This is a genomic window from Massilia agri, from assembly GCF_024753255.1.
Classification (GTDB): domain Bacteria; phylum Pseudomonadota; class Gammaproteobacteria; order Burkholderiales; family Burkholderiaceae_D; genus Telluria; species Telluria agri.
The window spans coordinates 1-57,353 of the sequence record NZ_JANUHA010000003.1 but is presented as its reverse complement, the minus strand read 5'-3'; the positions used below and the strand labels follow the sequence as shown (position 1 = coordinate 57,353).

Here is a 57,353-nt window from a genome sequence, read left to right as displayed (position 1 = left end):
GTGTCATACGCTCCAGGCACTCCGAATACGCTCCCGGCGACATCGTGCTCTCGCACTCGGGCTGGCAGCGCTACGCCCTGTCCGATGGCGAGAACCTGCGCAAGCTCGACCCGGCGCTCGCACCCATCAGCACCGCGCTCGGCGTGCTGGGCATGCCGGGATTCACCGCCTGGGCCGGCCTGCTCCAGATCGGCCAACCAAAGCCGGGCGAGACCGTCGTGGTGGCCGCCGCCAGCGGGGCGGTCGGGTCGGCGGTCGGGCAGATCGCCCGCATCCAGGGTGCGCGCGCCGTCGGCATCGCCGGCGGCCCCGAGAAATGCGCGTTCGTGCGCGATGAACTCGGCTTCGACGCCGTGATCGACCACCGCGCGCCCGACTTCGCGCAGCAGCTGGCCGATGCCTGCCCCAAGGGCATCGACGTCTACTTCGAGAACGTCGGCGGGCAGGTGTGGGATGCGGTGTTCCCGCTGCTGAACGACTTTGCCCGCATTCCCGTCTGCGGCCTGATCTCCCAGTACAACGCGCTCCCGCAGGCCGAGCCGGGACCGGACAAGCTGGCGCTCCTCATGCGCGACGTGCTCAAGAAGAGCCTCACCATCCGCGGCTTCATCCAGCGCGAGTTCGCGGCCCTGCGGCCAAGCTTCCTGCGCGAGGCCGGGCAGTGGATCGAGGAGGGCCGCCTGCGCTACCGGGAAGACATCGTCGACGGCCTGGAGCGGGCGCCCGCCGCCTTCATCGACCTGCTGCAGGGACGGAACTTCGGCAAGCTGGTGATCAAGGTCTAAGAGCAATGCCTCCTCTGCCGTAACCGATGCTATAGTCTCCATACATAAATGGCAACGTTTCCAGCGTTGTCGCGACAAGGAGGAGACGATATGCAGACCGGAACCGGCAAGGGCATCGCGCGCAGCAGGGCGGGGGCCATCTTGGTGGCAGCACTGGGAAGCGCCACGCTCACGGCAGCCCAGGCGGCTGCGCCGATCGTCGAGGCCAGCCAGATGGTGCGCGCCGAGGGCCCGCGCTGGGTGACGCGCGAGGGCAAGCCCATCGTCCTGAAGGGCGCGAACCTGGGAAACTGGCTGATCAACGAGTTCTGGATGATGGGGCAGGGCAAGCACGGCATCGACGACCAGTGCAAGCTGGAGGCCGTGCTGGACCGCCGCTTCGGCTACCCGGAGCGCGAGCGTCTCATGAAGCTGTTCCGCGACAACTGGATGACCTCGAAGGACTGGGACCTGCTGGCCTCCTTCGGCGTGAACCTGGTGCGCGTGCCCTTCATCCACACGGTCGTCGAAGACGAGAAGAAGCCCGGCCAGCTGCGTGCCGACGCCTGGCACTACCTCGACGGGGCGATCCGGGAAGCCGGGAAGCGCGGCATCTACGTCATCCTCGACCTGCACGGCGCCGCCGGCAGCCAGGGCTGGGAACACCACAGCGGTTGCGCCGGCCGCAACCAGTTCTGGAGCGTGCCCGACTACCAGAAGCGCACCGTCTGGCTGTGGCAGCAGGTGGCAAGCCGCTACCGCGACCGTCCCGCGGTGGCCGGCTACAGCCTGCTGAACGAGCCGTGGGGCACGGACTCCGCCAACATGGCCGCCGTCGTCGAGACGCTGTACAAGGCCGTGCGCGCGGTGGACTCCAACCACGTCATCATCCTGCCGGGCCACGTCAAGGATGACATCAAGGCCTACGGCGACCCGAAGGCGCGCGGCATGAAGAACGTCGCCTTCGAGATGCATCCCTATCCCGGCCATTTCGGCTGGAAGACCGCCGGCCGCGAAGTGCACCGCGAGTGGCTGCGCTGCGAGCCCGATGGCAAGGGCGGCGTGTGCGACTGGGACCACCGCATCCGCGCACTGGACACGCCCTTCTACCTGGGCGAGATCCAGCCCTGGGCCAGCATGGGCCTGGAGCTGGGCGGCCAGGTGGCGCGCGCCAGCTTCGACACCTATGCGCGCCTGGGCTGGGCCGCCACCGCCTGGTCCTATAAATACGTGAGCAACAAGGGCGGCCACGGCGAGGGCACATGGGGCATGGTCACCAATGCGGCGGGGGCGGAAGTGCCGGCGCTCGACTTCAATACCGCATCCAAAGGCGAGATCGAGGCGCTGCTGCGCCGCTTCGGCAGCCTGCCTTACGAGCCGCATGGCCCGCTGCTGCGCTGGATGACCAGCGCAACGGCACCCGATCCTTTCGCAAGAGACGCACGGTGAGGCCGATTTACCCTATGATGGCGAGCTATCGACGAATCCGTTCACCCAGGAGACTCCCTTGCAAGCCAAGACCCTGACGCTGCATGTCGCGCATGCCGCGCTGCTCGCCAGCCTGGCAGCGATGTCCGCTGCCCACGCCGCGCCCCAGACCGCGGGCCAGACCACCTTCCAGAACAACTGCGCGAGCTGCCACAGCGTCGACAACAAGCTGTCCTCGCGCGCCGGCCCCGGCCTGTTCGCCGTCGTCGGCCGCAAGGCGGCAGCGGTCCCCGGCTATAACTACTCCGCAGCCCTGAACAAGGCGGGCGCCGCCGGCAAGACCTGGACCCGCCCGGAGCTGGACGCCTTCCTGGCCGATCCGGCCAAGAACGTCCCCGGCACCACGATGCCGGTCGGGATCTCGGACAAGAAGGCGCGCGCCGCCCTGATCGACTATCTCGCGACCCTGCAAGGCCCGGCAGCAGTGGCGTCGGCGCCGGCCACGAAAACCGCCGCCGATCGCCGCGGCAGCTGGGACGACAACCAGCCCGGCCGCATCTGGCACATCAAGGCCAGCGACCTGCCGCCGCCGTTTGCCACCAGCAGCGCCGGCAACGGCCCGCGCGTCGAGGCGCGTCCGAACGGCAGCATGCCGACCGTCCCGAAGGGCTTCACGGTCAGCGTGTTCGCCCAGGATGCCGACAAGCCGCGCCTGCCCCTGCGCGCGCCGAACGGTGACATCTTCCTGGCCGCCACCGCCAAGGGCGAGATCAAGGTGCTGCGCTCGAAGAACGGCCAGGCCGCCGACAGCGTCGAGACCTTCGCCGGCGGCTTGAACCGCCCCTACGGCATGGCTTTCTGGCCCTCCAACGACAACCCGCAATACCTGTACGTCGCCAACGTGAATTCGGTGGTGCGCATCCCTTACCGCAACGGCGACGTCAGGGCGCGCGGTGAGCCCGAGGTGATTGTCCCGACCCTGTCCGACACCAGCGGCGGCCACACCACGCGCACCCTGGCGTTCTCCGCCGACGACAAGACCATGCTGCTGTCGATCGGTTCGGCCACCAACGTCGCCACCGAGATCGGCGCCAGGCCGCCGGAGCCGCTGGCGCAATGGGAAGCCAAGCACGGCGTGGGCGGCGCATGGGGCGTGGAGACCGACCGCGCCACCGTCATGGCCTTCGATGTGGACGGCAAGAACCGCCGCACCTACGCGACCGGCCTGCGCAACTGCGTCGGCATGCTGGTCTATCCGGGCACGGGCGACCTGATGTGCAATGTGAACGAGCGCGACGCGCTCGGCGACAACCTGCCGCCGGACTACCTGACCCGCGTGAAGCAGGGCGGCTTCTACGGCTGGCCGTGGTACTACATCGGCGACAACGAAGACCCGCGCCTGAAGGGGCAGCGCCCCGACCTGAAGGGCAAGACCATCGTGCCGGACGTGCTGATCCAGTCGCATTCGGCGCCGCTGGGCATGGCCGTCTACCAGGCGCCGAAGGGCGCGGCGAACGCCTTCCCGAAGGAGTACGAGGGTGACGTCTTCGTGGCCCTGCACGGTTCCTGGAACCGAGGCGTGCGCACCGGCTACAAGGTGGTGCGCGTATTCATGAAGAACGGCGTGCCGACCGGGCAGTACCAGGACTTCATGTCCGGCATGGTGCTGAGCGACCGCGATGTCTGGGGCCGTCCGTCCGGCGTGGCGGTGGCGCAGGATGGCGCGCTGCTGGTGGTGGACGATGCCGGCGGCGTGGTGTGGCGCGTGGCGCCGCAGCGCTGAAGCATCCACGACAACCCGCCGCAAGGCGGGTTTTTTGTTGCTTGAGGTCTATCAGCATCGCCAGGGTGCCGGTGCACTAAGGTAGGCGGATCACTGACGGTGGAGGAGCGCACATGCATGTCAAGGAAGCCGGCCACGAGGTGGCAAGGGAGTTCGAGCGGTCCACGTATGCCCAGGTGCTGGCCGACGTGCCGCCTGCGCTCTTCCCCTACTGGTCACAGACCTCGCAGCGGGAATTCCCCAGCATTCCGCGTGACGCCTCCTTCTTCGCCCAGTCGGCGGAAGGCTTGATGATGTTCTTCGACTGCGCGGCAGCCGCCGGCAAGACCTGCGGCCTGCCGTCGCGCGCGGCGGACTCGGTCTGGCATGCGTGGATGCGCCTGGACGAAGCGGGGCTGCAACGTTTCTGCATCCGGCATTTCGGCAAGGTCATCCCGCACCTGGAGAAAGCGAAGATGGGCGCAGGGATGCATGAGGCATTGGCCGTGTGCCTGGCGCAGGCCCGGCGGCGCGCCTCGCAGCCCGCTGCCGGGACCCACCTGCCGACCTTGTTTTCGCTGGACCGGCGCCTCGGCATGCCCCATGGTTTCGCCTACTGGATCATCGGGGGCCTGGTTGCCTATTGCGTGCTGGACGAATTCGGCAATCCCGACCACCACATGGTCTTTCCCGAAGCATTGCGTCCGGAAAGCCTGGTCCTGCTGGGCCTCGTCGGCACAACCGGATATGATGAAGCCGCCGGCAGGGCCGAGCGGCGCGAGCGCGACCAGGGCGGCGCCGACGGCTCGGTGAGCATCATCGACGGCGATGGTTGTGCGGATGGCGACGGCGCCGCATCCGGCGATGGAGGGGGCAGCTGTGGCGGCGGTTGTGGAGGAGGCTGCGGCGGCAGCTAGCGAGGAGGAGAGCGGTGGAGACCAGAACGGCATCCTGCGGCTGTGGCCAGCTGCGCATCGAGGTGGCGGCCGAGCCGAACGGCGTCGGCATCTGCCATTGCCTGGCCTGCCAGCGGCGCACCGGCAGCGTCTTCGCGGCAGTGGCAGGCTTTCCCCTGCCGTATACCGTGAGCGGCCAGTCGACGGCCTACGTCCGTACGGGCGACGCGGGCTGCGGCTTCGTCTACCATTTCTGCCCGGTGTGCGGCACGACGCTGTTTCACACGGAAGACGACGTCGACGACGAAGTGTTCGTGGCGGTCGGCGCCTTCGCCGATCCCGGCTTTCCGGCGCCGCAGATATCGGTGTATGACTCCCGCCGCCATCCCTGGGTCCAGCTGCCGCCCGGCGTGCAGGCCTTCGCGCGCGATCCTAGCTGAGCGCCGCCCCTGGCGGGGGCTCGCTATCATGGAGGCGACCGGCCATCCGATGGCCACGGGAGCCCGCATGCACGACCGCTTTGCCCTGCATTACGTACCCGAAGCCTTTTCCACCGCCGGCCAGAAGCTGATGGGCCGCCAGTCCGCCGGCGTCGGCCTGCTGCGCGCCATCGCGCGCCATGGGGGCGGCCTCGATGTCGGCTGCTTCGCCGCCGAGCGCAGCCACGCGGACGCCTTCGAGGCCATCCTGCGCGAAGAAGGATATTCCGGCGCCAGCACCTGGGTGCCGCAGGCCGCGCCGCAGGAGCTGGGGCGCTTCGGCTGCCTCTACCACCCCGGCCCCGGCATCGAGCGCCTCGCCTGGCGCCGCCTGCAGGCCGGCGAGCATCGCTACAGCCTGTGCGGGATCACCCACGCCACCGCATCGCACGAGATGATGAGCATGGTGACGAGCCTGCTGGTCGCGCCGGTGCGCAGCTGGGACGCCATCGTCTGCACCTCGCGCGTGGTGCGCGACAGCGTGCGCGTGCTGGTCGAGGAGCAGGCCGACTACCTGCGCACTCGCCTGGCCGCGCAGCGTTTCGAACTGCCGCAACTGCCCCTGATCCCGCTCGGCGTGCATTGCGCCGACCTGCTTCCCCAGCCCGGGCGCCGTGGCGAGGCGCGTGCGCGGCTCGGCATTGGCGAAGACGACGTCGCCTTTCTTTACCTGGGCCGCCTGTCGGTGCACGCCAAGTCCCATCCCCAGCAGATGTTCACCGCGCTCGAGCGCGCCGAGAAGGGCGGGCGGCGGGTGCACCTGATCCTGGCCGGCTGGTTCGCGGGCGAGGCCATCGAACATGCCTTCCGCGAGGCCGCGGCCCTGCTGTGCCCATCGGTACGGCTGGTGGAAGTGGATGGGCGCGCGCTGGAACACCAGTTCGATGCATGGGCCGCGGCGGACGTGTTCACCTCGCTGTCCGACAATGTGCAGGAGACCTTCGGCCTGACACCGGTCGAGGCGATGGCGGCGGGCCTGCCCTGCGTGGTCTCGGACTGGAACGGCTACCGCGACACGGTGCGCGACGGCGTCGACGGCTACCGCATCCCGACCGTGATGCCGGGGCCGGGCGCGGGGCTCGACCTGGCCCAGCGCTACGACGACGGCGTGGACAGCTTCGACATGTACAGCGGCCATGCCAGCCAGGCGGTGGCGGTGGACGGCGCGCAGCTGGCCCAGGCCTACGGCCGCCTGGTGCGCGATGCCGGCCTGCGGCAGAGAATGGGAGAGCAGGCGAGGCAGCGCGCGCTGGCGGAGTTCGACTGGAGCGTGATCCTGGGGCGCTACCGCGCGTTGTGGGAAGAACTGGCGGAGCGGCGCCGCGCCGATCCGGTCCTGGCGCCGCCGCTGCCTTCGCGCGCGCCGGACCGGCCCGATCCTTTCAAGCTGTTCGCCAGCTATCCGACGCGTCCCTTGACGGCGGCATCGCTGGTCGAGCTGACAGGAGATTCCTCGCTGGCGCTGGTGCGCCAGTACCGCGAGCTGGGCATCAACCGCTTCGCCGCCGCCTCGCTGCCGACGCTCGAGGATTTCGGCCGGCTGTTCGGGGCCATCGGCCCGCGGCCGGTGGAGGTGGAAGAGCTGATCGACACGCTCGGGCCCTGCGACCGCCCGACGCTGCTGCGCGGTCTGGCGTGGTTGTGCAAGATGGATTTGCTCAGGGTTGTCGAGTAGGGTGGTCGGCTTCGCCGACCGCGCGTTCAAACTTCGACTGGGTCGCCCGCTCGCCTCTATTTAAGGGGGAGTTGAACGCGCGGTCGGCAGAGCCGACCACCCTACAGTTACGCAGCCTGCGCCACGCGCTTGCGGCTGCCTGCCGCATCCAGGCTGTAGGCGCCCGCACCGAAAGCCACCACCTGCAGCAGGCCGCCGGCCATCGCGATGTTCTTCATGAAGTGGATTAGCTGGTTCTGGTCGCCCAGCGCGTTGTGGAAGGCCAGCGCGGTCACCACCGAGAAGAGCGCCAGGCCGAGGGCCACGATGCGCGCCTTGATGCCGAGGGCCAGCATCACGCCGCCACCCAGTTCGATCGCGATCGCGGCGACCAGGCCGAGCGTCGCGAAGGGCAGGCCCGCCGATTCGATGTAGCCGATGGTGCCGGCCGGAGCCAGGGCCTTGCCGACGCCGCTGAAGATGAAGATGGCGGCGAGCAGCAGGCGGCCGATGGCCGACACGGCGGATTGGCTGGCGGCGGATTGGGTGGCGATGGTGTTCATGACGGCTCCTTTCAATAGTGGTCTGTGGGGTTCGGCGCAGGGGTTGTGGCGCTGCGATGGAGTCCATCTTAGGCAGCCTGATTCGATCCAGGAAGCCTATATAATTCGATAACACCTATCGACGGAGTAGATACATGCTGGATGGCCTCTCCATGGACCAGCTGCGCACATTCATCGCCGCAGCCGACGAAGGCAGCTTCTCCGCCGCCGGGCGCAAGCTGCGCCGCGCGCAGTCGGTGGTCAGCCATACGCTGGCCAATCTCGAGCTGCAGGTGGGCCTCATCCTGTTCGATCGCAGCGGACGGTATCCTCGGCTGACCGAAGCGGGGCAGGCGCTGCTCGAGCAGGCGCGCGACGCCGCGAACAGCATGGACGCGTTCAAGGCGCGTGCGCGCATGCTCGCCGGAGGACTCGAGCCGGAGCTCGCCGTCGCGGTCGACGTGATGTTCCCGATCGCGACCCTCACCGATGCCGTGAAGGCCTTCCATCACCAGTTCCCGGCCACGCCGCTGCGCCTGTATGTGGAGGCGATGGGGGCGGTGGCGCAGCCGCTGCTCGATGGCCGCTGCCGCATCGCGGTGATCGGTTCGCTTCCCGACATTCCGTCCGCCTGCGCGTCCGACTACCTGACGGGCGTGCCGTCCGTGATCGTCGCGGCGCCCGGCCATCCGCTCGCGAAGGCGAAGCGCGCCTTGATACGTGCGGAGATCAACAAGCACGTGCAGCTGGTGCTCACCGATCGCTCCACATTGACCGCGGGCCGCGAGTTCGGCGTGATGTCGCAGCAGGTGTGGCGCCTGGCCGACCTGGGCGCCAAGCACGCTTTCCTGCGCGCCGGCCTGGGATGGGGCAGCATGCCGCTGCATATGGTCGAGCAGGATCTCGCGGACGGCAGGCTGGTACGCCTGTCTCTCAGGGCGCATCCCTTGCTTGGCACGGCATTTTCAATGCACGCGATCTGGTTGAAAGACCAGCCGCCGGGACCGGCGGGACGCTGGTTTGTCGATCGATTGAAAAGCGAATAAGCGGCTTTGCGTGCGCCACTTCACATACGAATGCGCAAGTGTGTGTGGTTGAATGCGCGAGCGCATGTTTTAGCGCGCAAAAATCGATTTGATTTGCGCTGATCCGGTTGCGCGCTCACAAAGTTTTCGTGTACTTTACGTGATTGAATTTGTCAAAACGTGAAGATGTGATATTGTCGCGTCCATCCAGGCAGTAATCGATCGAATAATAGGACACTGATTCAATCAGTATGCACGCAAGCGCAGCGAAAAGAACAAGCCGCACTGCCTGACCAAATGTTCAGGCATGGCGGCTTTTTCTTTTCGCGCCCGCGAGGGTAGCGAGCTGAAAACGCGTTGAGTCGGTTGCCTGTCGACGTTGGCTGAAGCGCTGCAATTGTGAGGAGTTGCAGCAGTTCAGCCGGTGCCGGATTCATTGGCCTTAACCGCTTCGGTTTGGTCCGATGAATAATTCGCTCACCACGGTGGTCGGGCGGATTTTAACCTTGAGCGTATTTTCTCATCGCAGATGAAGGAGTAAAAAAATGGCAACCGCTAAGAAACCAGCAGCAAAGGCTGCCGCCGAGAAACCGGCAGCAAAGAAAGCAGCAGCAACCAAGACTGCAGCTACCAAGACCACCGCCACCAAGGCAGCCGCCAAGCCGGCCGCCAAGGCAGCGACCAAGCCGGCCGCCAAGCCTGCTGCAAAGAAAGCCGCAGCGACCAAGACTGCAGCAAGCAAGACCACCGCCACCAAGGCAGCGGCCAAGCCGGCAGCGAAGAAAGCCGCTGCTAAGCCGGCAGCAAAACCTGCTGCAAAGAAAGCAACTGCTAAACCGGCTGCAAAGAAAGCTGCAGCTAAACCGGCAGCAAAGCCGGCAGCGAAGAAAGCCGCCGCTAAACCGGCAGCTAAATCGGCAGCCAAGTCGGCAGCCAAGCCGGCAGCAAAGAAAGCAGCTGCTAAACCGGCAGCGAAGAAAGCCGCTGCAAAACCGGCAGCCAAGCCGGCAGCAAAGAAGGCCGCCGCTAAACCGGCAGCCAAGGCAGCAACCAAGTCGACCGCTAAATCCGCTACCAAGTCGGCCGCAAAGCCGGCAGCAAAGAAAGCCGCCGCAAAGCCGGCCGCTAAACCTGCTGCAAAGAAAGCCGCCGCTAAACCGGCAGCGAAGTCGGCCGCTAAATCGGCAGCCAAGCCGGCAGCCAAGCCGGCAGCCAAGAAAGCCGCTGCTAAACCGGCCGCCAAAAAAGCAGCCGCTAAACCGGCAGCCAAGCCGGCAGCCAAGAAAGCCGCCGCCAAGCCGGTAGCCAAGAAAGCAGCCGCTAAACCGGCAGCAAAGAAAGCGACCGCGACCAAAACCGCAGCGACCAAATCGACTGCTAAATCGGCCGCTAAACCGGCAGCAAAGCCGGCAGCTAAAAAAGCAGCCGCTACCAAAACCGCCGCTAAACCGGCAGCAAAAGCGACCGCTGCTAAACCTGCTGCAAAGAAAGCAACTGCTCCGGCTAAAGCAGCTGCTCCGGCGAAATCGGCTGCACCGGCCAAATCGGCTGCACCAGCTAAAAGCGCTGCCACCAAAACCGCTGCGACCAAATCGGCCGCCACCAAATCGGCTGCCAAGCCTGCCGCCAAGCCGGCTGCAAAAGCTGAAGCCAAGCCGGAAGTGAAAGCCGAAGCCAAGCCGGAAGTGAAGGCCGAAGCCAAGCCGGAAGCGAAAGCAGAAACCAAGGCCGAAGCCAAGCCGGAAGCCAAGTCGGATTCGAAAGCCGACGGCAAGGCAGACAGCAAGGCGGCGGCTCCTGCTCCGGCAGCGAAGACCACCCTGTCGCCGGCAGCCGCATGGCCGTTCCCGACCAGCAGCCGTCCGTGATGTTCGTCTGATACCTGGCTCGATAGCGAGCTTTGCCCGTATCAGGCAGAATACCGCTGTGTGATCGTTCACACGGCGGTTTTTTTTTGAGGAGCCTACGTGCTGTCCATACTCCAGTTCATTGTCGATATCGTCGCCGGCCTGCTTGGCGGGCTGCTTCTGCTGCGTTTCTGGATGCAGGCGATCCGCGTGCGTCCGCCGCAGCAGATCGGTCAGTTCACCTTCACGCTGACCGACTGGCTGGTGCTGCCGCTAAGGCGAATCTTGCCGGGTGTCGGCGGCTATGACTGGGCGAGCCTGATCGGCGCCTTCCTGATGGTCCTGATCGCCAGCTCCATCGTGCTGATCGTCGGCGCGGACTGGCATGCGGTGCTGGTGGGGGCGCTGTTCCGCTTCCTGAACTGGATCCTGTACGGCTTCATGGCCCTCCTGATCATCGACGCGGTGTTCAGCTGGGTGAACCCGCACGCGCCGCTGGCGCCTTTCGTCCACGCGCTGAACACGCCGATCCTGCGGCCGATCCGCCGCGTGGTGCCGCCGATCGGGGGCATCGACCTGTCGGTACTGGTGGCGCTGGTGCTGATCCAGATTATCCAGTTCGTGCTCAGGCAGGTGTTCTTCGGCTGAGGACGCGCCAATGACGAAGGGGCCCTCGCGAGGGCCCCTTTTTTTAGGCGCTCGCCGCGCGATCAGCCGAAGCGGTAGCCGAAGGCCGCTTCGAACTTCTGCGCGATCTCGTCCGGCGTGAAGCTGTGGTTCTGTCCGCCGATCGAGCCGATCTTGATGGCGCCAAGCACGCTGGCGATGCGGCCGGTGGTCGGCCAGTCGTAGCCATTGGTGATCCCGTACAGCAGGCCGGCGCGGTAGGCATCGCCGCAGCCGGTCGGGTCGGCGATGGTGTCGACCTTGATCGCCGGGATGCGGTGGTGCTCGCCGCCCGCGTAGATGTCCGAACCGTCGCCGCCGCGGGTGACGATCAGCGCGTCCAGGCGCGCGGCGATGTCGGCCAGGGTAAGGCCGGTGCGGTCCATCACCACTTCGAATTCGTAGTCGTTGCAGGCCAGGTAGCTGGCCTGGTCGATGAAGCGGATCAGCTCTTCGCCCGAGAACATCGGCAGCTGCTGTCCCGGATCGAACATGAAGGGGATCTTGTTGGCGGCGCAGTCGGCCGCGTGCTTGATCATGCCGTCGCGGCCGTCCGGCGAGATGATGGCCACGCGCAGCGGGCCGACCTCGGCCACGCTGTTCTCGTGCGAGTGCTGCATCGCGCCCGGGTGGAAGGCGTTGATCTGGTTGTTGTCCTGGTCGGCGGTGACGAAGCACTGGGCGGTATAGGCGTCACCGATGGTGCGGATGGCGCGGGTTTCCAGGCCCTGCTTCTTCATGCGCTCGAGGTAGTCGCCGCCGTCCTGGCCGATGGTGCCCATGATCAGCGGTTCGCCGCCGAGCAGCTTGAGGTTGTAGGCGATGTTGACCGCGCAGCCGCCGTACTCGAGGCGCATGGTCGGCACCAGGAAGGACACGTTCACGCGGTGCAGCTGGTCGGCCAGCAGGGTTTCGGCGAAGCGGCCGTGGTACTGCATGATCTTGTCGAAGGCGATCGATCCGCAGATCAGGGCGGTCTTGGTCATGGGTGGACTTTCAAAGATGGATAACAATCAAGGATAGAAGACCGCGATATGGTAACCCGACGGAGCCGGGTCCTCGACACGGAAGTGCAGCCTGACGGCCTGCTCGCTGCGCGCGGCGAAGCCGGCTTCCTGCAGCGGGCCGGCAGGGAGATAGTCGCGTGGGCCGAACACGCGGCGCACCAGCGGCTTGTCATCGGCGTCCGACAGCGTGAGCTCCAGGCTCGGCCAGGCCTGGACCAGCTCGCCCTGGTTGCGCAGCAGGGTCGTGAAGGTATAGGCGTTGCCGCCCAGCGTGGTCAGCTCGCCGGTTTCCACCACCAGCTGCTCGATCCGGGCCGGCAGCTCGACGCGGCAGCCGAGCAGGGCGCAGGCGGATACGAGCGTCGGTTTGAGGCCCGGATAGCGCGCCGCCAGCGTATTGCGGAAAGTGGACACGGCCTGGGCCGCGAGCACCAGCAGCAGCACCAGGCTGCCGACGATCATGGCGATGCGCACGGCCTTGCCGGAGCGCTCGCGCTGGCGGCCGCGACGCACGAATTCCGGCTCGTCGGATTCCGGCACGCGCAGCTTGGGCGGCTCGATCCTGGTGGGCGTCAGCTTGGAGCGGCGCGCGGCGCGCGCCTCCTGAGCCTTGGCGCGCGGCGTGCGCGGTGCGACCGGGGGTGCGCTCGGCGGGGCCGGCATGGTGACGGTGGTGGGGCCCGATTCGCGCAGCAGCAGCGGGGCGCCCGCAGCGGCTTTCGGCAAGGATGGGGGAGGCGCGGCCACCTCCTCGCGGTCGTCGCGGACAGGCGCGGCGACCAGCTCCTCATCCGCGGGCATTTCGGCCGCAGGCTGCGGCGCGGGTTCGGGCTCCGGCACCGTTTCGGGCACCGGTTCCGGTTCGGGCTGGACCACCGGTTCGATCTCGGGTGGCGTTTCCGGCGGCGTGGGCGGTTCGGGCTCCGTGACCGGCTCGGGCTCGGGTTCCGGAACGGGAATCTCAGGCTCGGGCAGGTCGACCACCAGCACTTCGTCTTCCTCGCGCGCTTCGTCCTCGCTGCTCACCTGCGGAATGATGCCGAAGGGTGCGAAGGTGCGATCGAATTCGAGGGTGAAGATCGGGTCTTCTTCCGCTGCCGCGGCGGGTGGTTCCGGCTCTGGCGCCGGTGCGGATGGAGGAGGGGGAGAGACGGGAGCCGCGGCGGCCAGGTCGACCAGCGCGGTATTCCCGTCGAAGACGCCCTGGCAGGCGCCGCAGCGCACAATGCCCCCACGCAGCTTGAGCTGGTCCGCGGCAACGCGGAACATCGTGCCGCAGTGGGGGCATTGGGTGGCGAGCGCCATGCCTGGGTGTCCCTTAGCCGTTGGCGGAACGCGGCGCGGGTGCGGTGTCCTGGCCGAGCGTCCCGTGAAGGGCGACCCAGCCGTCCTGCTCGGCCCAGACGCCCAGCTTGATGAAAGGTGCGTAGGCGGCGGCAACTTCCTCGGCCTGGCGCGCCAGCACGCCCGACAGAATCAAGCTACCAGCGGGCGCCACGCGGCCAGAGAGCATCGGCGCCATCAGCTTCAATGGGCTCGACAGGATGTTGGCCACCACGATGTCGAACTGGCCTTTCGCGTGACGCTCGTTTGGCGCTGCGGCGAAATCGTCCGGCAGGTAGTAGTCGATGCTGACCTTATTTCGCTCGGCATTGCTGCGCGCCGATTCGATGGCCTGCGGGTCGATGTCGACCCCGGCCACGTCTTGCGCCCCCAGCTTCTTGGCGACCATCGCCAGGATGCCCGAGCCGCAGCCGTAGTCCAGCACCGATTTGCCGGGCGCCGGGTGCGCTTCCAGCCACTCCATGCACAGGCGGGTGGTCGGGTGGCTGCCGGTGCCGAAGGCCAGGCCGGGATCCAGCTCGAGAATCAGGCCGTTCGGGTCCGGCGCCTCGTGCCAGCTCGGCACGACCCAGATGTTCTTGCCGATGTGGATGGGCTCGAACTGAGATTGGGTCAGGCGCACCCAGTCGGCGTCCGCCACCGCGCGGGTGGTGAAGGAGGGTACGACCGGCAGTTTGATGGCGTTGGCGGCTTCCTGCACGATCGCGAACTGGTCCGCATCAAGCTCGGTGAGCGCGACGACGCGGCTATGGTCCCACGCGGTTTCGGTGGGTTCCATGCCCGGCTCGCCGAACAGCGGTTTTTCCGCGTCCGTGCCTTCGTCCGCGTCTTCCACCGAGACCGACAGGGCGCCCGCTTCCATCAGGGCGTCCGACAGCGCCTCGGCGTGATCGCGCGCTACTTCGATGACGACTTCGGTCCAGCTCATGCGTCTACCTTGGTGTCCGATTTCGAACCGAGACCACCTTCCTTCGGCAGGTCCGGCTTCGAGGCCAGCTTGTGCTCCAGGTAGTGGATGTTGGTGCCGCCCTCGATGAAGCGGGCGTCGACCATCAGCTCACGGTGCAGCGGGATATTGGTGAGGATACCTTCAACCACCATTTCCGAGAGCGCGATTTGCATGCGGCGGATAGCCTGCTCGCGCGTCGCACCATAGGAAATTACCTTGCCAATCATCGAGTCGTAATGAGGTGGAACATAGTATCCCGCATACGAGTGCGAATCGACACGGATGCCGGGGCCGCCCGGCGGGTGCCAGCCGGTGATGCGGCCCGGCGAGGGGATGAACTTGAACGGGTCTTCCGCATTGATGCGGCACTCGATCGCGTGGCCCGACAGCATGATGTCGCGCTGCTTGAAGCGCAGCTTCTCGCCGCAGGCGATGCGGATCTGTTCCTGGACGATGTCGATCCCGGTGATCATCTCGGTGACCGGGTGTTCGACCTGCACGCGGGTGTTCATCTCGATGAAGTAGAACTCGCCGTTCTCGTACAGGAATTCGAAGGTGCCCGCGCCGCGGTAGCCGATCTTGCGGCAGGCTTCGGCGCAGCGGTCGCCGATCTTCTCGATCAGCTTGCGCGGGATGCCCGGCGCCGGCGCTTCCTCGATGACCTTCTGGTGGCGGCGCTGCATCGAGCAGTCGCGTTCGCCCAGCCAGACGGCGTTCTTGTGCTCGTCGGCCAGCACCTGGATTTCCACGTGACGCGGATTTTCCAGGAACTTCTCCATATAGACTTCCGGATTGCCGAAGGCGGTGCCGGCTTCGGTCTTGGTCATCTGCACCGCGCCCAGCAGGGCCGCTTCGGTGTGGACCACGCGCATGCCGCGGCCACCGCCGCCGCCGGCGGCCTTGATGATGACCGGGTAGCCGATGCGGCGCGCGGTCTGGATGATTTCCTTCGGATCGTCGGGCAGGGCGCCGTCCGAACCCGGCACGCAGGGCACGCCGGCCTTGATCATCGCCTGCTTGGCCGAGACCTTGTCGCCCATCAGGCGGATCGAGTCGGAACGCGGGCCGATGAAGACGAAGCCCGACTTTTCGACGCGCTCGGCGAAGTCGGCGTTCTCCGACAGGAAGCCGTAGCCCGGGTGGATAGCCTCGGCATCCGTCACTTCGGCGGCGCTGATGATGGCCGGCATGTTCAGGTAGCTGAGCGCCGACTGGGCCGGGCCGATGCAGACGGATTCGTCCGCCAGCTTCACGTACTTGGCGTCCTTGTCCGCCTCGGAGTGAACGACGACCGTCTTGATGCCCAGCTCGCGGCAAGCGCGCTGGATACGCAGCGCGATTTCACCACGGTTGGCGATGAGGATTTTTTCAAACATGGTAGGTTCGGTGTTTCAGTGAAAACCGGCGCAACCGTCTTGATAAGAAAGCGCGCCGGACACGACATGAATGGGCGGGGCGGCAGGACACCGCCGGGCCGGAGGGTACTTAGCCGATGACGAACAGCGGCTGGCCGAATTCGACCGGCTGGCCGTTTTCCACGAGGATCTTGGTGACCGTGCCGGCGACGTCGGCATCGATCTCGTTCAGGAGCTTCATCGCTTCGATGATGCACAGGGTGTCGCCCGACTTGATGCTCTGGCCGACTTCGACGAATGCCGGGGCGCCCGGCGCCGAGCTGCGGTAGAAGGTGCCGACCATCGGCGACTTCACGACGTGGCCGGTTTCGGCGGCGGCTGCGGGAGCGGCGCTTGGCGCGGCTGCGGCCGGGGCAGGGGCTGCCTGGACGGCCGGCGCGGCGTATTGCTGCACGCCTTGCTGCGGCAGCATGACCATCTGATTCTGCGGGATTGCGGAGGACTTGACGATGCGGACCTTGCTTTCGCCTTCGGTCACTTCGAGCTCGGCGATGTCCGATTCGGCGACCAGGTCGATCAAGGTCTTGAGTTTTCTGAGATCCATGTGAAACCCCTTGGAATTATTCGTTTTAGAGAGCCGGCAGCGCGCTGATGGGTGGGTGCGCTCCCCGCTGATACATGAAGTTGACGTAGATTAACGCGATTTAAGCGCAAAGTCGATGGCAAACCGGTATCCATCAGGCCCCAGACCACAGATCACACCTTGTGCGATCGCTGCTAGGAAAGAGTGATGCCGGAAGGACTCGCGGGCATGCACATTCGAGATGTGCACTTCCACGAAAGGTATCGCCACCGCCGCAAGCGCATCGCGCAAGGCCACGCTGGTGTGGGTCAGGCCGCCAGGATTGATGACGATCGCGTCCACGCCTTCGTCGCGCGCGGCGTGGATGCGGTCGATCAGGGCTCCTTCATGGTTGCTCTGGAAGCTGGCCAATGCCGCGCCTGCCGCCTGTGCCTGGGCCACCGCCGCCGCCTCGATGTCGGCCAGCGTCGTCGCGCCGTACACCGCCGGCTCCCGGGTCCCCAATAAATTGAGGTTGGGGCCGTTGAGCAGCAGTAGCTTTTTCGCCATGTTGAAGAGTCTGGAACGCCCGAAAGGAAGGCATTGTGCCGCCAAGCTCGGCTATTGGCAAGCAGTAAAATTGTGCGGCGATAGGCGCATAATCGCCGATATTCCGAATAGAACGATCGTTCGCAGGCGCCGGGTTTCAATTACGTAAAACCCGGCGCGCACATTACAACTTCGCGAGATCGGCGCGCAATTCGTCGAATTTCAATTTGCCGAGATAGGTTTTCTTTACCTGGCCATCGGCGCCGATCAATACGGTATAGGGCAGGCCACCGGCCGTATTGCCGAATTCCCGCGACAGTTCCGTCCCGCCCATCCCTGCCACGTACAGCGGGTAGGCAATCTTCAGCTTGGCCGCGAATTCCTTCATGTTCGAGGGCGAATCGATGCCGATGCCGATCACATTGAAGGTCTTGCCGGCGTCCAGGCCGGCCAGTTCGGACAGTTCCGGCATCTCCTGCACGCAGGGCGCGCACCAGGTTGCCCAGAAATTCACCAGCAGCGGCTTGCCCTTCCACTTCGCCAGCGGCTGGGGGGCGCCGTCGAGGTCGTTGAGCGACTGCCTGAACAGATTGTCCACCGCCGTGTGCGGCTTGCCGCCGGTCGGGGCAATCGCGGTGGTGATCGGGGGAGGGTCTTTCTTGTTGATGGCGACCAGCGCGCCCATGATGCCAAACATGGCGGCAACGACCGCATAAGCGGCCACGTGTTTCTTGTTCATTCGTCCTGTTCCAGTGTTTCGTCGTTCGCCATCAGCGCGCGCAGCCCGGCTGCGTCGACCCGCTGCAGGCGGCCATCCCCACGCGGCTTCAGCGCACCGCGCAAATCGTGAAAATCATACAACTCGGCATGAATAGTTTCCTTATGCCACATGAAGCTCACGGTTTCAACCGGATCGTGGCGTCCGCCCTTGAAATGGGGCGTTTCCGAGATCTCTATATTGACGTTGCGGTTGAGGAGGTAAATCTCGACTTCCTTTGCGCTGTCGGCAAAGAGTTGCAGGTGGATCTCGTCGTGCTCTCCCGCCGTGCCGTTGAGGACGGCGCCGGTGAGGTAGGGGCGGAAGTCGGCGAGCTGGTCCATCACCTGCAGGGCGGTCTCGCGCATGGCGTTCAGGCGCAGGGCATGGCCGGGGCCGCCGAACAGGCTCTGGTACTTACGGACTTCGTCCTCGATCTGGAGATTGTCGGGCATCAGGTTGGGGGCCGGGCGGTCCACGCCGAGCACCTGACGGGCGGCCTTGCGGCGGGCGGTGTCATAGTCGGCGCCATCCTGGGCAACCATGCGCGCCGCACCTGCAGCGATTTCAGCGCGCAACTGGAGTACATCATTGTTCTGTGTGGGCATGATGGCTGAATCATACTCTTGAACGGAAAATGACAGCGGGTCGGGTAAAATCGCGTATTCGCTCTTTTCGACCTGCACTTTCTTCCACGACATGCACATTCATATTCTCGGTATCTGCGGCACCTTCATGGGTGGCCTGGCGGTCCTGGCCAAGGAGGCCGGCCACCGTGTCACCGGTTGCGACGCCAACGTCTATCCCCCGATGAGCACCCAGCTGGAAGCGCAGGGGATCGAACTGATCCAGGGCTATGGCCCGGAGCAGGTGTCGCTCAACCCCGACCTGTATGTGATCGGCAACGTCATGACGCGCGGGAATCCGCTGATCGAAGAGATCCTGAACCGCGGCTTGCCTTACGTCTCCGGTCCGCAGTGGATCGGCGAGCACATCCTGCGCGAGAAATGGGTGCTGGCCGTGGCCGGCACGCACGGCAAGACCACGACCACCTCGATGCTGGCCTGGATCCTGGAAGACGCGGGCTATGCGCCGGGCTTCCTGATCGGCGGCGTGCCAATGAACTTCGGCGTGTCGGCCCGCCTGCATGGCGACAAGCCGAGCGATTTCTTCGTGATCGAGGCGGATGAGTACGACACCGCCTTTTTTGATAAGCGCAGCAAGTTCGTGCACTACCACGCGAAAACCGCGGTGCTGAACAACCTCGAATACGACCACGCCGACATCTTCCCGGACATCGGCGCCATCGAGACCCAGTTCCACCACCTGGTGCGCACCGTGCCGGGCGTGGGCCGCCTGGTCGTGAATGGCGACGAAGCCTCGCTCGCCCGCGTGATCAAGCGCGGCTGCTGGAGCGAGAAGGAAACCTTCGGCATATCCGACGGCGTGAACTGGACCATGGTCGAGCACCAGGGCGGCAATTTCGACGTGCTGTTCAACGGTGATGTGCAGGGCACCGTGCACTGGGAGCTGACCGGCCACCACAACCGCTCGAACGCGCTGGCCGCGATCGCCGCCGCCCGCCACGTGGGCGTGCCGACCTCGCAGGCCATCGCCGCCCTGTCGCGCTTCCAGAGCGTGAAGCGCCGGATGGAAGTGCGCGGCAAGGTCAACGACATCACCGTCTACGACGACTTCGCCCACCACCCGACCGCGATCGCGACCACCGTGGGTGGCCTGCGCCAGAAAATTGGAACCACCGGCCGCATCCTGGCCGTGCTGGAACCGCGCTCGAATACCATGAAGCTGGGCGCCATGAAGGATGCGCTGCCGGGCAGCCTGAAGGACGCCGACCTGGTATTCGGCTTCGGCAGCCAGCAGGCGCTGGGCTGGTCGCTCGCGGACGCGCTGAAGCCGCTGGGCGCCATCGCCCACAGCTTCGACCAGCTGGACTACATGGTGCAGGCCATCGTGCAGGCGGCCCAGCCGGGCGACCACATCCTCGTGATGAGCAACGGCGGCTTCGGCGGCGTGCACCAGAAACTGCTGGACGCGCTGGCTCCATGATTCTGTACTTGCACGGCTTCCGTTCCTCGCCGAAGTCCTTCAAGGCGCGGGTGGTGCAGAAGGCATTGGAAGACGCCGGCCGCGCGCACGAGCTGATCTGCCCGCAGCTGCCGGCCTCGCCGAAGGCGGCGATGGAACTGGCGCTGCTGCTGGCCGAGCGTCATGCGCCGGATAATCTGTCCATCATCGGCTCTTCGCTGGGCGGCTTCTACGCCACCTGGCTGGCCGAGCGCCTGGGCGTCCGTGCGGTGCTGCTCAACCCCTCCGTGAATCCACTGAAGAATCTCGAACATCACGTTGGGGTCACCACGGCCTGGCACTCGGACGAGCCGTTCGAGTTCCGCCGCGAATACATCGACGAGCTTGCCGCGCTGCGCGTGGAGAACATCACGCGGCCGGAACGCTACTTCCTGGTGGCCGCGACCGGCGACGAAGTGCTCGACTACCGCGATATGGTGGCGCACTACGCGGGCGCGAAGCAGCACGTGATCGAGGGCAGCGACCATGCGATCTCGGAATTCCCTCGGTACGTGGACGAAGTGCTGGCCTTCTGCACAGGCTCGGTCCAGTGAGGAGCGGGTCTCTGCGGCAGGCGGCGTGGCAGCCGCACGCGGGCGCCGTGCGTGCGCCGGCAACGATGCACGACTGGCTGACCACCGAAGGTTCGCTGACGGCGCGCCTGATCGCTCACAGCGAGCGTTTTCGCGTGCGCCGGCTGCACCAGAAGAGCGCCATGTGCCTGGCGGACGAGGCGCGGGCGATCGGCCTGCCGCGCCCGGAACGGGTGTGGGAACGCGAGGTGCTGCTCGAATGCGACGGCAAGCCGGCGGTCTTCGGCCACACCGTGGTGCCCACAAGCTGCACGGCCAGCGACTGGCCCCTGTTCTCTGCGCTGGGCGAACGCTCGCTCGGCACGACGCTCTTCTACGACCCGCTGGTGCGGCGCGGCCAGCTGGAATTCGCGCGCATCCGCGCGGGCCATCCGCTGTTTGCACGCGTGCGCGCGGTCATCGGCGGGGCGGACGACACGATTTACTATGCGCGGCGCTGCGTCTATCGCCGCCATCAAGGCCTGCTCCTGGTCACCGAGGTATTCTTGCCCGAGGTGCTGAAGCTGCAGCCGGCCAAACCCAAACAGAACACGAAATAATATGAACGTATTTTTTGAAGAGTCGGGCGACTTCAAGGTCGGCACCGTGCTGTCGCAGGCGGGCGAGGCCTACCAGGTGGAGCTGGCCAGCGGCAAGCGCAGCAAGGTCAAGTCCAAGGATGTGCTGATCCAGTTCGCGAATCCGGAACCGGAAGCCCTGATGGCGGCCGCGAAGACCATCGCCGCCGAGGTCGACCTCGACTTCCTGTGGGAAGTCGCCGGCCAGGAGGAATTCGGTTTCGCGGAACTGGGCGCCGAATACTTCGGCCACGCCCCGCTGCCCGCCGAGGCGGCCGGCCTGGTGCTGGCCCTGCACGCCGCCCCGATCTACTTCCACAAGAAGGGCCGCGGACGCTACAAGGCCGCACCCGAGCAGACCCTGAAGGCGGCCCTGGCCGGCATCGAGAAGAAGAAGCAGCAGGCCATCATCCAGGCCGGCTACGTCGAGGAGCTCAAGGCCGGCAAACTCCCCGCCTCGATGCAGTCCATCGTGCAGCAGCTGCTTTTCAAGCCGGACAAGAACACCATCGAGTACAAGGCGCTCGAAGCCGCCGCTTCCGAGATGCAGACCACGGCCCCGCGCCTGATGCTGAACACGGGTGGCCTGTCTTCTCCCAAGGAACTGCACATGGCGCGCTTCCTGTTCGAGCACTTCCCGCGTGGCGCGGGCTTCCCGCAAGTGGAAGTGCCGAAGGCGCCCGCCGACCTGCCGCTGGCAGACGTCGCCGCTTTCTCGATCGACGACGTGACCACGACCGAGATCGACGACGCGTTCTCGGTGGTGAAGCTGGACGACGGCACCGTGCGAGTGGGCATCCACATCGCGGCGCCGGGCCTGGGCATCCGTCCGGACGACGCCATCGACAAGATCGCGCGCGCCCGCATGTCGACCGTCTACATGCCGGGCGATAAGATCACCATGCTGCCGGACGAGGTGGTGGACGCCTTCACCCTGGCCGAAGGGAACGATTGCCCGGCGCTGTCGCTGTACGCCGTGCTGAACCCGCAGGACTGGACTGTGGTCTCGACCACCACCCGCGCCGAGCGCGTGCCGGTGAAATCGAATCTGCGCCACAACGACCTCGATGACGTGGTCAACGAGGAAACCCTGGCCAGCGGCGAGGGCGAGTATCCGCACAAGGAAGAACTGGGCTTCCTGTGGCAGTGGGCGCTGCAACTGGAAGCGGGCCGCATGAAGAAGCGCGAAGCCTTCGGCCTGAAGCCCGAGCAGGCCAACCGCGTCGACTTCAACTTCTACGTCGAGGACGACGTGGTCAGCATCGTGCGCCGCAAGCGCGGCGCGCCGCTCGACAAGATCGTGGCCGAGCTGATGATCTTCGCGAACAGCACCTGGGGCAAGCTGCTGCACGACTCGGGCGTGCCGGGCATCTACCGCTCCCAGGGGCCGGGCGCCGGTGGCTGGAATGCCAAGATCCAGGTCCGCATGGTGACCCACGCCGCCCCGCACCAGGGCCTGGGCGTGGACCAGTACGCATGGAGCACCTCGCCGCTGCGCCGCTACACCGACCTGGTGAACCAGTGGCAGATCCTGGCCTGCGCCGCCAATGGCGTGACCGCGCCGCTGGTGGCCCCGTTCAAGCACCGCGACGCGACGCTGTTCTCCATCGTCTCGGCTTTCGATGCGGCGTATGCGGCCTACAACGACTTCCAGCAGAACATGGAACGCTACTGGTGCCTGCGCTGGCTGGGCCAGGAGCAGGCCAAGCAGGTCGATGCCGTGGTGCTGAAGGAAGAGATCGTGCGCCTGGTCGAGATTCCGCTGGTGGTGCGCCTGACCGGCATGCCCTCGGCGCCGCGCGGGGCGCAGGTGAAACTCGATATCGTGCGCTGGGACGAAGTCGACCTGTCGCTCGAGGCGCGCCTGCTCGAGGTGGCGGCGGTGGCGCCGGATGCTTCGCTCGAACTCGAAGAAGAGGAAGAGGGCGATACCGGGGAAGCGGCGCTGGCCGAAGTCGTGGAGGCGGAAGGTGTGGTTGCCGCGGTCACGACGGAGGATGGCGTCGAGGTTCCTGCCAACGCGGGAACAGCCTGACACCGTAGGGTGGACGGCTCCGCCGTCCGCGCGTTCAACCTGAACATGAATAGATGCGACGCTTGTCTATCATGCACTGTTTGAACGCGCGGTCGGCAAAGCCGACCACCCTACAACACCCGCGCGTCCAGTTGCAGGGTAGAATGCCCCATCCCTGATTCCCAAGCCCCCCGCGGGCACGCGCAGTGAAGTATTTGCAGAACAACCGCCCCCTGATCATCGCCCTCGGCGTCTCCGTGCTCGCGCACGCAGGCCTGCTGGCCGTGCGTTTCGCCGCGCCGGACGCCTTCCGGCAGCAGCCCGCCGATCCGGGGCTCGAAGTCATCCTGGTCAACGCCAAGCACGCGAACGCACCTGCCAAGGCCGACGCGCTGGCCCAGGCCAACCTGGAAGGCGGCGGCACGGCGGACGCGGGCCGCTCCCGCTCCCCGCTGCCCGACCTGCGGAAAATCGAGAACGGCGAAAGCATCAAGGCCCTGCAGCGCCGCATCGCCGACCTCGAACAGCAACAGCAGAACGTGCTGACCCGCGTGCAGAAATCCACCTTCAGCGCGCCGCCGAAAACGGAACAGGACAAGCCCGACCCGACACGTACCGGCAACGACGCCTTCGACACCAGCCGCGCCATCTCGCGCGCCGCCGCCGAGGTCATCGAGCGCATCGAGGACCAGAACAAGCGTCCCAAGCGCACCCAGATCACGCCCAGCACACGCCAGGTCGGCTACGCGCTCTACTATAAAGAGATGCAGAAGCGGATCGAGGAGATCGGCACGCTCAACTTCCCCCAGCAGAACGGCAAGAAGCTCTACGGCGAGCTGGTGGTCTACATCCCGATCTTCCAGGACGGCAGCATCTACACGAAGGATGGCGGCCCGCGTGTCGAACGCGGCTCGGGCAACCCGGCGCTGGATGCGGCGGCCCTGCGCATCGTGCGCCAGGCGGCGCCCTTCGGCGCCTTCCCGGCGAATATGCGCACGCGCGGCAAGGACGACCTGTGGGAAGTGATCACGCGTTTCCGCTTCACGCGCGAAGAAAAGATGCAGGCTGAATTGCGAGGCAATTAAGAAGATGACCGATAAATACTGCGTGATCGGCAACCCGATCGCCCACAGCAAATCGCCCGAGATCCACCCCGTCTACGCGGCGCAGACCGGCCAGGACCTGGTCTACGAGCGCTGCCTCGCGCCGCTCGACGGTTTCGAGGCCACCGTGCACCGCCTGGTGGAGGAGGGCTACCGCGGCGCCAACGTGACCCTGCCGTTCAAGATCGAGGCGGCGCGCGTCTGCACCCGCCTGGAAGAACGGGCGCGCGCGGCCGGCGCCGTCAACACGCTGGTCTTCGCGCATGGCGAGATCGTCGGCGACAATACCGACGGTCCCGGCCTGGTGGCCGACATCACCCGCAATGCGGGAGTCGCCATCAAGGGCAAGCGCGTGCTGCTGCTCGGCGCCGGCGGCGCGGCGCGCGGGGCGCTGCTGCCGCTCATAGGGCAAGGTCCGCGCGAGATCGTCATCGCCAACCGCACCGTCGCCACCGCCGAAGCGCTGGCCAGGGACTTCAGCCGCCATGGCGTTCCGATCAAGGCGAGCGGATTCGCGCAGATCGATGGCAGCTTCGACATCATCATCAACGCCACCTCCAGCAGCATCGCCGGCGACCTGCCGCCGGTGGCCCCCACCGTATTCGGTCCGGGCGCGCTCGCACTGGATATGATGTATGGGAATCAAGCCACCGTCTTCATGGACTTCGCCAGCCGGCACGGCGCCACCGTGCGCGATGGACTCGGCATGCTGGTCGAGCAGGCCGCGGAAGCCTTCGCCATCTGGCGCGGCGTGCGCCCGGAGACGGGGGACGTCATGAAGAAGATGCGACCATGAGCACAGCGACCATCAGCATGCCCAAGACCAAATCGGCAGGGAAGAAGGGCGCGCGCCGCTGGCTCAAGTGGCTCATCCTCGGCCCCATCCTGCTGGTGCTGCTGGTCCAGCTCTACTTCTTCGTCATGGTCTGCTGGTATTCGGTGTTCAATCCCGGCTCGACCAGCTTCATGCGCCAGCAGCTCTCGGAACTGCGCGAAAAGAACCCCAAGGCCAGGCTCAAGCACGAGTGGGTGCCCTACGAGCGCATCTCCAACAACCTCAAGAGAGCGGTGGTGGCCTCGGAAGACTCGGGTTTCGCCGAGCATGGCGGGGTAGACTGGGAGGCGCTGGAAGCCGCGTTTGAAAAGAACCAGCGGCGCAGCAAGGTGGTCGGCGGCGGTTCGACCATCACCCAGCAGCTGGCCAAGAACCTCTTCCTGTCCGGCTCGCGCAGCTACCTGCGCAAGGGCCAGGAGATGATCATCGCCTTCATGCTGGAGACCGTGATGTCCAAGCGGCGCATCCTCGAGGTCTATCTCAACGTGGTCGAGTACGGCCGCGGCGTGTTCGGGGCCGAAGCGGCGGCGCGCCATTATTACCGTATCCCGGCGGCGAATCTGAACGCGCAGCAGGCTGCGCGCCTGGCCGTGATGCTGCCCAATCCCCGTTACTACGACAAGCACCGTTCGACCCGCTACCTGGAGCGTCGCACGGCCCTGATCCAGCGCCGCATGCGCTTCTCGGACGTGCCTTAGAACCTATCCCAGTAGGGAATGAGTCGTTGCTGGCGCGCCTGACAAGCGGGTGCTGCGTTGTTCGTCGTTGCATGGCCAGCCATGCGGCCTCCTCGCGCCTTGCCCCCGCTTGCCATGCATCGCCATCAACTTCCTCCTCCCTACTGAGATAGGTTCTTAGCGCCGGCGACGCGAATTGCCACGAAATTGTCGGTACGGGGTGGCCGCTTGCGCTGCCGGTCGGTTACACTTGCGGAAATTTTCGAATCCCGGCCGAGAAACAGCGCATGATCAACGTATTTGTCCTACAGAATGGCCGACTGAACCAGGTCAGCGTCGAGTCGCGCGAGGACCTGGAAAACGTGACGCCGGTCTGGGTCGACCTGAACGAACCCACCGACGAGGAACGCACCCTGGTCAAGGCGACCTATGGCGTGACCCTGCCGGGCGAGGACGAAGTCTCGGACATCGAAGCGTCGGCCCGCTACTACGAAGCCGAGAACGGCGACCTGCACCTGCGCACCGACTTCCTGCTGGAAGAGGAGGACGGGCCGTCGCGCGTGGTCACCGTCGCCTTCATCCTGTCCGGCAAAATCCTGTTCTCGGTCCATAACGACGACCTGCCGGTGTTCCGCCTGGTGCGCCTGCGCGCGCGCTCGCGCCCCGGCTCGATCGAAGACTATATGGACGTGCTGCTCGACCTCTACGCGACCGACGCCGAGTATTCGGCGGACGCGCTCGAGGGCATCTACGAGGCGCTGGAAGAAGTCTCGACCCGCGTGCTGCAGAAGGAATTCACCGACCAGGACGCGGCCGCCGCGCTGAACGCGATCGCGCACGAGGAAGACTTGAACGGCCGGATCCGCCGCAACATGATGGACACGCGCCGCGCGGTCAGCTTCCTGATGCGCGGCCGGCTTTTGAACAGCGACCAGTTCGAGGAAGCGCGCCAGATCCTGCGCGACATCGAATCGCTGGACGGCCACACCTCCTTCCTGTTCGACAAGGTGAACTTCCTGATGGACGCCACGGTCGGTTTCATCAACATCAACCAGAACAAGATCATCAAGATCTTCTCGGTGGCCTCGGTCGCCTTCCTGCCGCCGACCCTCATCGCGAGCATCTACGGCATGAACTTCACGGTGTTTCCGGAACTGAACTGGACCTTCGGCTACCCCTTCGCAGTAGGCCTGATGATCACCTGTGGCATTGCACCGCTGTGGTACTTCCGCCGCCGCGGTTGGCTGCGCTGACGCAATAAAATTTCAAAATAGAGCGGGTGGTGAAATTTTATTTCACCACCCGTTTTACTTTGGCGAACTAAACACGGACATCGCCCGGTACACCGCATTGACATTTGAATGAGAATTGTTATCATTCGCATTCAATATTCACTCTGGATACCTCATGACCACGCACGACCGCCGGACCTTCCGCCTGACCCGACTCGCCCTCCTGATCGCCGCCGCCCTGCCGCTCGCCGCCCACGCGGAGGACGCGGACGAGCCGGTCGGCGCCGTCCAGCAGGTACAGGTCAATGCGCGCAAGCTGGGAGAAGCCGTTTCGTACACGGCCGGCAGCGCGCGCAGCGCCACGCCGCTCGAACTGTCGCTGCGCGAGACGCCTCAGTCGGTCTCGGTCGTGACCCTGCAGCGCATCGAAGACCAGCAGCTGCAGTCGGTGACCGACGTCGTCAACAACGTCACCGGCGTCTCGGTCAACCAGTACGAGACCAACCGCGCCGCCTTCACCGCACGCGGCTTCGACATCGACAACCTGCAGATCGACGGCGTCCCGACCACCTGGGACCAGGCCTGGAGCGCCGGCGAAGTGGCCGGCAGCCTGGCGCTGTTCGAGCGCGTCGAAGTGGTGCGCGGCGCGACCGGCCTGATGACGGGCGCCGGCAACCCTTCCGCCGCCATCAACCTGGTGCGCAAGCATGCCACCAGCCGCGAACTCGCCGGTTCGGTCGAAGCCGGCATCGGCCGCTGGAAGGAGCGCCGCGTGATGGGCGACGTGTCCACGCCGCTGAATGCAGCCGGCACCGTGCGCGCCCGCGTGGTGGGCGAATACAGCAAGTCGGACAGCTGGGTCGACCTCCTGAAAAACGAGAGCAAGACCATCTACGGCGTGATCGACGCCGACCTCGGCCCGCGCACCCAGCTAGCGGCCGGCTTCAGCCGCCAGGACCTGGACCCGCGCGCCGTCATGTGGGGCGGTCTGCCGTTCTGGTACTCGGATGGCTCGGCGACGAACTGGGACCGTTCCAAGACCACGGCGGCCGACTGGGTCAGCTGGGCCTCGCGCTACGACAACGGTTTCGCCAGCATCGAACACGGCTTCGACAATGGCTGGAAGCTGCGCGCCAGCGTCAGCCACGCCAAGCGCATCGGCGACTCCTACCTGCTCTACCTGTCGGGCATCCCGGACCGCGTGACGGGGCAGGGCATGAGCGACTTCGCCGGCTCCTACCTTACCACCACCAGGCAGGACGATATCGGCCTGCAGGCCAGTGGCCCCTTCGAGCTGTTCGGCCGCCGCCATGAAGCCTCCTTCGGCTACACGCGCATGAAGCAGGAATTCAATTCCGATAACCGCGCAGCAAGCTTCGGCAATGCGGACCATTCGGTGGGCGACTTCAACGCTTGGGATGGCGCGGCTTACCCGACCCCGAGCTGGGGCGCGCCGACCTGGTACGAAAGCAGCGAGACGAAGCAGACCGGCCTGTATGGCGTGGCGCGTTTTGCCCTTGCCGATCCGCTCAAGCTGATCGTGGGCGCGCGCGTCACCGACTACGAGAAGAGCGGCCGCGGCCTGTGGACGGCCGCCTATGCGATCAAGCACGACAACGAGATCACGCCGTATGCGGGCCTGGTGGTTGACTTCGGCAGCAACTGGTCGGCCTACGCCAGCTACACCGACATCTTCCAGCCGCAGAACCGCAAGGACTTGGCCGGCAACATCCTCGAGCCGATCGTCGGCAAGAACTACGAGGCGGGCGTGAAGGGCGAGTTCTTCGGTGGCCGCCTGAACGGGTCGTTTGCCGTGTTCCGCATCGAACAGGACAAGCTGGCGCAGGAAGCCGGCCGCATCGACCGCGACGGCGCCGGCCCCTTGCTGGAAGAGAGCCACTACCGCGCCGCCGAAGGCGCGAAGAGCGAAGGCTTCGAGTTCGAGCTGTCGGGCGAACTGGCGCCGGGCTGGAACGCCACCGCCGGCTATTCGCAGTTCCGCGCGAAGGATGCGACTGGCCTTGATGTGAACAGCATCTATCCGCGCCGCCTGCTGCGCGTGTTCACGACCTACAAGGCCTTCGACGCCCTGACGGTCGGTGGCGGCGTCAACTGGGAAGGCCGCACCTACACGATCGACCCGGCGGCCCCCGCGGGCAGCACCGGCCTGATCGAGCAGAAGTCCTTCGCCCTGGTCAACCTGATGGCGCGCTACGAGTTCAGCCCGAACCTGTCGGCCCAGCTCAACGTCGACAACCTCTTCGACAAGCAGCACTTCGGCATGTTCGCCGCCTACGGCGCGCTGACCTATGCGGCGCCGCGCAGCGCGTCCCTGTCGCTGAAGTACCGTTTCTGAGGACGCCGCCATGCGCGCTTTCTGGACCCTGGTGCACCGCTACGCCGGCCTGCTGACCGCGGCCTTCCTGTTCGTGAGCGGCGTGACCGGCGCCGTCATCTCATGGGACCACGAGCTGGACGACCTGCTCAATCCGCACCTGATGGAGTCGCACACGCCGGGCAGCGCCCAGCCGGCGCTGCTGCTGGCGCAGAAGGTCGAGGCGCAGTACCCAAGCGTGCGGGTGTCCTACGTGCCCCTGCATCCGGAACCGGGCCGTTCGCTGGCCCTCGGCGTGTCGCCGCGCTACGACCCGGCCGCGAAAGCCATGACCGAACCGGGCTTCAACCAGGTCTTCCTGGACCCGGTGACGGGGGCGGAACTGGGCAAGCGCGAATGGGGCGCGGTGTGGCCGATCAGCCGCGAGACCTTCGTCTCCTTCCTCTACCGCCTGCACTACACCCTGCACATCCCCGAGATGTGGGGAATCGACCGCTGGGGCATCTGGCTGCTGGGCGTGATTGCGATGATCTGGACGGTGGACTGCTTCGTCGGCTTCTACCTGACCCTGCCAGTGCGGCGCAGGCAGGCGGCAGTTGGCGGAAAGTCATGGGGCGCGCGCTGGAAACCGGCCTGGAAGGTGCGCTGGAAGGGCGGTTCGTCCAAGCTGAACTTCGACCTGCACCGCGCCTTCAGCCTGTGGACCTGGGCGCTGCTCCTGATCCTCGCCTTCACGGCGTTTTCGCTGAACCTGTACAGCGAAATCTTCTATCCGGTGATGAAGACCGTCTCCGAGGTGACGCCGACGCCTTTCGACACCCGCACCATGAAGCTGGGCTTTGAGGTGATCGAGCCGCGCGTGGGTTTCGAAAAAGTGGTCCAGGCCGCGAGCAGCGAGGCGGCGCGCCGCGACTGGGAAGCGCCGGCCGGCGGCGTGTTCTATTCCCAGGAATACGGCATCTACATGGTCAGCTTCTTCGAGCCGGGCATGGACCACGGCACGGGCGGCGTGGGCCCGCCGGTGCTCTACTACGACGGCGTCGACGGCCGCCTGCTGGGCGAGCGCCAGCCATGGAAGGGGAGTGCGGCGGACATCTTCGTGCAGGCCCAGTTCCCGCTGCACTCGGGACGCATCCTCGGGATTCCGGGGCGGATCCTGATTTCCTTCATGGGCGTGGTCGTCGCCATGCTGAGCGTGACGGGGGTGATCATCTGGTGGAGGAAGCGCGCATCGCGCCGGGTCGTGAAGACCCAGCGCGCGGCGGAATTGCAGGAGGCGTAAAGGAAGGGCTCAACCAATACGCTTGAACACGCGGCGCGCGGCTTCGATGGTCTCGTCGATGACGGCGTCGGTGTGCTGGGCCGAGACGAAGCCCGCCTCGAACATGGCGGGCGCGAAGTAGACGCCCTCGTCCAGCATGCCGTGGAAGAAGCGGTTGAAGCGCTCCTTGTCGCCGGCCATCATCTGGCCATAGGTCGAGGGGATGTTGTGGCTGAAGTAGAAGCCGAACATGCCGCCCACCGCGTCGCCGCAGAAGGGAATGTCCGCTTCCTTGGCCGCTTCGGTGAGGCCCTTGACCAGGCGCTCCGCCGCTCTACCCAGGCGCTCGTAGAAGCCCGGCTCCTGGATCAGCTTCAGGGTGGTCATGCCGGCGGCCACCGCCACCGGGTTGCCCGACAGGGTGCCGGCCTGGTAGACCGGGCCGATCGGCGCCATCTTCTGCATCAGCTCCGCGCGGCCGCCGAAGGCCGCCACCGGCAGGCCGCCGCCGATCACCTTGCCCAGTGCGGTCAGGTCCGGCGTGATGCCATACATTTCCTGCGCTCCACCCAGGCCCACGCGGAAGCCGCACATCACCTCGTCGAAAATCAGCACGGCGCCGTGTTCGGTGCAGAGTTCGCGCATGCGGGTCAGGAATTCCGGCGTGGCGCGGATCAGGTTCATATTGCCGGCCACCGGCTCCACGATCACGCAGGCGATGGTGTCGCCCATCGAGGCGAAGGCGTCTTCCAGCTGCGGGATGTTGTTGTAGTCCAGGACCAGGGTGTGCTTGACGAAGTCTTCCGGCACGCCCGCCGAGGTTGGATTGCCGAAGGTGAGCAGGCCGCTGCCGGCTTTCACCAGCAGGGAATCGGCGTGGCCGTGGTAGCAGCCTTCGAACTTGACGATCTTGTCGCGGCCGGTCGCGCCGCGCGCCAGGCGCAGGGCGCTCATGGTCGCTTCCGTGCCCGAAGAGACCAGGCGCACCTGCTCGATCGACGGCACCAGGCGGCAGATCTCTTCGGCGATCTCGATCTCGCCCTCGGTCGGGGCGCCGAAGGACAGGCCGTTCGCAGCCGCATCCTGCACCGCCTTGATCACCTGCGGGTGGGCGTGGCCGACGATGGCCGGGCCCCAGGAACCGATGTAGTCGATGTAGCGCTTGCCGTCCGCGTCCCAGAAGTAGGGGCCTTCGGCGCGGGTGATGAAGCGCGGGGTGCCGCCCACCGAGCGGAAGGCGCGCACCGGCGAGTTCACGCCACCCGGCGTGGTCTGCTGGGCGCGGGCGAACAGCTGGTCGTTCTTTGACATGGAAGGTCGGTGTTCAGTCATGGTCTTGAGGGCCTGCTTAGCCCCGGTAGAATTTATTGGGAATGAACTTGCCCATGCCGAAGCGCTGGGCGTGTTCGAGGGCGCCGTTGGTGTAGTCCTGGGCCGAGAACAGCGCCTGGGGCGCTTCCATGCCACAGGCCATCAGGGCCGTGAAGGCGGCCGAATAGGTATTGCCGGCGCCCACAAAAGGGCCCGGCAGGTGCTTCCATTCCACCTTCGCGACCACGCCGTCGGCGTCGAACAGGGTATTCGAACAGCCGCCCTGTTCATCGCGGGTGCCGGTGACGAGCACGTACTGGCAGCCGGCATTGGTCAGTTCCGCCACGTCTTCCAGCAGCGAGCCTTCGGTCCCGGGCTCGCGCCAGGTCTCGGCCATGCGGCCCAGTTCCGATTGCGAGAGCATCAGGACCGTGGTCTGGGGCGCGAGGATGGAGCGGATCGCCGACAGCATCTCCTCGTCGGCCAGGCCGGAGTCGGGCAGGGCGGTCAGGAAAGGGTCGAGGATAAGCGGCGCGTCCGGGTAGTCGGAGACGATCTCGGCGATCGCGGCCAGTTGCAGCACATTGGCGACGGCGCCGACCTTGAAGGCGGCCACCGGCATGTCCTCGAGCAGGACCCTGGCCTGGTCGGCCATCCAGTCGCTGTCGACTTCGTGCAGGTTTTCGACCCTGGCGCTGTCGGCCACCAGGATGCCGGCAACCACCGACAGGCCGTGGCACCCGTGCGCGGCGAAGGCCGCCAGGTCGGCCTGCACGCCGAGCGCGCCGACCGGGTCGGACACGCCGAATGTGAGGATGAGGGGTAACGGTTGGTTTTGCACGGCTGCTGCATTAAGATACGCGACTCTCCATTCTACTAGATACAAGGAAGCATATCGTGAGTACCGATACCTCAGCCCCATTCCAGACCTGGATGTGCCTGATTTGCGGCTGGGTCTACGACGAGGCCGCCGGCGCGCCGGACGACGGCATCGCCCCCGGCACCCGCTGGGCTGACGTCCCGATGAACTGGACCTGCCCGGAATGCGGCGCCCGCAAGGACGATTTCGAGATGACTGCTATTTAAAAGGCAATCAAATCAGGCAAGTAAGTTGCCTTCGCAGCACGTCAGTTTGCAAGTTATTACTGAAAAGTTGACGTGTTGCAACACTTTCCGCACAAGGGAAATCCCCTGTGCTATCGTGGCGCTTCATGCTGAAGTGAAACGAAAATGACGATATCGCCGCAACCGACGGGCCTGACCATCATGGTGATCGACGACAGCAGCACGATCCGCCGTTCCGCCGAAATCTTCCTGACGCAAGCAGGTTACCAGGTGGTGCTGGCCGACGACGGCTTCGACGCGCTCGCCAAGATCAACGACCACCACCCCGCGCTGGTGTTCTGCGACATCCTGATGCCGCGCCTGGACGGTTACCAGACCTGTGCCCTGATCAAGAAGAGCGCGCGTTTCCACGCGACGCCGGTGCTGATGCTGTCGTCCAAGGATGGCCTGTTCGACCGTGCGCGCGGCGCCATGGTCGGCGCCTCGGCCTATCTCACCAAACCGTTTTCCAAGGACAGCCTGCTGGCCGCGGTGCGCGAGCACACCGCCGGCAAGGCCTGACCCCGCATATTCAATATAGAACACCGGAGCCCAACGTGGCCATACACAAGATCCTGATCGTCGACGATTCCCCCACCGAGCGTTTTTATCTCACCGACATCCTGGTGCGCGCCGGCTTCGCCGTCAGCACCGCCGTCAACGGCGAAGAGGCGATCGACAAGATCCGCGCCGAGCGCCCCCAACTGATCCTGATGGACGTGGTCATGCCCGGCGCGAACGGCTTCCAGGTGACCCGCGCGATCGCGCGCGACCCGGAACTCTCCGGCATCCCGGTCATCATCTGCAGCAGCAAGAACCAGGAAACCGACCGCATCTGGGGCATGCGCCAGGGCGCGCGCGACTACCTGATCAAGCCGGTCGACCCGGCGCTGCTGCTGGACGCCATCGCCACCCTCGACGCGCAAGCGCCGGCCGCGGCGGCATGAGCGACGTCCAGGCACGGCCGGATGGCGCCGCGCGCCGCGCCCGACTGCGCGAATACCAGGAACAGCTCCTCGAGCGCATGCAGGCCGCCAAGAGCGGCAGCGGCGCGCCGATCCAGCAGCTCGGCCTGCAGGTAGGGTCGAACCGCTACCTGCTCGACCTGCTGGAAGCGGGCGAGATCGTCTCCCCCGTGCCTCCCGCGCGCGTGCCCCTGACCGTGCCCTGGTACCTGGGCCTGGCGAATGTGCGCGGCACGCTCGTCGGCGTGATCGACCTGGCGCGCTACCTCGGCGAAGAGGGCACGCCGCCCGCCGGGCCGTCGGTGCGCATGATCACCTTCGCCCCCGCGCTGGGCGTCAATTGCGCGCTGCTGGCCGACCGCGTCTACGGCCTGCGCCAGGCCGGCGCCATGACGCGCGACGACGACGCCCTGGTCGATGCCGAAGGCCAGCGCTGGACGCCGCTGTCGCTCGCTGCCCTGGTGCGCGAGCCTCGTTTCCTCGATGTGACACAAACACCAGAACACCAATAACGACAGCAGGACTAGGGAGCCGGTATGGGATTCGCCTCGAAACTCAGCATGAACGTATTCTCGAAGGAAGACGCGGACGAGGACACCATCCTGTCCGCGCCCGACACGCAGTTCGGCCCGGGCCCGTCCGCCGGCGGCCAGGCGCACGGCTCGGCCGAAGCCGCCGCGCGCCGGCTCGGCAATATGCGCCATCGCAAGCCGCAGATCGTGGCCGACGAGGATGAAAACCTGCGCCTGCCCCTCATCGGCCACATGCCGCTGGCGCGCCAGCTGCGCCTGGTGCTGGTGGCCTTCGTGGCCGGCATCCTGCTGACCGTGACGTCGATGTGGCAGAACGCGGCGCGCACCGACGTGGTGTCGAACCAGGGCCAGCTGGCCGCGGATGCGCTGACGCACTCGCAGCGCGTGGCCAAGGCCGCGCCGATCGCCCTGAGCGGCGAAGCATCCGCCTTTGCCGAGCTGGACGACAGCCGCGCGGAACTCGGACGCCTGCTCACGCTGCTGGCGCGCGGCGGCCAGTCGAACAACCTGACCATTCCGCCCGCGTCCGACGGCCTGGCCGGCCTGATCGCGAAAGCGCGCTCGGGCTGGTCGGCCTCGAACGCGGCCGCCACCACCATCGTCGGCAACAAGCGCCACCTGGTGGGCTTCGGCGCCAGCGTCGACCGGCTGGACGCGCTCGCGCCGGAGCTGCAGAACCTGGCCGACCGCCTGCGCGCCGGCACGCCGCGCGACGCCGCGCTGGGAGACCGCCTGGCCGCCATCGCCGAGCGCCTGCCGGCGACGGCCCACGCCTTCTCCGCCCCCGGCGCCGCCCACCGCGAGACCGCCAAGGCCGTCGCCCGCGACAGCGCCGAGCTGGGCGCCCTGCTGGAAAGCAGCGCGGCCCAGGTGGCCGACATCGACCTGCGCGAGCGCCTGGGCGCCGCGCGCACCCTGTGGAAGGCCTGGCACGAAGGGCTGGCGCCGCTCTCGACCAACCTCACCAACTTCGCCGCCGCCCGCAGCGCCGAGCAGGTGATTTCGCGCGACAACGAAGGCCTGCGTTCGACCCTGTCCCAGATCCAGACCGAATACCGCAACGAACTGACTGTCCGCAGCAACTGGTTCTGGGTGCTGGTGGGCGCCTCGGTGTTCACCCTGCTCATGGGTGGCTCGCTCAGCCGCGTGATGCTGCAGGACTCGCGCAACCGCACCCGCGGCGCCGAAGCCCGCCGCCGCGAAGCCGAGGCGATGCGCCAGCTGGCCCAGGCCAAGGAAGAAGAGGCCAAGGCAACTAACGACCAGAACCAGGCGGCGATCCTGCGCCTGATGAACGAACTGCAGGAAGTGGCGGACGGCGACCTGACCGTGCACGCCACCGTCTCGGAAGACATCACCGGCGCGATCGCCGACTCGGTCAACTACACGGTCGAGGAACTGCGCGCGCTGGTGCAGCGCGTGATCAAGACCGCCGAGCAGGTGACCCTGGCATCGGGCGGCGCCCAGGCGGTGTCGACCGAGCTGCTGGGCGCGGCCGATGCGCAGTCGCGCGAGATCCAGGACGCATCGAGCACCATCCTGCAGATGGCGACCCAGATTTCCGATGTGTCGCGTTCGGCGACCGAATCGGCCGACGTGGCGCGCCAGTCGGTGGCGGCGGCGGAGCAGGGCGCGCAGGCCGTGCAGAACGCGATCCTCGGCATGAACGAGATCCGCGAACAGATCCAGGAAACCTCGAAGCGCATCAAGCGCCTGGGCGAATCCTCGCAGGAGATCGGCGAGATCACCGACCTGATCTCGGACATCACCGAACAGACCAATGTGCTGGCGCTGAACGCCGCGATCCAGGCCGCGTCGGCGGGCGAGGCAGGGCGCGGCTTCTCGGTGGTGGCGGAAGAGGTGCAGCGCCTGGCGGAACGCTCGGCGGAATCGGCCAAGCAGATCGGCGCGCTGGTGCGCACCATCCAGGCCGATACCCACGACGCGGTGGCGGCAATGGAGAAGTCGACCCAGGGCGTGGTCGAGGGCGCCCGCCTGTCCGATGCGGCCGGCGCAGCCCTCTCGGACATCTCGCGCGTGTCGAACCGCCTGGCGGAGCTGATCCAGGGCATTTCGCTGGCGGCAGAGCAGCAGGCGACGTCCGCCAACGGCGTGGCCCATAATATGCAGCATATCCTGTCGGTGACCGAGCAGACCCAGGGCGGCACGCGCCAGACGGCGCAGTCGATCCGCGAACTGGCGCTCCTGGCGCAGGAGCTGAAAGATTCCGTGTCGCGCTTCCGCGTCGCGGCCTGAATAGACGATTACGAGCCCAATGACCAAGCCATCCTCCCGCCTGCCCGCTTTCGATACCGGACCGCTGTCGTGGGTGATCGGCGAGATCCGCGACGCCCTCGGGCGCTCGGGCACGGCGCTGCGCGACGCGGCCAGCCGCAGCCAGGAGGCCCAGCCGACCCTGCTGCTGCACGCCAAGACCCACCTGCACCAGGCCCATGGCGCCCTGCAGATGGTCGACGTCGAGGGCGTGAACGTGCTGGGCGGGGCGGCCGAGAAGCTGATCGACCGCTTCAAGGATGGCCAGTTGCCCTGCACCCCGGACACCGTGAAGGTGGTGCAGGACGCCTACCAGGCCCTGGTCGAATACCTCGACGAACTGCTGGCAGGCAGCCCCCAGCAGCCGGCGCGCCTGTTCCCGTATTATCGCGATGTGCAGGACAAGCTCGGCGTCGAACGCATCCATCCCTCCGACCTGCTGCCGGCGAGCCTGGGCCAGGGCGTCGAATTCCACGTGCCGTCGAGCAGCACCCAGCCCGACATCGCGGCCTGCCGCGCGCGCTTCGAGAAGTCGCTGCTGCCCTACCTGAAGAGCGGGGAGGCCCGGCACGCGGCCGGCATGCGCGATGCCGTTCAACCCGTCGCCGCAAGCCAGACGGAACCGAGGGCCCGCCTGTTCTGGAGCGCCATCCACGCCTTCGCCGGCGTGGTCGCCGATGGCCAGGTCGAGAGCGACCTGTATGTGAAACAGCTGCTCGGCCAGGTCAACCTGCAGCTGCGCCGCCTGTCGCAAGGGCAGGGCGGCACGCCCGATGCGATGCTGCGCGACGCGCTCTTCTTCGTCGCGGCAGCCGCCCAGCCGAACGAGGACGCCCAGCGCCTGCGCGCGGCCTGCGGCCTCGACGGCCTGGTGCCGCATGACTACGCGGCGCGCCGCTACGGCCGCATCGACCAGGAAGCGCTGCAGGAGGCGCGCGACGCGCTGGCCCGCACCAAGTCGGACTGGGACCGCATCGCCACCGAAGGGGCGAGCGAAGGCGAGGTCAAGGAAGATTTCAACGAGCAGCTTTCGCGCCTGGCCGGCGCCAGCGAAAAGCTGGGCGCGCCGGCCCTGGCGCAGCTGCTGCGCGAACTGGGCCGCGCCGCCCAGGATGCCATCGCGGCGGGCCGCAGCGACGATTTTGGCCTGGAGATGGCCACCGCCATGTTGTTCGTCGAGAACGGCCTGGACCAGCTGCGCCAACTGCCCGAGGATTTCTCCGAGAATGCGGAAGCGGTCGGCGCGCGCCTCTTGGCCCTGGCCGCCGGCGAAACGCCGCCGGATGCGCCGCAGTGGCAGGGCGAACTGGCGCGCCAGATCCAGCAGGGACAGACGGTTGCCGTGCTGGCGGGCGAGATCAAGGCCGGCCTGCGCCAGGTCGAGAAGCTCCTCGACGACTATTACGACAACCCGGGCAAGCGCGAGGCGCTGGTGCAGGCCGAGCCGGTGCTGCACCAGCTGCAGGGAGCGCTGGCCATCCTCGACCAGGACCAGGCGGTGCTGGCGGCGCGCCACGTGGCGGGCGAAGTCCGCACCCTTGCCCAGAGCGACGGGGCGGTAGACACCCAATCGGCCGTGCTGCACAACATCGCGCAGAACATCGGCGCGCTCGGCTTCTTCACCGACCTGCTGGCCCAGAACAGCGAGTCGGCCAAGGGCCGCTTCACCTTCGACCCTGAAAAACGCCTGTTGCGCGAGCTGCCCTTCGAATTCGTCGAGGCCGTCGAGGCGGCGTCCGAAGCTGCTCCCGTGCAGGAACAGCCGCCGGAAGCCGCGGCCGAGGAAGCGACGATCGAATCCGAGCTGCTCGAGATCTTCATCCTCGAAGCGCAGGAAGTGCTGGGCTTCGTGGGCGAGACCCTGCCGCAGGCGCAAGCCAATCCGGACAACCAGGAAACCTTGACCCTGCTGCGCCGCTCCTTCCACACCCTGAAGGGCAGCAGCCGCATGGTGAACCTGGAGCGCTTCGCCGAAGGCGCGGCCGCGGTCGAGAAGGCCATGAATTTGTGGCTGTCGGAGGCGCGCAGCGCCACCCCGGCCTTGCTCGCCCTGCTGCGCGAGGCGCATGCCCAGCTCTCGAGCTGGGTCGACGAGCTGGCCGCGCAGGGCGTTTCGCAGCGCGACAGCGAGGCCCTGGTCGCGGCGGCCGGCCGCGTATTGGCAGGCGGCGAACCCGAAGCCGCACCACCCGTAGTAGAGGAAGAAGCCCCCGGAACCCGGCGCGTGGGCGAGCTCGAGATTCCGCTTGCCCTTTACACGATCTACCTCGACGAGACCGAGGCGCTGGTGACGCTGCTGGAGCAGGATTTCGATGCCTGGCGCGCTGAACCGGATCGCCGCGCCACCGAGGATGCGGTCAAGGCCGCGCACACGCTGGCCGGGACCTCGTCCACGGTCGGCTTCACGGCCTTGCGCGACGTTGCCCACGCCCTGGAAGCGGTGCTGGAAAAACTGGCGGCGCCGGGACCCGAGCTGGAAGATGCTGGCCGCGAGCTGCTCGACGCCACCCTGGCGCGCGCGCGCACCATGCTGCAGGTGTTCTCGCTGGGCGAACTGGCGCCAGGCCAGCCGGATCTCGTCAAGCAGCTCGAGACCCTGCTCGAGCGCCTGGCCAGCCAGCAGGCGGCCAGCGTCTACGGCGAAGCCGACCCGGCGCTGGCGGCCAGGCTCGACGCGCTGTTCGCCACCGCCTACGACGAACTGATGGCCGCGCCGCCGCCGGCGCCCGTGCCGACGGCGGTGCGCGAAGAGGAAGAGAAGGCTGAAGCGGTCAGCGAGATCGACGCGCTGTTCGACACCTTCCTCGAAGACCCCTTCGCCGCGCCGCCGCTGCTGCAGGCTGCGCCGGCCGACGAAGAAACGGCTTTTGTCGCAGTCACGCCGGATGAGGCGGTGCTGGGCGAAGCGGTACTCGACGAGGCCGTGCCCGATGCCGTCGCGCCCGCGCCCGAGCCCGCGCCGGACACCGAGCCGGAAGCGGAACCCGAGATCGAGCTGCAGCCGCTGCCGGAACCGGTGCCGGCGCCCGCACCAAGCCAGGACGACGGCGCGCTGCCCGTCACCCCGGTGTTTGCGGACGAACTCGACCCCGACCTGCTGCCGGTCTTCCTGGAAGAGGGCGCCGACCTGTTCCCGCAGATCGGCAACGGCCTGCGCCAGTGGCAGCAGAACCCGCAGGACCACGCCGTCGCCCAGGGCCTGCAGCGCGCCCTGCACACGGTCAAGGGCAGCGCCCGCATGGCCGGCGCGATGCGCCTCGGCCAGCACACCCACGAGCTGGAAACCCAGATCGAGAACATGATGCACGCCGGGACGACCACCCCGGCGGCGTTTGACGAACTGCTGGCCAACTACGACCAGGCCCTGCTGCTCTTCGAACAGCTGCAGCAACCGGCGACGCAGGCGCCTGCCGCCGCGGAGCCCGCGCCACTACCCGTCGAACAGCCGGGCGCGCGTGCGCCGCTGGTGCGCGTGCGCGCCGACATCCTCGACCGCGTGGTGAACCAGGCGGGCGAGGTGTCGATCACCCGCTCGCGCCTGGAGAACCAGGTCGGCTCGCTCAAGGGCGCGCTGTCCGATTTCTCGGACAACCTCGACCGCCTGCGCCGCCAGATGCGCGAGATCGAGATGCAGGCCGAATCGCAGATCGCATCCACCCTGTCGATCGCAGGCGAGGCGAAATTCGATCCGCTCGAGTTCGACCGCTTCACCCGCCTGCAGGAACTGACGCGCATGATGGCCGAGAGCGTCAACGACGTGGAAGCCTTCCATGAGAGCCTGTCGCGCACGGTGGACAGCGCGCAAGAAGACCTGGCGGCCCAGCAGCGCATGACGCGCGACCTGCAGCGCGACCTGATGCGCGTGCGCATGGTCCCGTTCGCGAGCCTGTCGGAGCGCCTGTTCCGCGTGGCGCGCCAGACCGCCAAGGAAACCGACAAACGCGTCAACCTCGACATCCGCGGTGGCGCGGTCGAGATCGACCGCAGCGTGCTGGAGCAGATGGCCGCGCCGTTCGAACACCTGCTGCGCAATGCCATCGTGCACGGCATCGAGGCGAGGGCCAGCCGCGCCGGCGCCGGCAAGCCGGAGACGGGCGAAGTGCTGGTGCAGGTCGCCCAGCATGGCAACGAGGTTGCGATCGGGTTCAGCGACGATGGCGCCGGCCTGGACCTGGAGCGCATCCGCGCCAAGGCGCGGGCGCTGGGCCTGGTCGCGCAGGACGCCGTCATCTCCGACCATGAAGCGGCCGAACTGATTTTCGAACCGGGCTTCTCGACCGCCGACACGCTGACCGAACTGGCCGGACGCGGCGTCGGCATGGACGTGGTGCGGTCCGAAGCCCATGCGCTGGGCGGCCGCGTGGCGGTCGAGACCGAGCCGGGCAAGGGCACGCGCTTCTCGATCCACCTGCCGCTGACCCTGGCGGTCGCGCAGGTGGTGCTGGTGGCCGCCGGTGGCCGCACCCATGCGCTGCCCTCGACCCTGGTCGAGCAGGTGCTGCAGGTGCGCGATACCGATCTGCTTGCCGCCCAGGCGGCCGGCACGATCGCGGTGTCGGGACAGCCGCATGCCCTGCACGCGCTCGACGCGCTGCTGGGCGAGCCTGCCTCCAACGGCGGCGCCCCGCAGAAACTGAGCCCGGTGCTGGTGGTGCACGGCGCGAGCGGGCGCATCGCCCTGCGCGTGGACGAGGTGCTGGGCAACCGTGAAGTCGTGGTCAAGAACATCGGCCCGCAACTGGCCCGCGTGCCGGGCATCGCCGGCGCCACCGTGCTCGGCACCGGCGAGATCGTGCTGATCCTCGACCCGGTGGTGCTGGCCGGGCGGCCGGCGGCGCCAGGTGCGCCTGTGCCCGACACCAGCGAGCAGGCAAGGCGCGCGACCATCATGGTGGTCGACGATTCGATCACCGTGCGCCGCGTGACCCAGCGCCTGCTGGAACGCGAAGGCTATGGCGTGATGCTGGCCAAGGACGGCATCGACGCCCTCGAGCAGATCGAGCAGGTCCAGCCCGACCTGATGCTGGTCGATATCGAGATGCCGCGCATGGACGGCTTCGACCTGACCCGCGAGGTGCGCGAGAACGAGGCCACGAAGGGTATCCCGATCATCATGATCACCTCGCGCACGGCGGACAAGCACCGCAACTACGCGCTCGGCCTGGGGGTGAATGCCTACTTCGGCAAGCCCTACCAGGAGCCTGTTCTGCTGGCGGCGATCGAAAGCCTGCTGGACCGGAACCGGGCTTGATGTGGGGCGGCGCTCAGGGCGCCGCCTTTTTCACCACCGCGAAGCGTTCCAGGGTCCGCTTGCGCGCCGCACCGTGCTCGACCAGGGGGAAGGGATAATCCCTCCCCAGCACCACGCCTTTATCCGCCAGCACATCCTGCGCCACCAGCCAGGGCGCATGGATTTCCTTCGCGCTCAAGGACGCCAAGGCCGGCACCCACTCCCGGATGAACTCTCCATGCGCATCGAAGCGCTGCGACTGCGAGACGGGATTGAAGATCCTGAACCAGGGCTGGGCGTCGCAGCCGGTGGACGCCGCCCACTGCCAGCCGCCGTTGTTCGAGGCCAGTTCGTAGTCGTTCAGCTTGAGGGCGAAATAGCGTTCGCCGCGGCGCCAGTCGATGCCGAGGTCCTTGGTGAGAAAGCTGGCCGTCACCATGCGCAGGCGGTTGTGCATGAAACCGGTCCGGTTCAGCTGCGCCATGGCCGCGTCGACCAGGGGGTAGCCGGTGCGTCCCTCGCACCAGGCGGCGAACAGTTCGTCGGCATCCATCCCGCTTTCCCATTCGATCGCATCGAAGGCCGGCTTGAACGATTGGTGCACGACGTGCGGATGGCGCGCCAGGATCATCGCGTAGAACTCGCGCCAGATGAGTTCCGACAGCCAGACCGAGGCGCCCGTGCCGCCGGCGCCGTTCTCCATCATTTGCCGGGCCGTGCGCACCAGGTGGCGGATCGAGGTGGTGCCGAAGCGCAGGTGGACGGACAGGCGCGAGGTGCCGTCCTGCGCGGGGAAATCGCGCGCGCGGCCGTAGTCGGCGATGCGCCGCACGAAATCCTCGAACATCGCCTCGGCGCCTTCCATCCCGGCGGGCAGCGGCGGCTCGCCCGGCGCGAAACCGATCTCTTCCAGCGAGGGCAGGGCGGGCGCATCCAGGGGCGGCGGCGCGAAGTTGTGGGCGTACTGGTCGACCGGGTAGCTTGCCAGGGTTTCCGGCATGCTGGCCAGGCGCTTGAGCCAGGCGTTCTTGTAGGGCGTGAATACCGAGAACGGTCCCTTTGCCAAGGTCAACACCTCGTCTTTTTCGAAGACGACCTGGTCCTTCAGACTCAGAAATTTCCTACCGTCAGCCGCGAGGCGCTCCGCCATTTGTGCGTCACGTTCGACCGCCTCGGGTTCATAATCGGCACATACCAACACCGCTTCGACGCCGAGCTCGGCGGCCAGTGCGGGAACCACTTCAAGAGGGCGGCCCTGCCGCACGATCAAATGACCGCCGAGCCGGCGCAGCTCGGCATCGAGACTGGCAATGCTCGCGTGGATGAAGCGCACGCGCCGGTCGTCACGGGGCAGCGGATCGAGAATGCCGCTGTCATACACGAAAACGCAGTGCACACGATTGGATGCGGTCAAAGCCCGGTGCAGGGCTGCATGGTCGAATGCGCGCAGGTCGCGCCGAAACCAGACCAGGGAGTTGCTCATATTCATCATCGTGTGCGGGGTCAAGGTGGCGGCCGATAATACAGGGTAGGATTCTTCCTAGCGGTACCGAAGAAGCAAGGGGGCGGGACAGTAGCGGGGCGCGTGGCAGGTAGCGGAGGGTAGCCAAAAGAGGCGCTTGAGTGGCCGTTCAGCCAATTCAGTGTAAACTATCGAAAAGCGTGTTGTTGTTTTGTGGACACCACCCGGTCACAGACCTTGTCGATCCAGCGCTGTCGATAAACCAGAGTGAGCCCATGTGAGAGTAAGCGTATGAAGAAAAGCAAAGTTGGCAACACTCTACCGAAGCCCGGCATGCCACCGGAAGCTGAACAGACGCTCGGTAAGATCGGCCCCGCTTCTTCCGGACTGAATCTCGCCAACCATTTCCTGATCGCGATGCCGTCGATCCAGGACCCGATCTTCGGCGGCACCGTCGTCTATGTCTGCGAGCACAACGAGAAGGGCGTGCTCGGCGTGGTCATCAACAAGCCGACCGACATGACGATGGATGTGCTGTTCGACCGCGTCGATCTGAAGCTGGCGCCCGGCCTGCGTTCCTCGGTCACCGACCAGCCGATCATGTTCGGCGGCCCGGTCCAGGACGACCGCGGCTTCGTGCTGCATACACCGAGCGGACGCTACTCGTCCTCGCTGACCGTCACCGACGACGTGGCCTTCACCACCTCGATCGACGTGCTGGAAGCCGTCGCCAGCGGCGCCGGCCCGGCCCGCATGCTGGTCTCGATCGGCTATGCCGGCTGGAGCCCCGGCCAGCTCGAGGAGGAACTCTCGCGCAACGGCTGGCTGACGGTGGGCGCCGACGCGAAAGTGCTGTTCGACCTGCCGATCGAAGAACGTTATACGGCCGCCATCAAACTGCTGGGAATCGACCCGCTCATGTTAACTACCGAAGCCGGCCATGCGTAAAGGGTCTCATCCCTGATGGTCGACATCGTTCTTGGCTTCGACTTCGGGGTGAAGCGCATCGGCATTGCCATGGGCAACACCCTCACCGGGCAGGCGCAACCTCTCACGGTCATCCGGGCGGTCGACAACGCCACCCGTTTCCAGGTCATCGGCGACCTCATCAATGAATGGAAGCCGGCCCGCCTCGTCGTGGGCGAGCCGCGCCACCCCGACGGCGCCGAGCACGACATGACAATGCGCAGCCGGCGCTTCGCCAACCAGCTCCACGGCCGCTTCAACCTGCCCGTCGAACTCGTCGACGAGCGCTACTCGTCCGCCGTCATTCCGCAAAAACGCGGCGAGATCATCGACGCCAAGGCGGCCGCCATCATTTTGCAACAATACTTTGACTCCAATGCCAACATCTAATCAAGCGTATGACGCGGAGGCGCTGTACCGCGAGCTGCTGGGCCAGGTCCGTGCGGGCCTGGATGGGGTGCCCGACGCTGCCATCGTCGGCATCCACTCGGGCGGCGCCTGGCTGGCCGAACGGCTGGCGAAAGACCTCGACCTGACCAACCGCCTGGGTTCCATCGACGTCTCCTTCTACCGCGACGACTACGCCAAGAAGGGCCTGCACCCGGACGTGAAGCCGACCCACATCCGCTTCCCGGTCGATGGCGCGACCGTGGTGCTGGTGGACGACGTGCTGCAGACCGGCCGCACCGTGCGCGCCGCGATCAATGTGCTGTTCGACTACGGCCGCCCGGCCTGCATCCGACTGGCGGCCCTGGCCGACCGCGGCGGACGCGAGCTGCCGGTGGCGGCCGACTACGTCGGCACCCGTGCTACCCTCGCGCCGAACCAGTCGCTCTGCCTGCAGCGCGACGAGGCCGGCCAACTCTCGCTGACCATTGAAGCCGATTCTTCTGAACATGTCCAAGATCTTTCTTAACCCGCAACTGAACAAGAACGGCGAGCTGCAGCACCTGCTCTCGATCGAGGGCCTGCCGAAGTCCATCCTGAACCACATCCTCGACACCGCATCGAGTTTCGTCTCCATCTCGGACCGCGAGGTCAAGAAGGTGCCGCTCATGCGCGGCAAGAGCGTGTTCAATCTCTTCTTCGAGAACAGCACGCGCACCCGCACCACCTTCGAGATCGCGGCCAAGCGCCTGTCGGCCGACGTTATCAACCTGAACATCCAGGCCTCCTCGGCCAGCAAGGGCGAATCGCTGCTGGACACCATCGACAACCTGTCGGCCATGCACGCCGACATGTTCGTGGTGCGCCACTCGCAGTCGGGCGCGCCCTACCTGATCGCCAAGCACCTGATCGAGACGAACCAGTCGCACGTGCACGTCGTGAACGCCGGCGATGGCCGCCACGCCCACCCGACCCAGGGCCTGCTCGACATGTACACGATCCGCCACTACAAGCAGGATTTCACGAACCTGCGCGTGGCCATCGTCGGCGACATCCTGCACAGCCGCGTGGCGCGTTCGGACATCCACGCGCTGACCACGCTCGGCGTGCCGGAAGTGCGCGCCATCGGCCCGCATACGCTGCTGCCGGGCGGTCTGGAGCAGATGGGCGTGCGCACCTTCACCAACATGGATGAAGGCCTGAAAGACGTCGACGTCATCATCATGCTGCGCCTGCAGAACGAACGCATGAGCGGAGCGCTGCTGCCTTCGGCGCAGGAATACTTCAAGAGCTACGGCCTGACCCCGGAACGCCTCGCGCTGGCCAAGCCGGACGCGATCGTGATGCACCCGGGCCCGATGAATCGTGGTGTCGAGATCGACTCGGCGGTGGCCGACGGCAGCCAGGCGGTGATCCTGCCGCAGGTGACCTTCGGTATCGCGGTACGCATGGCGGTGATGAGCATTTTGGCAGGAGGCAGGGCGTGAAACTCGCACGGATGAAACTACATATCAAGAACGGGCGTGTCATCGACCCGGCGAACGGCATCGATCAAGTTACTGACCTCTTCATCGCCGACGGACTGATCGCCGCGTTTGGCGCGGCGCCGAGCGGCTTCGTGGCCGACACTGTCATCGACGCCACCGGCCTGGTGGTCGCGCCGGGTCTGGTCGACCTCTCGGCGCGCCTGCGCGAGCCGGGCTACGAATACAAGGCGACGCTGGAATCGGAAATGCAGGCGGCGGTGCAGGGCGGCGTGACTACCCTGGTGTGCCCGCCCGACACCGACCCGGTGCTGGACGAGCCGGGCCTGGTCGAGATGCTCAAGCACCGCGCGCGCATCCTGGACGGGGCCAATGTGCACCCGCTGGGCGCGCTCACCATGGGCCTGAAGGGCCAGTCCCTGACCGAGATGGCCGAACTCACCGAAGCGGGCTGCATCGGCTTTTCGCAGGCCGAGGAACCGATCCTCGACACCACCGTGCTGCTGCGCGCCATGCAGTACGCGAAAACCTTCGGCTACACGGTCTGGCTGCGTCCCCAGGACGCCCACATCGGCCGCGGCGGCGTGGCCCACAGCGGCCCGCTGGCCTCGCGCCTGGGGCTGTCGGGCGTGCCGGTGATGGCCGAGACCATCGCCCTGCACACCATCTTCGAGCTGATGCGCGCCAGCGGCGCGCGCGTGCACCTGTGCCGCATTTCTTCCGCCGCCGGCCTGGCCCTGGTCGCCGCAGCCAAGAAGGAAGGCCTGCCGGTCACCTGCGACGTCGGCGCCCACCACCTGCACCTGACCGACGCCGACATCGGCTTCTTCGACTCCAACGCCCGCTTCAACCCGCCGCTGCGCAGCCAGCGCGACCGCGACGCGATCCGCGCAAGCCTGCTGGACGGCACCATCGACGCCATCTGCTCGGACCACACCCCGGTGGACGACGACGAGAAGCTGCTGCCCTTCGCCGAAGCTTCGCCTGGCGCGACCGGCCTGGAGCTGCTGCTGTCTCTGGTGCTGAAGTGGACCGAGGACGAGCGCGGCAGCGACGCGCTGCCGCGTGCGCTGGCCAAGGTGACATCGAGCGCGGCCGGCATCGCCGGGCTGCCGGCCGGTACGCTGGCCGTCGGCGCGGCGGCGGATGTGGTGCTGTTCGACCCGGACGCACGCTGGAAGGTCGAGCGCCGTGCGCTGGCCAGCCAGGGCAAGCACACGCCCTTCCTTGGCTACGAGCTGGCGGGGCAGGTGCGCGCGACCGTCGTGCGCGGCCGCGTGGCGTTCCAGCGCTGATCGTGCAGGGCGGCTGCGGCCGCCCGTTTCATCCATCCCGTGAAGATCCGGCTCGCTCTGCGCCTCGTGCGCGTCATGGTCCACCTGGTGGCGGGCCTGGCGACCTGCGCACTGGTGTTTCCGCTCGCGTCAGGAGGCATGCGCGAGCGCCTGACGCGGCGCTGGTCGGGTAAACTCCTGGGCATCTGCCGCGTCACGGTCGAGCAGGCCGAAGGCGCGCCGGTATTGGAACACGCGCTGATCGTCGCCAACCACGTCTCCTGGCTCGACATCTTCGTCATCAACGCCCTGCATCCCTGCCGATTCGTGGCCAAGGCCGAGATCCGCGCCTGGCCGGTGCTGGGCTGGCTGGCGGCCGGCGCCGGCACCGTCTTCATCGCGCGCGGCAACCGCCGCGAGCTGCGCCACATCTTCAAGGGCCTGGTCGCTGTGCTCGAACAGGGCCAGCGGGTCGCCTTCTTCCCGGAAGGGACGACATCGATCCAGGGCGAGGTGCTGCCCTTCCACGCCAATCTGTTCGAAGCCGCCATCGATGCGAAGGTGGCGGTGCAGCCCTGTGCGCTGTCCTACCTGGACGCCGGCGGCCGCTATCACCCTTCGGTCGACTACGTCGGCGACACGAATTTTGTCGACAGCATGTTCGCCATCCTCGAAGGCCCGCCGGTGCGCGCGCGCCTGCTGGCCCTGCCGCCCATCATTGCTACCGGCGCCCATCGCCGCGAGCTGGCGGAACAGGCGCATACTGCGGTGGCACAGGCGCTCCGGTCTGATTCATAAAAAGAATCACAGAGCAATAAATCATATATTGGACAAATCACCGCCGGCTTGGCACGCTGGGGTTTTGCTTCGCCCGCATTCCTGAGGAGATTTCCATGCCTACCTACCGTTCCCGCACCACCACCCAGGGCCGCAACATGGCCGGCGCCCGCGCCCTGTGGCGCGCCACCGGGATGAAGGACGGCGACTTCGAGAAACCGATCATCGCCGTCGTCAATTCCTTCACCCAGTTCGTGCCCGGCCACGTGCACCTGAAGGACCTGGGCCAGCTGGTCGCGCGCGAAATCGAGGCCAGCGGCGGCGTGGCCAAGGAATTCAACACGATCGCGGTCGACGACGGCATCGCCATGGGCCACGGCGGCATGCTGTATTCGCTGCCCTCGCGCGACCTGATCGCGGACTCGGTCGAGTACATGGTCAACGCCCACTGCGCGGACGCCATGGTCTGCATCTCGAACTGCGACAAGATCACCCCGGGCATGCTGATGGCCGCGATGCGCCTGAACATTCCGGTGGTGTTCGTCTCGGGCGGCCCGATGGAGGCGGGCAAGGTGGTCAAGGTGGTCGATAACACCCGCAAGGTGATCAAGCTCGACCTGATCGACGCCATGATCAAGGCCGGCGACAGCAGCGTGTCGGATGCCGACGTGGCGGAAGTGGAACGCTCGGCCTGTCCGACCTGCGGCTCCTGCTCGGGCATGTTCACGGCGAACTCGATGAACTGCCTGACCGAGGCGCTCGGCCTGTCGCTGCCGGGGAACGGGACGATCGTCGCCACCCACGCCGACCGCAAGGAACTCTTCCTGCGCGCCGGCCGCCTGATCGTCGAGCTGGCCAAGCGACACTACGAAGGCGACGATTACTCCGTGCTGCCGCGTTCGATCGCGACCAAGGCGGCATTTGAAAACGCGATGGCGCTGGACGTGTCGATGGGCGGCTCGACCAACACCGTGCTGCACCTGCTGGCGGCCGCCCATGAGGCCCAGGTGGAATTCACCATGGCCGACATCGACCGCATCTCGCGCAAGGTGCCCTGCCTGTGCAAGGTCGCGCCGATGACGGACAAGTACCACATCGAGGACGTGCACCGCGCCGGCGGCATCGTCTCGATCCTGGGCGAGCTGGCGCGCGCCGGCCTGCTGGACACGTCGCTCCCGACCGTCCACAGCCCGACCGTGGGGGAAGCGATCGAGAAGTACGACATCAAGCGCAGCGATGACCAGGCCGTGCACCAGCTGTTCCGCGCGGCGCCGGGCGGCGTGCCGACCCAGGTGGCCTTTTCCCAGTCCGAGCGTTACGACGAGAACGACCTGGACCGCTCCACGGGCTGCATCCGCGACCGCGAGCACGCCTATTCGCAGGACGGGGGGCTGGCGGTCCTGTACGGGAACATCGCCGAGAAGGGCTGCATCGTCAAGACGGCCGGGGTGGACGAGAGCATCCTGACCTTCTCCGGCAAGGCGCGCGTATTCGAGAGCCAGGACGCGGCGGTGGAAGCGATCCTGGGCGACACGGTTCACGCCGGCGACGTCGTCATCATCCGCTACGAAGGTCCGAAGGGCGGGCCGGGCATGCAGGAGATGCTGTATCCGACCTCGTACATCAAGTCCAAGGGCCTCGGCAAGGCCTGCGCGCTGTTCACGGACGGGCGCTTCTCGGGCGGCTCGTCGGGCCTGGTGATCGGCCACGCCTCGCCGGAAGCGGCCGAGGGCGGCGCGATCGGCCTGGTGGAGGAGGGCGACATGATCGACATCGACATCCCCGCGCGCACGATCAACCTGCGCGTGAGCTTCGAAGAGCTGGCGCACCGCCGCGCGAAGATGGAAGAGCGTGGCCGCGATGCCTGGCAGCCGGTGGGGCGCGAGCGCGTCGTCTCGCAGGCCCTGCAGGCTTATGCGGCCCTGACCACCTCGGCCGACCGCGGCGCGGTGCGCGATCTCAGCCAGCTGCACCGTTAACGCTTCATTCGGCCACGGACCGTAGGGTGGACGGGGGAATTTAGTCCAGTGGACTAAATTCCCGTCCGCGCGTTCAGCCGGTGCATGCGCAGTGGCGCCGCATCCGGGAGTTGAACGCGCGGACGGCGAAGCCGTCCACCCTACGAAACCCAGCAGGCAGCGTTATTTCTTACCGGAGTGCTCCTGGTACTCCGGACAATCCACCTGGAGCAGCGAGCGGTCGTCCAGGCACACCGCCGTCAGCTTCCCCCCCCACACGCAGCCGCTGTCCAGCCCCACCAGGTTCGGCCGCAAGATCAGGCCCAGCGCCGACCAGTGCCCGAACACGACGGTGACGTCCTGCGTACGCCGCTGCGGCAGGTCGAACCACGGCACCAGCCCCGAGCCTTCCGGTCCGCGCTCGCTTTCCTTGTGCAGGAAATCCATGCGCCCATCCGGCGTGCACAGGCGCATGCGGGTCAGCGCATTGACGATGCAGCGCAGGCGCGCCATGCCGGTCAGGCTGTCGTCCCACTGGTCCGGTTCGTTGCCGTACATCGCGCCGAGAAAATCGATCCAGCCTTCGCCGCGCAGCACGGTCTCGACCTCGTGCGCAAGCAGCATCGTCTGCGCCGCGTCCCACTGCGGCGCGACGCCCGCGTGCACCAGCAGGTGCGCATCGACGAACATCGCCAGCGGGCGATGGCGCAGCCACTGGATCAATTCGTCGCGGTCGGGCGCGGCGAGGATCTCGTCGAGCGTATCGCTGCGGCTGGTGCGCTGGGCGCCGACGGCGACCGCGATCAGGTGCAGGTCGTGGTTGCCGAGCAGGGCTTCGACGCGGCCGGGATTGTCTTCGGTGAGCGCCTTCATGCGGCGCAGCGCGGTGAGCGAATCGGGACCGCGGTTGATCAGGTCACCGACGAACAGGATGCGGGATCGGGTTTGTCCGTGGCGGCGTGCATCGTCGTGAATGCAGTCGATCAGGAGTCGCGCTTCGTGGGCACAGCCCTGCAGGTCGCCGATGGCGTAGGTTCTCATGTTCTTCTTATCCGGTGTGGCATGGGTGCGATACTAAATGATTTTGCCGCTGGACGCAGGGTGCATTTGATCCAATCGAAGCCTGCTCCACACAATCCATTTTGTCCCCGGAACCCCTCATCTATTCCGGTACAATGAACCCATATCGATCCATAAGAGTGCCGCGGGTTTTCCGCAGGGCCGCGCGGAAACGGCCTGCCTAATTGCACCGAAAGAATAATAATGTTCTCCTTTTTCGTCAGTTTCGTATCCTGTGCGCTGCTGACACTGCTAGTGATTAAGTATGCGAAGCGCAATGGTACGGCGCTGGACAACAATTATGGCGGCGTACAGAAGTTCCATTCCCATTCGGTCGCGCGTATCGGCGGCGTGCCGATCTATCTCGCGGTCCTGATCACCGGCGCCATTTCGTCATTGCGCGAAGCGCACTATGGCGCATGGATCGCGCCTTTGCTCGGATGCGGATGTATTGCGATGGCAGGCGGTATCGTCGAAGACTATACCGGCCGCGTATCGCCGGCGCGCCGGCTCTTCCTCACCATGGTCGCCGCGCTCATCGCGTATTACCTGCTCGATGCGAAAGTCGCGCGCCTCGATTTTCCCGGCGGCGTGCTGCCGCTGAATCCCGTGTGGATCGTGCTGCCGCTGACGGTGCTGGCGGTGGCGGGCATCGCGAATGCGGTGAACATCATCGACGGCTTCAACGGCCTGGCCAGCGTGGTCAGCATTTGCATGCTGCTGTCGCTCGCCTACGTGGCGCTGCAGGTGGGCGATACCTTCGTGCTGGTGACGGCGATGGTGGTGGCCGGCGCGACCGCCGGATTCCTGATCTGGAATTATCCGGTGGGCCTGATTTTCCTTGGCGATGGCGGCGCCTACTTCATCGGTTTCATGCTCGGCGAACTCGCGCTGCTGCTCGTGATGCGCAATCCCGAGGTCTCCACATGGTATGCCGCGCTGCTGCTGATTTATCCCGCTTTCGAAACGATATTCTCCGCTTACCGCCGCATGTTCGTGCGTGGTAAATCCCCGGCGCTGCCGGACGGAATTCACCTGCATAGTTTGATATTCCGGCGTATCGTGCAATGGACGGTGGGGCCGCGCGAAGCGCGCGCTTTGATGAAACGGAACGCGCGCACCTCGCCTTATTTATGGCTGTTTTCGCTGATGGCGGTGATTCCTGCGACGGTGTTCTGGAAAAACACCAGTGTGCTGATCTTCTTCAGTTTGTTGTTTATAATCAGTTACCTGTGGTTATATGCGCGTATTGTTCGATTTAAGTCGCCCCGCTGGCTCTTTTGGAACAGGAAAGACTAGAATTCGGATATTAATGTTAGTATATTGCGACAATTGGTGATTTTCTCACCTTGGCTGTTTCAACCTTAACTATCGAGGGAACGAAGATGGATCTGTCCAATATGTCCGTAGGTGATTTGCGCAACCTGCAGGAACAAATCAAGCAGGAGATGAAGAAGCGCGAAGTCCAGGAAGTGCAAAAGGCGCGCGAACAAATCCTGGCGATCGCACAGAGCGTTGGCGTGCCCCTCAAGGACCTGCTGGCCACCGGTGGCCGCGGCAGCTCGTCCAAGGGCAATACGGTGGCAGTGCGTTATCGCCACCCGGACAATGCTTCGCAGCAGTGGACCGGCCGCGGCCGCCAGCCGAAGTGGGTCAAGGAATGGGTCGAAGGCGGCAAGTCGCTCGACAAGCTGCGCGTCTGATTCTTTTCCAAACGCCCCCCGCGTTCAGGCGCCGTGCAAGCGCCTGAACCGCCCCCGCACGCGGTCCGTTCAATTCCCAAGAAACGCCGCTTGCCGCTACAATAGCGATCATTTTTGTCGTTCCTCCAATTGTCAATCCAATAATTTGCGCCGAGGCCTTGTCCTCACTGGCTGCATAGCCGCAGTACAGCCTGTTTGTGCGCCCCAGCTTTCCAAGGAAACCATGGTTGCTCTCTCCAAAACGATTTTCAAGGCCTATGACATCCGCGGCGTCATCGACAAGACGCTCGACGAGGGCATTGCCCGCCACATCGGCCGCGCATTCGGCGCCGCCGCACTGGCGAAGGGAGAGAATAAAGTCGTGATCGGCCGCGACGGCCGCCTGTCGGGCCCTGGCCTGACCGCCGCCCTGGGCGAAGGCCTGCGCGACGCCGGCATCGACGTGATCGACCTCGGCATGGTCGCCACCCCGATGGTCTATTTCGCCACCAATGTGCTCGACACCCGCTCGGGCATCATGGTCACCGGCAGCCACAACCCGCCGGACTACAACGGCTTCAAGATGGTGATGGCGGGCGAGGCGATCTACGGCGACGCGATCACCGCCCTGCACGACAGCATCGCCGCCTACGACGGCAAGGTCGCCGACAAACGCGGCGAATACGGCACCCACGATATCCGTGCCGCCTACCTCGAGCGCATCATCGGCGACGTCAAGATCGCCCGCCCGATCAAGATCGCGGTCGACTGCGGCAACGGCGTGGCCGGCGCCTTCGCCCCCGCCTTGTTCCGCGGCATGGGTTGCGAGGTGGTCGAGCTGTTCTGCGAAGTGGACGGCCACTTCCCGAACCACCACCCGGACCCGGCCCACCCGGAAAACCTGCAGGACCTCATCAAGGCCCTGCAGGACACCGACGCCGAGATCGGCCTGGCCTTCGACGGCGACGGCGACCGCCTCGGCATCGTCACCAAGGATGGCCAGATCATCTTCCCGGACCGCCAGATGATGCTGTTCGCCAGCGACGTCCTGTCGCGCAACCCGGGCGCCGAGATCCTCTACGACGTCAAGTGCACCCGCCACCTCGCCCCCTGGATCGAGAAAGCGGGCGGCCGTCCCCTGATGTGGAAGACCGGTCACTCGCTGGTGAAAGCCAAGCTGAAGGAAACCGGTTCGCCCCTGGGCGGCGAGATGAGCGGCCACATCTTCTTCAAGGACCGCTGGTATGGCTTCGACGACGGCCTGTATGCCGGCGCGCGCATGCTCGAGATCCTCACGAAAGAAGCCGATCCCTCGAAGCTCCTGAACAGCCTGCCGATCGCCAGCAGCACCCCGGAACTGCACCTGCACCTGAAGGAGGGCGAGAACTTCGCCCTGATCGACAGCCTGCGCGCCAACGCGACTTTCCCGACTTCCGAAAAGATCAACCCGATCGACGGCCTGCGCGTGGAATACCCGGACGGCTTCGGCCTGGCGCGTTCCTCGAACACGACCCCTGTCGTGGTGCTGCGCTTCGAAGGCGAGAACCCGGAGGCGCTGGCGCGCATCCAGGGCGAATTCAAGCAGGTGATCCTGGCCGCCAAGCCGGACGCCGAACTGCCTTTCTGAGGACGCGCGTTTGAAGATCCTGCTGGTGCGCGTGTCGTCGCTGGGCGACGTGCTGCACAACCTGCCGATGGTGGCCGACATCCTGCGCCACCATCCCGGCGCCACCATCGACTGGGTGGTGGAAGAGGGCTATACGAGCCTGGTGCGCCTGAACCCCCACGTACGGAAGATCATCCCCTGGGCCCTGCGCCGCTGGCGCAAGAGCCTCGGCAAGGCGGAAACGCGGGCCGAGATCAAGGCCTTCTTCAAGACCCTGCGCGAGGAAGAATACGACGTCGTGTTCGATACCCAGGGCCTGCTCAAGACCGGCATCATCATGGGCGCGGCGCGCACCCGCAAGGGCGGACGCAAGGTGGGCCTGGCCAACGGCAGCGAAGGCTCCGGCTACGAAGGCATCTCGCGCATCTTCCACACCAACAGCATTCCCCTGAGCCCGCGCACCCACGCGGTGGCGCGCGGAAGGCTGGTGGCCGGCGTGGCGCTCGGCTATGCGGTCGACTATCCGCCCGATTTCGGGCTGCCGGCGCCGCAGGCATCCACGCGGCCCTCCTTCCTGCCGCCTGAAGACTATGCCGTCTTCTTCCACGGCACCGCGCGCGACGCCAAGAAGTGGTCGCGCGAGAACTGGATCGCGCTCGGCCAGGCGCTGGCGCCGATGCCGGTGCTGCTGCCCTGGGGCTCGCCGCAGGAACTGAGCGAGGCGGAGGCGCTGGCGGCCCAGTTGCCGAACGCACGCGTGCTGCCCAGGCTGTCGATGATGGACGCGGTGTCCCTCGCCCAGCATGCGCGCCTGGCGGTCGGCGTCGACACGGGCCTGACCCACATCGCCGCCGCCTTTGTCCGCCCCACCGTCGAGATCTATGCCGATTCGCCGAAGTGGAAGACCGAGGGCAACTGGTCCGATCGAATCGTCAACCTCGGCGACATCAAGAGCCCGCCCTCGGCCGGGGAAGTCATCGCCGCGGCGCGCAGCCTGCTGGAGCGGGTGTGACGCGGATTCTCTATTCGCTGGCCTGGTACCTGGCGCTGCCGCTGGTCCTGGTGCGGCTGTGGTGGCGCGGGCGCAAGGAGCCCGGCTACCGCGCCCATTGGGCCGAGCGACTCGGCTTTCCGGATGCCGCGCCAACGAATCGCCTGACCCTCTGGGTGCACGCGGTTTCGGTGGGCGAAACCCGGGCGGCCGAGCCGCTGGTCGAAGCGCTGCTGAAGGAATATCCCGACAGCCGCATCCTGCTCACCCACATGACCCCGACCGGCCGCGCTACCGGCAAGTCGCTGTTCGGCCACCATGGCGAGCGCGTAGTGCAGTCCTATCTTCCTTACGACACCGGCTTCATGGTGGGGCGCTTCTTGAAGCGCTTCCGGCCGCGCGTGTGCATCCTGATGGAGACCGAGGTCTGGCCCAACCTGATTGCCGGCTGCGCGCGCGCAAACGTGCCGGTGGCGCTGGTGAACGCACGCCTGTCGGAGCGCTCGCTGCGCCGGGGGCGGAAGATGGGGGCCCTGATGCTGGATGCGGCGTCCGCGATCCCGCTGGTGGCCGCCCAGACCGAGGCGGACGCGCAGCGCATCCGCTCGCTCGGCGCGCCGAAGGTGGCGGTCACGGGCAGCATCAAGTTCGACGTGGTGCCGCCCGCCGCGGCGCTCGAGAAGGGCGCCTGGTTGCGTGCCCAGGCGGCGAACCGCCCGACTTTCCTGTGCGCCAGCACACGCGAGGGCGAGGAAGCCCTGATCCTCGACGCCTGGCAGCGGGTGGACGCGAAGCCGCAAGGGGCCTTGCTCGCCATCGTGCCGCGCCATCCGCAGCGCTTCGACGAGGTGGAAAAGCTGGTCACGTCGCGCGGCCTGACGGTGCAGCGCCGCTCGCGACTGGAGTCCGGCCTGGGCAACGTGGACGTGCTGCTGGGCGACTCGATGGGCGAGATGTTCGCCTACTACGCCGCCTGCGACTGCGCCTTCATCGGCGGCAGCCTGATGCCGCTGGGCGGCCAGAACCTGATCGAAGCCTGCGCGCTCGGCAAACCGGTGCTGGTGGGCGAGCACACCTTCAACTTCGCCGATGCGACCGAGGAAGCGGTGGGCGATGGCGCCGCGCTGCGGGTGCCCGACGCCGACGCCCTCATGGCCGCCGCCGTGCGCCTGCTGGAAGACGAAGCGGCGCGCGGTTCCATGGGCGCTCATGCGCTGGCCTTCGCCGGCCGTCACCGCGGCGCGACCCTGCGCACTGTTGAACTCCTGCGACAACTAATCGGATAGGTTTTGCTACCATTGCCCATTCGAGCTCGGATAATAACCAGGGGATGCGCAATGTTGTCGTTTAATCACCCGAGACCGGTCAACAGCAACAAGCCCGTCGCCGTGCTGGTGCAAGAGCAGGACGACGACAAGGTGCTGCACGTGCCGGTCGGGACCGCCCCGGCGGGAGCCCCGCTTGCGGCCACCGCACCCGTTCCCTTGTCCGAACTGCACTTCTTCGTGCGCTACACCCTGGGCGAATACATCAGCTTCATGTGGCAGCACGGCGGCTACCTGATCCGCCGCCGCCGCATCCGCTTCCCGGCCAGCCTCTACCTTCGCCTCAAGAGCACCCTCAGCGCGGCCGCGCATTTCGTGCTGCTCGGCCGTGGCCGGCGCACCTACGAATTCACCATCGACCAGCATGGCATCGTGCGCACCAGCGGCGGCGTGACCCTGATCGGCTGGGAAGACGTGACGGCCGTGCGCAGCTACACGCGCGGCTTCATGATGATCCTGAAGCGCGGCACCTTGCCGATCCCGTATCGCGCCCTGTCGGACGACCAGATGGGCGCGATGAAGCAGCTGGCCGCCGCCAGACGAGACGCGCTGTTGTAGGGTGGTCGGCTCCGCCGACCGCGCGTTCAACTCACCTTTGATCTGACGCACCTGCCATTTTCGGCGCCGACATAACATGCGCCGATGCCCCACTACCGCCGTGCCCTAACCGGCACCACCTATTTTTTT

The 57,353-nt window shown here is 66.4% G+C and carries 52 protein-coding genes (1 of these 52 running past the window's edge); 38 read left to right on the top strand and 14 right to left on the bottom strand.

What is annotated here, in order from left to right; all coding sequences use genetic code 11:
* The 6 genes from curA to NX780_RS05255 form a co-directional block, all read left to right on the top strand.
* On the top strand, positions 1–785 hold the 3' portion of the coding sequence (gene curA, locus NX780_RS05280; protein WP_258826809.1) for an NADPH-dependent curcumin/dihydrocurcumin reductase. It extends 235 nt beyond the left edge of the window; 785 of the gene's 1,020 nt are visible here — the last part of the coding sequence; the start codon falls outside the window, past its left edge; its stop codon occupies positions 783–785.
* Positions 786–875: 90 nt separating this feature from the next.
* On the top strand, positions 876–2,213 hold the full coding sequence (locus NX780_RS05275; protein ID WP_258826808.1) for a glycoside hydrolase family 5 protein: 1,338 nt from the start codon (positions 876–878) through the stop codon (positions 2,211–2,213).
* Between the two features lie 58 nt (positions 2,214–2,271).
* Positions 2,272–3,975: a PQQ-dependent sugar dehydrogenase gene (locus NX780_RS05270; RefSeq protein ID WP_258826807.1), complete on the top strand. Its 1,704-nt coding sequence runs from the start codon at positions 2,272–2,274 to the stop codon at positions 3,973–3,975.
* A 113-nt stretch (positions 3,976–4,088) separates the two neighbouring features.
* Positions 4,089–4,871 (top strand): UCP032817 domain-containing protein, encoded by a 783-nt coding sequence (locus NX780_RS05265; protein WP_258826806.1) that lies wholly within the window; start codon positions 4,089–4,091, stop codon positions 4,869–4,871.
* A gap of 14 nt (positions 4,872–4,885) precedes the next feature.
* Entirely contained in the window at positions 4,886–5,290 is a 405-nt protein-coding gene (locus tag NX780_RS05260; protein ID WP_258826805.1) for a GFA family protein, read from the top strand.
* A gap of 67 nt (positions 5,291–5,357) precedes the next feature.
* Positions 5,358–7,004, top strand: a complete 1,647-nt coding sequence (locus tag NX780_RS05255) for a glycosyltransferase family 4 protein (protein ID WP_258826804.1) — start codon at positions 5,358–5,360, stop codon at positions 7,002–7,004.
* A gap of 107 nt (positions 7,005–7,111) precedes the next feature.
* Here NX780_RS05255 and NX780_RS05250 read toward each other — a convergent pair whose 3' ends face one another.
* Entirely contained in the window at positions 7,112–7,546 is a 435-nt protein-coding gene (locus NX780_RS05250; RefSeq protein WP_258826803.1) for a DoxX family protein, read from the bottom strand.
* Positions 7,547–7,680: 134 nt separating this feature from the next.
* Here NX780_RS05250 and NX780_RS05245 point away from each other — a divergent pair, with 134 nt between their 5' ends.
* Positions 7,681–8,571: a LysR family transcriptional regulator gene (locus NX780_RS05245; protein ID WP_258826802.1), complete on the top strand. Its 891-nt coding sequence runs from the start codon at positions 7,681–7,683 to the stop codon at positions 8,569–8,571.
* Between the two features lie 499 nt (positions 8,572–9,070).
* Here NX780_RS05245 and NX780_RS05240 read toward each other — a convergent pair whose 3' ends face one another.
* The gene (locus NX780_RS05240) at positions 9,071–10,168 is read right to left on the bottom strand and encodes a hypothetical protein (protein WP_258826801.1); all 1,098 of its coding nucleotides are present in this window, start codon (positions 10,166–10,168) and stop codon (positions 9,071–9,073) included.
* 43 nt (positions 10,169–10,211) lie between these two features.
* On the opposite strand from NX780_RS05240, the gene NX780_RS05235 reads away from it, so the two are divergent.
* Positions 10,212–10,418 carry a hypothetical protein gene (locus NX780_RS05235; protein ID WP_258826800.1) on the top strand — a complete coding sequence of 69 codons (207 nt, stop codon included), beginning with the start codon at positions 10,212–10,214 and terminating at the stop codon, positions 10,416–10,418.
* A 99-nt stretch (positions 10,419–10,517) separates the two neighbouring features.
* Positions 10,518–11,045, top strand: coding sequence for a YggT family protein (locus NX780_RS05230; protein ID WP_258826799.1), 528 nt, complete (start codon positions 10,518–10,520; stop codon positions 11,043–11,045).
* A 62-nt stretch (positions 11,046–11,107) separates the two neighbouring features.
* On the opposite strand, the gene NX780_RS05225 is transcribed toward NX780_RS05230, so the two are convergent.
* The 8 genes from NX780_RS05225 to NX780_RS05190 form a co-directional block, all read right to left on the bottom strand.
* Positions 11,108–12,049: a carbohydrate kinase family protein gene (locus NX780_RS05225; RefSeq protein ID WP_258826798.1), complete on the bottom strand. Its 942-nt coding sequence runs from the start codon at positions 12,047–12,049 to the stop codon at positions 11,108–11,110.
* A gap of 27 nt (positions 12,050–12,076) precedes the next feature.
* Positions 12,077–13,375 (bottom strand): zinc-ribbon and DUF3426 domain-containing protein, encoded by a 1,299-nt coding sequence (locus tag NX780_RS05220; RefSeq protein WP_258826797.1) that lies wholly within the window; start codon positions 13,373–13,375, stop codon positions 12,077–12,079.
* Between the two features lie 13 nt (positions 13,376–13,388).
* Complete coding sequence (gene prmA, locus NX780_RS05215; RefSeq protein WP_258826796.1) at positions 13,389–14,342, bottom strand: 50S ribosomal protein L11 methyltransferase; 954 nt, start codon at positions 14,340–14,342, stop codon at positions 13,389–13,391.
* The gene (accC, locus tag NX780_RS05210; protein WP_258826795.1) at positions 14,339–15,739 is read right to left on the bottom strand and encodes an acetyl-CoA carboxylase biotin carboxylase subunit; all 1,401 of its coding nucleotides are present in this window, start codon (positions 15,737–15,739) and stop codon (positions 14,339–14,341) included. The genes prmA and accC overlap by 4 nt, the downstream gene beginning before the upstream one ends.
* Before the next feature lie 109 nt (positions 15,740–15,848).
* Entirely contained in the window at positions 15,849–16,322 is a 474-nt protein-coding gene (gene accB, locus NX780_RS05205) for an acetyl-CoA carboxylase biotin carboxyl carrier protein (RefSeq protein ID WP_258826794.1), read from the bottom strand.
* A 90-nt stretch (positions 16,323–16,412) separates the two neighbouring features.
* The gene (gene aroQ / locus NX780_RS05200) at positions 16,413–16,850 is read right to left on the bottom strand and encodes a type II 3-dehydroquinate dehydratase (RefSeq protein ID WP_258826793.1); all 438 of its coding nucleotides are present in this window, start codon (positions 16,848–16,850) and stop codon (positions 16,413–16,415) included.
* A gap of 163 nt (positions 16,851–17,013) precedes the next feature.
* Positions 17,014–17,568, bottom strand: a complete 555-nt coding sequence (locus NX780_RS05195) for a TlpA family protein disulfide reductase (RefSeq protein ID WP_258826792.1) — start codon at positions 17,566–17,568, stop codon at positions 17,014–17,016.
* Positions 17,565–18,197 carry a hypothetical protein gene (locus NX780_RS05190; RefSeq protein WP_370663586.1) on the bottom strand — a complete coding sequence of 211 codons (633 nt, stop codon included), beginning with the start codon at positions 18,195–18,197 and terminating at the stop codon, positions 17,565–17,567. Before NX780_RS05190 ends, NX780_RS05195 begins: the two co-directional genes overlap by 4 nt.
* A gap of 88 nt (positions 18,198–18,285) precedes the next feature.
* Here NX780_RS05190 and mpl point away from each other — a divergent pair, with 88 nt between their 5' ends.
* The 10 genes from mpl (at position 18,286) to NX780_RS05140 (ending at position 30,299) form a co-directional block, all read left to right on the top strand.
* Positions 18,286–19,653, top strand: coding sequence for a UDP-N-acetylmuramate:L-alanyl-gamma-D-glutamyl-meso-diaminopimelate ligase (mpl, locus tag NX780_RS05185; RefSeq protein ID WP_258826791.1), 1,368 nt, complete (start codon positions 18,286–18,288; stop codon positions 19,651–19,653).
* Entirely contained in the window at positions 19,650–20,225 is a 576-nt protein-coding gene (locus tag NX780_RS05180) for a YqiA/YcfP family alpha/beta fold hydrolase (RefSeq protein WP_258826790.1), read from the top strand. The genes mpl and NX780_RS05180 overlap by 4 nt, the downstream gene beginning before the upstream one ends.
* Complete coding sequence (locus tag NX780_RS05175) at positions 20,222–20,803, top strand: chorismate--pyruvate lyase family protein (RefSeq protein WP_258826789.1); 582 nt, start codon at positions 20,222–20,224, stop codon at positions 20,801–20,803. The genes NX780_RS05180 and NX780_RS05175 overlap by 4 nt, the downstream gene beginning before the upstream one ends.
* A gap of 1 nt (position 20,804) precedes the next feature.
* On the top strand, positions 20,805–22,856 hold the full coding sequence (locus NX780_RS05170; RefSeq protein WP_258826788.1) for a ribonuclease catalytic domain-containing protein: 2,052 nt from the start codon (positions 20,805–20,807) through the stop codon (positions 22,854–22,856).
* A 185-nt stretch (positions 22,857–23,041) separates the two neighbouring features.
* Positions 23,042–23,920 carry a TonB C-terminal domain-containing protein gene (locus NX780_RS05165; protein ID WP_258826787.1) on the top strand — a complete coding sequence of 293 codons (879 nt, stop codon included), beginning with the start codon at positions 23,042–23,044 and terminating at the stop codon, positions 23,918–23,920.
* Positions 23,921–23,924: 4 nt separating this feature from the next.
* Complete coding sequence (gene aroE / locus NX780_RS05160; protein ID WP_258826786.1) at positions 23,925–24,734, top strand: shikimate dehydrogenase; 810 nt, start codon at positions 23,925–23,927, stop codon at positions 24,732–24,734.
* On the top strand, positions 24,731–25,471 hold the full coding sequence (gene mtgA, locus NX780_RS05155; RefSeq protein ID WP_370663580.1) for a monofunctional biosynthetic peptidoglycan transglycosylase: 741 nt from the start codon (positions 24,731–24,733) through the stop codon (positions 25,469–25,471). The genes aroE and mtgA overlap by 4 nt, the downstream gene beginning before the upstream one ends.
* A 266-nt stretch (positions 25,472–25,737) precedes the next feature.
* Complete coding sequence (corA, locus tag NX780_RS05150) at positions 25,738–26,703, top strand: magnesium/cobalt transporter CorA (RefSeq protein ID WP_258826785.1); 966 nt, start codon at positions 25,738–25,740, stop codon at positions 26,701–26,703.
* Between the two features lie 154 nt (positions 26,704–26,857).
* The gene (locus tag NX780_RS05145; protein ID WP_258826784.1) at positions 26,858–29,038 is read left to right on the top strand and encodes a TonB-dependent siderophore receptor; all 2,181 of its coding nucleotides are present in this window, start codon (positions 26,858–26,860) and stop codon (positions 29,036–29,038) included.
* 10 nt (positions 29,039–29,048) lie between these two features.
* Positions 29,049–30,299 carry a PepSY-associated TM helix domain-containing protein gene (locus NX780_RS05140; protein WP_258826783.1) on the top strand — a complete coding sequence of 417 codons (1,251 nt, stop codon included), beginning with the start codon at positions 29,049–29,051 and terminating at the stop codon, positions 30,297–30,299.
* A gap of 9 nt (positions 30,300–30,308) precedes the next feature.
* Here NX780_RS05140 and hemL read toward each other — a convergent pair whose 3' ends face one another.
* Entirely contained in the window at positions 30,309–31,610 is a 1,302-nt protein-coding gene (hemL, locus tag NX780_RS05135) for a glutamate-1-semialdehyde 2,1-aminomutase (protein WP_258826782.1), read from the bottom strand.
* A gap of 16 nt (positions 31,611–31,626) precedes the next feature.
* Complete coding sequence (gene thiD / locus NX780_RS05130) at positions 31,627–32,430, bottom strand: bifunctional hydroxymethylpyrimidine kinase/phosphomethylpyrimidine kinase (protein WP_258826781.1); 804 nt, start codon at positions 32,428–32,430, stop codon at positions 31,627–31,629.
* 92 nt (positions 32,431–32,522) lie between these two features.
* On the opposite strand from thiD, the gene NX780_RS05125 reads away from it, so the two are divergent.
* From NX780_RS05125 to NX780_RS05100, 6 genes are all read left to right on the top strand, one after another.
* A complete protein-coding gene (locus NX780_RS05125; protein WP_029755924.1) occupies positions 32,523–32,675 on the top strand; it encodes a rubredoxin in 153 nt (50 codons plus the stop codon).
* Between the two features lie 144 nt (positions 32,676–32,819).
* Positions 32,820–33,215 carry a response regulator gene (locus NX780_RS05120; RefSeq protein ID WP_258826780.1) on the top strand — a complete coding sequence of 132 codons (396 nt, stop codon included), beginning with the start codon at positions 32,820–32,822 and terminating at the stop codon, positions 33,213–33,215.
* A 35-nt stretch (positions 33,216–33,250) separates the two neighbouring features.
* Positions 33,251–33,640, top strand: coding sequence for a response regulator (locus tag NX780_RS05115; protein ID WP_370663579.1), 390 nt, complete (start codon positions 33,251–33,253; stop codon positions 33,638–33,640).
* Positions 33,637–34,170 (top strand): chemotaxis protein CheW, encoded by a 534-nt coding sequence (locus NX780_RS05110; RefSeq protein ID WP_258826779.1) that lies wholly within the window; start codon positions 33,637–33,639, stop codon positions 34,168–34,170. Before NX780_RS05115 ends, NX780_RS05110 begins: the two co-directional genes overlap by 4 nt.
* A 48-nt stretch (positions 34,171–34,218) precedes the next feature.
* Positions 34,219–36,447: a methyl-accepting chemotaxis protein gene (locus NX780_RS05105; protein WP_258826778.1), complete on the top strand. Its 2,229-nt coding sequence runs from the start codon at positions 34,219–34,221 to the stop codon at positions 36,445–36,447.
* Between the two features lie 19 nt (positions 36,448–36,466).
* Positions 36,467–41,716, top strand: a complete 5,250-nt coding sequence (locus NX780_RS05100; RefSeq protein ID WP_258826777.1) for a hybrid sensor histidine kinase/response regulator — start codon at positions 36,467–36,469, stop codon at positions 41,714–41,716.
* Between the two features lie 13 nt (positions 41,717–41,729).
* Here the strand turns inward: NX780_RS05100 and NX780_RS05095 are convergent, their stop codons facing one another.
* The gene (locus NX780_RS05095) at positions 41,730–43,184 is read right to left on the bottom strand and encodes a cryptochrome/photolyase family protein (protein ID WP_258827133.1); all 1,455 of its coding nucleotides are present in this window, start codon (positions 43,182–43,184) and stop codon (positions 41,730–41,732) included.
* Between the two features lie 306 nt (positions 43,185–43,490).
* Between NX780_RS05095 and NX780_RS05090 the strand changes: the two genes are divergently transcribed.
* From NX780_RS05090 to ilvD, 7 genes are all read left to right on the top strand, one after another.
* A complete protein-coding gene (locus NX780_RS05090) occupies positions 43,491–44,105 on the top strand; it encodes a YqgE/AlgH family protein (protein WP_258826776.1) in 615 nt (204 codons plus the stop codon).
* A gap of 15 nt (positions 44,106–44,120) precedes the next feature.
* The gene (gene ruvX / locus NX780_RS05085) at positions 44,121–44,513 is read left to right on the top strand and encodes a Holliday junction resolvase RuvX (protein WP_258826775.1); all 393 of its coding nucleotides are present in this window, start codon (positions 44,121–44,123) and stop codon (positions 44,511–44,513) included.
* A complete protein-coding gene (gene pyrR, locus NX780_RS05080; protein WP_258826774.1) occupies positions 44,500–45,039 on the top strand; it encodes a bifunctional pyr operon transcriptional regulator/uracil phosphoribosyltransferase PyrR in 540 nt (179 codons plus the stop codon). Before ruvX ends, pyrR begins: the two co-directional genes overlap by 14 nt.
* Positions 45,020–45,997, top strand: a complete 978-nt coding sequence (locus NX780_RS05075; RefSeq protein WP_258826773.1) for an aspartate carbamoyltransferase catalytic subunit — start codon at positions 45,020–45,022, stop codon at positions 45,995–45,997. The genes pyrR and NX780_RS05075 overlap by 20 nt, the downstream gene beginning before the upstream one ends.
* An 11-nt stretch (positions 45,998–46,008) precedes the next feature.
* Positions 46,009–47,289, top strand: coding sequence for a dihydroorotase (locus NX780_RS05070; RefSeq protein WP_258826772.1), 1,281 nt, complete (start codon positions 46,009–46,011; stop codon positions 47,287–47,289).
* A 39-nt stretch (positions 47,290–47,328) separates the two neighbouring features.
* A complete protein-coding gene (locus tag NX780_RS05065; RefSeq protein ID WP_258826771.1) occupies positions 47,329–48,066 on the top strand; it encodes a lysophospholipid acyltransferase family protein in 738 nt (245 codons plus the stop codon).
* A gap of 95 nt (positions 48,067–48,161) precedes the next feature.
* Positions 48,162–50,024: a dihydroxy-acid dehydratase gene (gene ilvD, locus NX780_RS05060; protein ID WP_258826770.1), complete on the top strand. Its 1,863-nt coding sequence runs from the start codon at positions 48,162–48,164 to the stop codon at positions 50,022–50,024.
* 162 nt (positions 50,025–50,186) lie between these two features.
* On the opposite strand, the gene NX780_RS05055 is transcribed toward ilvD, so the two are convergent.
* Complete coding sequence (locus NX780_RS05055) at positions 50,187–51,044, bottom strand: symmetrical bis(5'-nucleosyl)-tetraphosphatase (RefSeq protein WP_258826769.1); 858 nt, start codon at positions 51,042–51,044, stop codon at positions 50,187–50,189.
* Between the two features lie 222 nt (positions 51,045–51,266).
* On the opposite strand from NX780_RS05055, the gene NX780_RS05050 reads away from it, so the two are divergent.
* The 6 genes from NX780_RS05050 to NX780_RS05025 all read left to right on the top strand — a co-directional run bounded on the left by NX780_RS05050 (position 51,267) and on the right by NX780_RS05025 (position 57,224).
* On the top strand, positions 51,267–52,361 hold the full coding sequence (locus NX780_RS05050) for a glycosyltransferase family 4 protein (protein WP_258826768.1): 1,095 nt from the start codon (positions 51,267–51,269) through the stop codon (positions 52,359–52,361).
* An 86-nt stretch (positions 52,362–52,447) separates the two neighbouring features.
* Positions 52,448–52,765: an H-NS histone family protein gene (locus NX780_RS05045; RefSeq protein ID WP_258826767.1), complete on the top strand. Its 318-nt coding sequence runs from the start codon at positions 52,448–52,450 to the stop codon at positions 52,763–52,765.
* 223 nt (positions 52,766–52,988) lie between these two features.
* Entirely contained in the window at positions 52,989–54,371 is a 1,383-nt protein-coding gene (locus NX780_RS05040; protein ID WP_258826766.1) for a phosphomannomutase/phosphoglucomutase, read from the top strand.
* Positions 54,372–54,381: 10 nt separating this feature from the next.
* Positions 54,382–55,362, top strand: coding sequence for a lipopolysaccharide heptosyltransferase I (gene waaC, locus NX780_RS05035; RefSeq protein WP_258826765.1), 981 nt, complete (start codon positions 54,382–54,384; stop codon positions 55,360–55,362).
* On the top strand, positions 55,359–56,627 hold the full coding sequence (waaA, locus tag NX780_RS05030) for a lipid IV(A) 3-deoxy-D-manno-octulosonic acid transferase (RefSeq protein ID WP_258826764.1): 1,269 nt from the start codon (positions 55,359–55,361) through the stop codon (positions 56,625–56,627). Before waaC ends, waaA begins: the two co-directional genes overlap by 4 nt.
* A 51-nt stretch (positions 56,628–56,678) precedes the next feature.
* Positions 56,679–57,224, top strand: coding sequence for a YcxB family protein (locus NX780_RS05025; protein ID WP_258826763.1), 546 nt, complete (start codon positions 56,679–56,681; stop codon positions 57,222–57,224).
* Positions 57,225–57,353: the final 129 nt, after the last annotated feature.

What these genes read in the sequence shown, in the direction of transcription:
- NX780_RS05275 (WP_258826808.1), top strand. Translation starts at nt 876, where the DNA reads ATGCAGACCGGAACCGGCAAGGGCATCGCGCGCAGCAGGGCGGGGGCC.
- NX780_RS05265 (WP_258826806.1), top strand. Translation starts at nt 4,089, where the DNA reads ATGCATGTCAAGGAAGCCGGCCACGAGGTGGCAAGGGAGTTCGAGCGG.
- NX780_RS05255 (WP_258826804.1), top strand. Translation starts at nt 5,358, where the DNA reads ATGCACGACCGCTTTGCCCTGCATTACGTACCCGAAGCCTTTTCCACC.
- NX780_RS05250 (WP_258826803.1), bottom strand. Translation starts at nt 7,546, where the DNA reads ATGAACACCATCGCCACCCAATCCGCCGCCAGCCAATCCGCCGTGTCG.
- NX780_RS05245 (WP_258826802.1), top strand. Translation starts at nt 7,681, where the DNA reads ATGCTGGATGGCCTCTCCATGGACCAGCTGCGCACATTCATCGCCGCA.
- NX780_RS05225 (WP_258826798.1), bottom strand. Translation starts at nt 12,049, where the DNA reads ATGACCAAGACCGCCCTGATCTGCGGATCGATCGCCTTCGACAAGATC.
- NX780_RS05220 (WP_258826797.1), bottom strand. Translation starts at nt 13,375, where the DNA reads ATGGCGCTCGCCACCCAATGCCCCCACTGCGGCACGATGTTCCGCGTT.
- prmA (WP_258826796.1), bottom strand. Translation starts at nt 14,342, where the DNA reads ATGAGCTGGACCGAAGTCGTCATCGAAGTAGCGCGCGATCACGCCGAG.
- accC (WP_258826795.1), bottom strand. Translation starts at nt 15,739, where the DNA reads ATGTTTGAAAAAATCCTCATCGCCAACCGTGGTGAAATCGCGCTGCGT.
- accB (WP_258826794.1), bottom strand. Translation starts at nt 16,322, where the DNA reads ATGGATCTCAGAAAACTCAAGACCTTGATCGACCTGGTCGCCGAATCG.
- aroQ (WP_258826793.1), bottom strand. Translation starts at nt 16,850, where the DNA reads ATGGCGAAAAAGCTACTGCTGCTCAACGGCCCCAACCTCAATTTATTG.
- NX780_RS05195 (WP_258826792.1), bottom strand. Translation starts at nt 17,568, where the DNA reads ATGAACAAGAAACACGTGGCCGCTTATGCGGTCGTTGCCGCCATGTTT.
- mpl (WP_258826791.1), top strand. Translation starts at nt 18,286, where the DNA reads ATGCACATTCATATTCTCGGTATCTGCGGCACCTTCATGGGTGGCCTG.
- NX780_RS05180 (WP_258826790.1), top strand. Translation starts at nt 19,650, where the DNA reads ATGATTCTGTACTTGCACGGCTTCCGTTCCTCGCCGAAGTCCTTCAAG.
- NX780_RS05170 (WP_258826788.1), top strand. Translation starts at nt 20,805, where the DNA reads ATGAACGTATTTTTTGAAGAGTCGGGCGACTTCAAGGTCGGCACCGTG.
- aroE (WP_258826786.1), top strand. Translation starts at nt 23,925, where the DNA reads ATGACCGATAAATACTGCGTGATCGGCAACCCGATCGCCCACAGCAAA.
- mtgA (WP_370663580.1), top strand. Translation starts at nt 24,731, where the DNA reads ATGAGCACAGCGACCATCAGCATGCCCAAGACCAAATCGGCAGGGAAG.
- corA (WP_258826785.1), top strand. Translation starts at nt 25,738, where the DNA reads ATGATCAACGTATTTGTCCTACAGAATGGCCGACTGAACCAGGTCAGC.
- NX780_RS05145 (WP_258826784.1), top strand. Translation starts at nt 26,858, where the DNA reads ATGACCACGCACGACCGCCGGACCTTCCGCCTGACCCGACTCGCCCTC.
- NX780_RS05140 (WP_258826783.1), top strand. Translation starts at nt 29,049, where the DNA reads ATGCGCGCTTTCTGGACCCTGGTGCACCGCTACGCCGGCCTGCTGACC.
- hemL (WP_258826782.1), bottom strand. Translation starts at nt 31,610, where the DNA reads ATGACTGAACACCGACCTTCCATGTCAAAGAACGACCAGCTGTTCGCC.
- NX780_RS05125 (WP_029755924.1), top strand. Translation starts at nt 32,523, where the DNA reads ATGTGCCTGATTTGCGGCTGGGTCTACGACGAGGCCGCCGGCGCGCCG.
- NX780_RS05120 (WP_258826780.1), top strand. Translation starts at nt 32,820, where the DNA reads ATGACGATATCGCCGCAACCGACGGGCCTGACCATCATGGTGATCGAC.
- NX780_RS05110 (WP_258826779.1), top strand. Translation starts at nt 33,637, where the DNA reads ATGAGCGACGTCCAGGCACGGCCGGATGGCGCCGCGCGCCGCGCCCGA.
- NX780_RS05105 (WP_258826778.1), top strand. Translation starts at nt 34,219, where the DNA reads ATGAACGTATTCTCGAAGGAAGACGCGGACGAGGACACCATCCTGTCC.
- NX780_RS05100 (WP_258826777.1), top strand. Translation starts at nt 36,467, where the DNA reads ATGACCAAGCCATCCTCCCGCCTGCCCGCTTTCGATACCGGACCGCTG.
- NX780_RS05095 (WP_258827133.1), bottom strand. Translation starts at nt 43,184, where the DNA reads ATGAATATGAGCAACTCCCTGGTCTGGTTTCGGCGCGACCTGCGCGCA.
- NX780_RS05090 (WP_258826776.1), top strand. Translation starts at nt 43,491, where the DNA reads ATGCCACCGGAAGCTGAACAGACGCTCGGTAAGATCGGCCCCGCTTCT.
- ruvX (WP_258826775.1), top strand. Translation starts at nt 44,121, where the DNA reads ATGGTCGACATCGTTCTTGGCTTCGACTTCGGGGTGAAGCGCATCGGC.
- pyrR (WP_258826774.1), top strand. Translation starts at nt 44,500, where the DNA reads ATGCCAACATCTAATCAAGCGTATGACGCGGAGGCGCTGTACCGCGAG.
- NX780_RS05075 (WP_258826773.1), top strand. Translation starts at nt 45,020, where the DNA reads ATGTCCAAGATCTTTCTTAACCCGCAACTGAACAAGAACGGCGAGCTG.
- NX780_RS05070 (WP_258826772.1), top strand. Translation starts at nt 46,009, where the DNA reads ATGAAACTACATATCAAGAACGGGCGTGTCATCGACCCGGCGAACGGC.
- ilvD (WP_258826770.1), top strand. Translation starts at nt 48,162, where the DNA reads ATGCCTACCTACCGTTCCCGCACCACCACCCAGGGCCGCAACATGGCC.
- NX780_RS05055 (WP_258826769.1), bottom strand. Translation starts at nt 51,044, where the DNA reads ATGAGAACCTACGCCATCGGCGACCTGCAGGGCTGTGCCCACGAAGCG.
- NX780_RS05050 (WP_258826768.1), top strand. Translation starts at nt 51,267, where the DNA reads ATGTTCTCCTTTTTCGTCAGTTTCGTATCCTGTGCGCTGCTGACACTG.
- NX780_RS05045 (WP_258826767.1), top strand. Translation starts at nt 52,448, where the DNA reads ATGGATCTGTCCAATATGTCCGTAGGTGATTTGCGCAACCTGCAGGAA.
- NX780_RS05040 (WP_258826766.1), top strand. Translation starts at nt 52,989, where the DNA reads ATGGTTGCTCTCTCCAAAACGATTTTCAAGGCCTATGACATCCGCGGC.
- NX780_RS05025 (WP_258826763.1), top strand. Translation starts at nt 56,679, where the DNA reads ATGTTGTCGTTTAATCACCCGAGACCGGTCAACAGCAACAAGCCCGTC.